The 56,465-nt window shown below is 61.6% G+C and carries 55 protein-coding genes and 1 riboswitch (2 of these 56 cut by a window edge); of the genes, 26 read left to right on the top strand and 29 right to left on the bottom strand.

Annotated features, from left to right (window positions below):
• On the top strand, positions 1-477 hold the 3' portion of the coding sequence (locus tag AC1DDS_RS08670) for a hypothetical protein (protein ID WP_310417535.1). The gene continues 6 nt to the left of window position 1, outside the view; only the last 477 of its 483 coding nucleotides appear in the window; the start codon falls outside the window, past its left edge; it ends in the stop codon at positions 475-477.
• Between the two features lie 84 nt (positions 478-561).
• Here AC1DDS_RS08670 and AC1DDS_RS08675 read toward each other — a convergent pair whose 3' ends face one another.
• The 3 genes from AC1DDS_RS08675 to ribB all read right to left on the bottom strand — a co-directional run bounded on the left by AC1DDS_RS08675 (position 562) and on the right by ribB (position 4,223).
• On the bottom strand, positions 562-1,752 hold the full coding sequence (locus AC1DDS_RS08675; protein ID WP_477478637.1) for a cytochrome P450: 1,191 nt from the start codon (positions 1,750-1,752) through the stop codon (positions 562-564).
• Positions 1,753-2,004: 252 nt separating this feature from the next.
• Entirely contained in the window at positions 2,005-3,207 is a 1,203-nt protein-coding gene (locus AC1DDS_RS08680; protein WP_477478509.1) for an NnrS family protein, read from the bottom strand.
• Between the two features lie 377 nt (positions 3,208-3,584).
• Positions 3,585-4,223, bottom strand: a complete 639-nt coding sequence (ribB, locus tag AC1DDS_RS08685; RefSeq protein ID WP_477478510.1) for a 3,4-dihydroxy-2-butanone-4-phosphate synthase — start codon at positions 4,221-4,223, stop codon at positions 3,585-3,587.
• A gap of 125 nt (positions 4,224-4,348) precedes the next feature.
• A riboswitch (FMN riboswitch) is annotated at positions 4,349-4,495 on the bottom strand.
• A gap of 570 nt (positions 4,496-5,065) precedes the next feature.
• Here ribB and AC1DDS_RS08690 point away from each other — a divergent pair.
• The 10 genes from AC1DDS_RS08690 to AC1DDS_RS08735 all read left to right on the top strand — a co-directional run bounded on the left by AC1DDS_RS08690 (position 5,066) and on the right by AC1DDS_RS08735 (position 15,169).
• Positions 5,066-5,806 carry a spermidine synthase gene (locus AC1DDS_RS08690; protein ID WP_477478511.1) on the top strand — a complete coding sequence of 247 codons (741 nt, stop codon included), beginning with the start codon at positions 5,066-5,068 and terminating at the stop codon, positions 5,804-5,806.
• Positions 5,807-5,925: 119 nt separating this feature from the next.
• Positions 5,926-7,584, top strand: a complete 1,659-nt coding sequence (locus tag AC1DDS_RS08695; RefSeq protein ID WP_477478512.1) for an FMN-binding glutamate synthase family protein — start codon at positions 5,926-5,928, stop codon at positions 7,582-7,584.
• 440 nt (positions 7,585-8,024) lie between these two features.
• On the top strand, positions 8,025-9,143 hold the full coding sequence (locus AC1DDS_RS08700; RefSeq protein WP_477478513.1) for a site-2 protease family protein: 1,119 nt from the start codon (positions 8,025-8,027) through the stop codon (positions 9,141-9,143).
• 464 nt (positions 9,144-9,607) lie between these two features.
• Positions 9,608-10,501 carry an amino acid ABC transporter permease gene (locus AC1DDS_RS08705; protein WP_477478514.1) on the top strand — a complete coding sequence of 298 codons (894 nt, stop codon included), beginning with the start codon at positions 9,608-9,610 and terminating at the stop codon, positions 10,499-10,501.
• Positions 10,498-11,262, top strand: a complete 765-nt coding sequence (locus AC1DDS_RS08710; protein ID WP_477478515.1) for an amino acid ABC transporter ATP-binding protein — start codon at positions 10,498-10,500, stop codon at positions 11,260-11,262. The genes AC1DDS_RS08705 and AC1DDS_RS08710 overlap by 4 nt, the downstream gene beginning before the upstream one ends.
• Positions 11,263-11,293: 31 nt before the next feature.
• Positions 11,294-12,157 (top strand): ABC transporter substrate-binding protein, encoded by an 864-nt coding sequence (locus AC1DDS_RS08715; protein WP_477478516.1) that lies wholly within the window; start codon positions 11,294-11,296, stop codon positions 12,155-12,157.
• 23 nt (positions 12,158-12,180) lie between these two features.
• Positions 12,181-12,966 carry a GntR family transcriptional regulator gene (locus AC1DDS_RS08720; protein ID WP_477478517.1) on the top strand — a complete coding sequence of 262 codons (786 nt, stop codon included), beginning with the start codon at positions 12,181-12,183 and terminating at the stop codon, positions 12,964-12,966.
• 27 nt (positions 12,967-12,993) lie between these two features.
• Positions 12,994-13,734, top strand: coding sequence for a BtpA/SgcQ family protein (locus tag AC1DDS_RS08725; RefSeq protein ID WP_477478518.1), 741 nt, complete (start codon positions 12,994-12,996; stop codon positions 13,732-13,734).
• Positions 13,731-14,249 carry an ureidoglycolate lyase gene (locus AC1DDS_RS08730; RefSeq protein WP_477478519.1) on the top strand — a complete coding sequence of 173 codons (519 nt, stop codon included), beginning with the start codon at positions 13,731-13,733 and terminating at the stop codon, positions 14,247-14,249. Before AC1DDS_RS08725 ends, AC1DDS_RS08730 begins: the two co-directional genes overlap by 4 nt.
• Positions 14,246-15,169, top strand: a complete 924-nt coding sequence (locus AC1DDS_RS08735) for a carbohydrate kinase family protein (RefSeq protein ID WP_477478520.1) — start codon at positions 14,246-14,248, stop codon at positions 15,167-15,169. Before AC1DDS_RS08730 ends, AC1DDS_RS08735 begins: the two co-directional genes overlap by 4 nt.
• A 193-nt stretch (positions 15,170-15,362) precedes the next feature.
• Here AC1DDS_RS08735 and AC1DDS_RS08740 read toward each other — a convergent pair whose 3' ends face one another.
• A complete protein-coding gene (locus AC1DDS_RS08740) occupies positions 15,363-16,037 on the bottom strand; it encodes a spermine/spermidine synthase domain-containing protein (protein ID WP_477478521.1) in 675 nt (224 codons plus the stop codon).
• A gap of 278 nt (positions 16,038-16,315) precedes the next feature.
• Here AC1DDS_RS08740 and AC1DDS_RS08745 point away from each other — a divergent pair, with 278 nt between their 5' ends.
• From AC1DDS_RS08745 to AC1DDS_RS08760, 4 genes are read left to right on the top strand one after another with little or no spacing between them, the layout of a single operon-like run.
• Entirely contained in the window at positions 16,316-17,005 is a 690-nt protein-coding gene (locus AC1DDS_RS08745) for a GntR family transcriptional regulator (protein WP_477478522.1), read from the top strand.
• On the top strand, positions 16,998-18,536 hold the full coding sequence (locus AC1DDS_RS08750; RefSeq protein WP_477478523.1) for an ABC transporter substrate-binding protein: 1,539 nt from the start codon (positions 16,998-17,000) through the stop codon (positions 18,534-18,536). The genes AC1DDS_RS08745 and AC1DDS_RS08750 overlap by 8 nt, the downstream gene beginning before the upstream one ends.
• Before the next feature lie 60 nt (positions 18,537-18,596).
• Positions 18,597-19,631 carry a succinylglutamate desuccinylase gene (locus AC1DDS_RS08755; RefSeq protein ID WP_477478524.1) on the top strand — a complete coding sequence of 345 codons (1,035 nt, stop codon included), beginning with the start codon at positions 18,597-18,599 and terminating at the stop codon, positions 19,629-19,631.
• Complete coding sequence (locus tag AC1DDS_RS08760) at positions 19,628-20,725, top strand: threonine aldolase family protein (RefSeq protein ID WP_477478525.1); 1,098 nt, start codon at positions 19,628-19,630, stop codon at positions 20,723-20,725. Before AC1DDS_RS08755 ends, AC1DDS_RS08760 begins: the two co-directional genes overlap by 4 nt.
• 359 nt (positions 20,726-21,084) lie before the next feature.
• Here AC1DDS_RS08760 and AC1DDS_RS08765 read toward each other — a convergent pair whose 3' ends face one another.
• The 17 genes from AC1DDS_RS08765 to AC1DDS_RS08845 all read right to left on the bottom strand — a co-directional run bounded on the left by AC1DDS_RS08765 (position 21,085) and on the right by AC1DDS_RS08845 (position 36,775).
• Entirely contained in the window at positions 21,085-21,810 is a 726-nt protein-coding gene (locus tag AC1DDS_RS08765; protein ID WP_477478526.1) for a GntR family transcriptional regulator, read from the bottom strand.
• Positions 21,811-21,817: 7 nt separating this feature from the next.
• Positions 21,818-22,585, bottom strand: a complete 768-nt coding sequence (locus AC1DDS_RS08770; protein WP_477478527.1) for an amino acid ABC transporter ATP-binding protein — start codon at positions 22,583-22,585, stop codon at positions 21,818-21,820.
• On the bottom strand, positions 22,582-23,277 hold the full coding sequence (locus AC1DDS_RS08775; protein ID WP_477478528.1) for an amino acid ABC transporter permease: 696 nt from the start codon (positions 23,275-23,277) through the stop codon (positions 22,582-22,584). Before AC1DDS_RS08775 ends, AC1DDS_RS08770 begins: the two co-directional genes overlap by 4 nt.
• Before the next feature lie 73 nt (positions 23,278-23,350).
• The gene (locus AC1DDS_RS08780) at positions 23,351-24,223 is read right to left on the bottom strand and encodes a transporter substrate-binding domain-containing protein (RefSeq protein WP_477478529.1); all 873 of its coding nucleotides are present in this window, start codon (positions 24,221-24,223) and stop codon (positions 23,351-23,353) included.
• A 125-nt stretch (positions 24,224-24,348) separates the two neighbouring features.
• Entirely contained in the window at positions 24,349-25,095 is a 747-nt protein-coding gene (locus AC1DDS_RS08785; protein ID WP_477478530.1) for an SDR family oxidoreductase, read from the bottom strand.
• Positions 25,096-25,101: 6 nt separating this feature from the next.
• The gene (locus AC1DDS_RS08790; protein WP_477478531.1) at positions 25,102-25,956 is read right to left on the bottom strand and encodes a fumarylacetoacetate hydrolase family protein; all 855 of its coding nucleotides are present in this window, start codon (positions 25,954-25,956) and stop codon (positions 25,102-25,104) included.
• A gap of 104 nt (positions 25,957-26,060) precedes the next feature.
• The gene (locus AC1DDS_RS08795; protein WP_477478532.1) at positions 26,061-26,804 is read right to left on the bottom strand and encodes an SDR family NAD(P)-dependent oxidoreductase; all 744 of its coding nucleotides are present in this window, start codon (positions 26,802-26,804) and stop codon (positions 26,061-26,063) included.
• A complete protein-coding gene (locus tag AC1DDS_RS08800; RefSeq protein ID WP_477478533.1) occupies positions 26,801-27,991 on the bottom strand; it encodes a mandelate racemase/muconate lactonizing enzyme family protein in 1,191 nt (396 codons plus the stop codon). Before AC1DDS_RS08800 ends, AC1DDS_RS08795 begins: the two co-directional genes overlap by 4 nt.
• Complete coding sequence (locus AC1DDS_RS08805) at positions 27,981-28,889, bottom strand: aldose 1-epimerase (RefSeq protein ID WP_477478534.1); 909 nt, start codon at positions 28,887-28,889, stop codon at positions 27,981-27,983. The genes AC1DDS_RS08800 and AC1DDS_RS08805 overlap by 11 nt, the downstream gene beginning before the upstream one ends.
• Positions 28,886-30,037 (bottom strand): mandelate racemase/muconate lactonizing enzyme family protein, encoded by a 1,152-nt coding sequence (locus AC1DDS_RS08810; protein ID WP_477478535.1) that lies wholly within the window; start codon positions 30,035-30,037, stop codon positions 28,886-28,888. The genes AC1DDS_RS08805 and AC1DDS_RS08810 overlap by 4 nt, the downstream gene beginning before the upstream one ends.
• Positions 30,038-30,052: 15 nt before the next feature.
• The gene (locus tag AC1DDS_RS08815) at positions 30,053-30,844 is read right to left on the bottom strand and encodes an SDR family NAD(P)-dependent oxidoreductase (RefSeq protein ID WP_477478536.1); all 792 of its coding nucleotides are present in this window, start codon (positions 30,842-30,844) and stop codon (positions 30,053-30,055) included.
• 16 nt (positions 30,845-30,860) lie between these two features.
• Positions 30,861-31,658, bottom strand: a complete 798-nt coding sequence (locus tag AC1DDS_RS08820) for an ABC transporter ATP-binding protein (RefSeq protein WP_477478537.1) — start codon at positions 31,656-31,658, stop codon at positions 30,861-30,863.
• A complete protein-coding gene (locus tag AC1DDS_RS08825; protein ID WP_477478538.1) occupies positions 31,655-32,653 on the bottom strand; it encodes an ABC transporter ATP-binding protein in 999 nt (332 codons plus the stop codon). The genes AC1DDS_RS08820 and AC1DDS_RS08825 overlap by 4 nt, the downstream gene beginning before the upstream one ends.
• On the bottom strand, positions 32,650-33,543 hold the full coding sequence (locus AC1DDS_RS08830) for an ABC transporter permease (RefSeq protein ID WP_477478539.1): 894 nt from the start codon (positions 33,541-33,543) through the stop codon (positions 32,650-32,652). Before AC1DDS_RS08830 ends, AC1DDS_RS08825 begins: the two co-directional genes overlap by 4 nt.
• Positions 33,540-34,259, bottom strand: coding sequence for a PIG-L deacetylase family protein (locus AC1DDS_RS08835; RefSeq protein ID WP_477478540.1), 720 nt, complete (start codon positions 34,257-34,259; stop codon positions 33,540-33,542). Before AC1DDS_RS08835 ends, AC1DDS_RS08830 begins: the two co-directional genes overlap by 4 nt.
• Positions 34,256-35,182, bottom strand: coding sequence for an ABC transporter permease (locus AC1DDS_RS08840; RefSeq protein ID WP_477478541.1), 927 nt, complete (start codon positions 35,180-35,182; stop codon positions 34,256-34,258). The genes AC1DDS_RS08835 and AC1DDS_RS08840 overlap by 4 nt, the downstream gene beginning before the upstream one ends.
• Before the next feature lie 54 nt (positions 35,183-35,236).
• Positions 35,237-36,775 (bottom strand): ABC transporter substrate-binding protein, encoded by a 1,539-nt coding sequence (locus tag AC1DDS_RS08845; RefSeq protein ID WP_477478542.1) that lies wholly within the window; start codon positions 36,773-36,775, stop codon positions 35,237-35,239.
• Between the two features lie 468 nt (positions 36,776-37,243).
• On the opposite strand from AC1DDS_RS08845, the gene AC1DDS_RS08850 reads away from it, so the two are divergent.
• Positions 37,244-38,173, top strand: a complete 930-nt coding sequence (locus AC1DDS_RS08850; RefSeq protein ID WP_477478543.1) for an MYG1 family protein — start codon at positions 37,244-37,246, stop codon at positions 38,171-38,173.
• A gap of 485 nt (positions 38,174-38,658) precedes the next feature.
• Here the strand turns inward: AC1DDS_RS08850 and AC1DDS_RS08855 are convergent, their stop codons facing one another.
• The 6 genes from AC1DDS_RS08855 to AC1DDS_RS08880 form a co-directional block, all read right to left on the bottom strand.
• Positions 38,659-39,600 (bottom strand): arginase family protein, encoded by a 942-nt coding sequence (locus tag AC1DDS_RS08855; RefSeq protein WP_477478544.1) that lies wholly within the window; start codon positions 39,598-39,600, stop codon positions 38,659-38,661.
• An 18-nt stretch (positions 39,601-39,618) separates the two neighbouring features.
• Positions 39,619-40,398: an amino acid ABC transporter ATP-binding protein gene (locus AC1DDS_RS08860; RefSeq protein WP_477478545.1), complete on the bottom strand. Its 780-nt coding sequence runs from the start codon at positions 40,396-40,398 to the stop codon at positions 39,619-39,621.
• Positions 40,395-41,279 (bottom strand): amino acid ABC transporter permease, encoded by an 885-nt coding sequence (locus AC1DDS_RS08865; RefSeq protein ID WP_477478546.1) that lies wholly within the window; start codon positions 41,277-41,279, stop codon positions 40,395-40,397. Before AC1DDS_RS08865 ends, AC1DDS_RS08860 begins: the two co-directional genes overlap by 4 nt.
• The gene (locus AC1DDS_RS08870; protein ID WP_477478547.1) at positions 41,279-42,136 is read right to left on the bottom strand and encodes an ABC transporter substrate-binding protein; all 858 of its coding nucleotides are present in this window, start codon (positions 42,134-42,136) and stop codon (positions 41,279-41,281) included. Before AC1DDS_RS08870 ends, AC1DDS_RS08865 begins: the two co-directional genes overlap by 1 nt.
• Positions 42,137-42,296: 160 nt before the next feature.
• A complete protein-coding gene (locus AC1DDS_RS08875) occupies positions 42,297-43,301 on the bottom strand; it encodes a hypothetical protein (protein WP_477478548.1) in 1,005 nt (334 codons plus the stop codon).
• Positions 43,302-43,427: 126 nt separating this feature from the next.
• Positions 43,428-44,336 carry a LysR family transcriptional regulator gene (locus AC1DDS_RS08880; RefSeq protein ID WP_477478549.1) on the bottom strand — a complete coding sequence of 303 codons (909 nt, stop codon included), beginning with the start codon at positions 44,334-44,336 and terminating at the stop codon, positions 43,428-43,430.
• Between the two features lie 144 nt (positions 44,337-44,480).
• Here AC1DDS_RS08880 and AC1DDS_RS08885 point away from each other — a divergent pair, with 144 nt between their 5' ends.
• Positions 44,481-45,689, top strand: a complete 1,209-nt coding sequence (locus AC1DDS_RS08885; protein WP_477478550.1) for a hydantoinase/carbamoylase family amidase — start codon at positions 44,481-44,483, stop codon at positions 45,687-45,689.
• 547 nt (positions 45,690-46,236) lie between these two features.
• On the opposite strand, the gene AC1DDS_RS08890 is transcribed toward AC1DDS_RS08885, so the two are convergent.
• Positions 46,237-47,091, bottom strand: a complete 855-nt coding sequence (locus AC1DDS_RS08890) for an N-acyl homoserine lactonase family protein (RefSeq protein ID WP_477478551.1) — start codon at positions 47,089-47,091, stop codon at positions 46,237-46,239.
• A gap of 115 nt (positions 47,092-47,206) precedes the next feature.
• On the opposite strand from AC1DDS_RS08890, the gene AC1DDS_RS08895 reads away from it, so the two are divergent.
• Positions 47,207-47,392: a tautomerase family protein gene (locus AC1DDS_RS08895; RefSeq protein ID WP_405030211.1), complete on the top strand. Its 186-nt coding sequence runs from the start codon at positions 47,207-47,209 to the stop codon at positions 47,390-47,392.
• Between the two features lie 108 nt (positions 47,393-47,500).
• Here AC1DDS_RS08895 and AC1DDS_RS08900 read toward each other — a convergent pair whose 3' ends face one another.
• Positions 47,501-48,142, bottom strand: a complete 642-nt coding sequence (locus AC1DDS_RS08900; protein ID WP_310417661.1) for a helix-turn-helix domain-containing protein — start codon at positions 48,140-48,142, stop codon at positions 47,501-47,503.
• Positions 48,143-48,341: 199 nt separating this feature from the next.
• Here AC1DDS_RS08900 and AC1DDS_RS08905 point away from each other — a divergent pair, with 199 nt between their 5' ends.
• The 8 genes from AC1DDS_RS08905 to AC1DDS_RS08940 form a co-directional block, all read left to right on the top strand.
• Positions 48,342-49,370, top strand: coding sequence for an ABC transporter substrate-binding protein (locus AC1DDS_RS08905; RefSeq protein ID WP_477478552.1), 1,029 nt, complete (start codon positions 48,342-48,344; stop codon positions 49,368-49,370).
• A 133-nt stretch (positions 49,371-49,503) separates the two neighbouring features.
• A complete protein-coding gene (locus tag AC1DDS_RS08910; protein WP_477478553.1) occupies positions 49,504-50,343 on the top strand; it encodes an ABC transporter permease in 840 nt (279 codons plus the stop codon).
• Positions 50,340-51,128 carry an ABC transporter permease gene (locus tag AC1DDS_RS08915; RefSeq protein ID WP_477478554.1) on the top strand — a complete coding sequence of 263 codons (789 nt, stop codon included), beginning with the start codon at positions 50,340-50,342 and terminating at the stop codon, positions 51,126-51,128. Before AC1DDS_RS08910 ends, AC1DDS_RS08915 begins: the two co-directional genes overlap by 4 nt.
• On the top strand, positions 51,125-52,258 hold the full coding sequence (locus AC1DDS_RS08920) for an ABC transporter ATP-binding protein (protein WP_477478555.1): 1,134 nt from the start codon (positions 51,125-51,127) through the stop codon (positions 52,256-52,258). The genes AC1DDS_RS08915 and AC1DDS_RS08920 overlap by 4 nt, the downstream gene beginning before the upstream one ends.
• Before the next feature lie 623 nt (positions 52,259-52,881).
• Complete coding sequence (locus AC1DDS_RS08925; RefSeq protein WP_477478556.1) at positions 52,882-53,166, top strand: hypothetical protein; 285 nt, start codon at positions 52,882-52,884, stop codon at positions 53,164-53,166.
• 33 nt (positions 53,167-53,199) lie between these two features.
• Positions 53,200-54,894, top strand: coding sequence for an ABC transporter substrate-binding protein (locus AC1DDS_RS08930; protein ID WP_477478557.1), 1,695 nt, complete (start codon positions 53,200-53,202; stop codon positions 54,892-54,894).
• Positions 54,895-55,091: 197 nt separating this feature from the next.
• Positions 55,092-55,943, top strand: a complete 852-nt coding sequence (locus AC1DDS_RS08935) for an ABC transporter permease (protein ID WP_477478558.1) — start codon at positions 55,092-55,094, stop codon at positions 55,941-55,943.
• A 3-nt stretch (positions 55,944-55,946) separates the two neighbouring features.
• Positions 55,947-56,465, top strand: partial view of an ABC transporter permease gene (locus AC1DDS_RS08940; RefSeq protein ID WP_477478559.1) — the 5' portion only. Its footprint extends 453 nt past the window's final position; the window shows 519 of its 972 coding nt (coding positions 1-519); it begins with the start codon at positions 55,947-55,949; its stop codon lies off the right edge, out of view.

Genomic DNA, 56,465 nt, shown 5'->3' on the forward strand with positions numbered 1-56,465 from the left:
AAGTTTCAGGAAATACTCCTGTTGGTTGGGCAGCTAAACTACACTTGGACAAACACGGAGAGCCTTCTGATCCACATGATTGCCGGCCTTGCCCAGGTCGACAAGGAGACGGCCATCGTGATCTTTCTGACCTTGAATACGACCCGCGCGCGTCTCGACCTGGTCGAGCGCCTGGCGAAGATGCAAAAAACATCGGCTGAATGCCGCAACGACGTGCTGGATGCGACGAGACGGCTGAGCGACCTGTCGAAACTGAGAAACAAGTACAATCACTGCATCTATTCGTTTGATCCGGACAGCGGCCAGGGACTGACGCAGCTCATGCGGATATTCGACAGCAAGGACGACGTTAAGTACGGCAAAGTCGAAGCACTCGACACCCTGGAGATGGCACGGATCAAGGAAAGCATTCGCTCACTGATCGACCTCAATCACAGGCTGTGGGACATTACTGAAAAGTATAATTTTCCTCGATAGGTCTGCGGCACGACGGAGCTTCTGACGCCGGTCCGCAGCAGTTGGTGACCTTCACAGCGCTCCGATGGCGGCAAGGCAGATTGCCTAGCTGATCCGCAACGGAAGTGATGCGAAGCCGCTCGCCGGGTAAATGGCGCGTACGCCGCCGCCGGGTATCGGCGCGATGTGATCTGTGCCCGCGAGCAATTCTTCCATGACCACACGCAGTTCCATCCGAGCCAAAGCCGCACCGGGGCAGACATGGATCCCGGCGCCGTAGAGCAGGTTCTGCGAAGGGTCGCGATCGAGGCGAAATTCTCTGGCGTCATCGAAGGCGTCCTCGTCGCGGTTGGCCGAGGCCCAGATGAGCGTGATCCGTTCTCCAGCGGCAATCCTGCGCCCGCCTATTTCAACCGGCTTTGTCGCCACACGCCGGTTGGATATCAGCGGTGCGTGCAGCCGCAGGATCTCGTCGATGGCCGGAAGTAAACGGCCAATGTCCCGGCGGAGCTCCGCCTGGAGTTCGGGGCGATCCGCCAGGAAATCCGCGACGATGCCGACGCAAGCCGCGATGGTGCCAAGCTCGCCCACGGTCCAGTTGCGCAAGATGCTGACAATGGCGTCATGGTCGAGTGGTTTGCCGTCGATGGTCTGTCGGAGGAGGCTGGTGGTGATGTCGTCCGGTGCCGCCGAACCGGCGTGCTCCCGTTCGTTCAACTGGCCCCGGATATAGCCGTCGAACTCCAGCGCGATGGCCGCCATGGCCTCCGTATTGCGGGCCAGGGTGGCCTCCTGGTTCTTGCGGACCCACTGGCGCAGCGGACCGTGCAGCGAGGCTGGCCACCCGAGAAAGGCGCACTGGATCCGGACGGCGTAGGGATCAGCGAATTCGCTGACGGTTTCGGTCGCGTGGCCCTTTTGCAGGCCGGCGACCAGTTCGCGCGCGATGGCCCGACATTCAGGCTCGAAGGCATCGACCCGTTCCGCCGTGAAATAGGTCTCGATCATCCGTCGGTAGGGGGTGTGTTGCGGCGGGTCCATGCCGTTGGGCACGGATGGATGTCGCGACGCGGCATTGCTGAACGTCCCATGGTCCATGAGTGCCGTCAAAACGTCCTCATGTCGAAACAGCGACCAGCCGAGATAATCGCTATGGGCAACGGGACAGGTTTGGCGCATGTGGTCATAGGCCTGGAACTGGTCGTTCAGAACAGCTTCGCTGCGGGGGTCCCAATCGAAGGCAGATCCGCCCGACGGCCCATTGGTGTCGCATTCCGTGCCGGTTGCTGATTTCATCTGTCTCGCCCCCTCGTGTCGATCTCCTACCATCTGTGGGAAAGTCGAGCCGTGCGTTCTTTGCCGTGGCGCAAAGAGTGTTACGCAAATCCTGATTGGCCGTTGGGAAAAGGCCGTGAACAACACCCCTTATAATTGCAGCGACCAGGACCGGGCTGGGATGCCGCGAGCAAAGGCACGAGCCGATTATCGCGATACGTGCCGCGATAATCGAAGCGCTGCGCGCGGCCGCGCTCCGGCATGTCCGGCCGCCTATCTGACGCCGTGACGCAGGAGCAGCGGCCCGTAGAGCACGACAAAACCGAGGAACGCGACGATCCAACACGCCCCGGAAAGCGGCAGGAGCACCATTGTGAGTTCAGGCGCAAGGGCTGCGACGATCCGTGCCAGCGCGGCAAGGACAATCGGCACATAGATGGCCAGGACCGTCGATGCGGGTGCACGCAGCATCTGGCCGCTGTGCCCGCGTGTGGCTCGTGTCATCACCGCGAGCGTCATGCCGCCGATCGCGCCCACCGTCCAGGCATGGATGCCCGCGGTGCGCAGGCCGATGTCGCCCGACAGCAGGGCTGCGCCCGTCAGCAGGAAACCGGCTGGAACGAAGAAAAACGCCACATGCAGCACCGTCACCAACGGCTCGGAAAAGGTGCGGAGCGGCGCCCAGCGCAGTTGCCGCGCGAACTGCGCACCGGCAGCAAGCAGCATCAGGATGCCGGCCGGCCAAACGAAGGCCTCGAGGCGTGCGGCGATCGCCCACGCGGCGAAAGCCAAGAAGGCGAGGGCCATGCCGGCCATGTCGAACCGGTCGAAGGACGATGGCATTCTGCCCGGAGTTTTCTGGCGCAGCCAGTTGCCGGTAAAGGCCGGGATGATGCGTCCGCCAATGATGGCGACGAGCATGATGATCGTGCCGATCGCCAGCCGATCGGCTATCTCGGCGAAACCGTAGCGGCTCACTTCGTAAAAGAACAGAAGCTCCGCGGCGAACAACGCGCCGAGGGCAACAACGACCTTGTAATTGCGCCGGTTGCCCGCAACCACCAGTTCACGCAGGACGAAGATGGCAAGGACCGGCAGGAACCCTGCAGCCACCACCATGGCCGCATCGGCTCCGATCCAATCCGAGCAGGCGATCGCCACGCGGCCGGCCAGCCAGAGCGCAAAAAGCAGAAAGAGCGGCCAACCGGACAGCGGCTTGCGACCGGTCCAGTTCGGAACCGCCGTCAACAGAAATCCGGCGATAACCGCCGGCACGTATCCGAACATCAGTTCGTGTTGGTGCCAGGCGACCGGCGGCATTGCCGACGGCAGCTGCGTCAAGCCGAGAAACCACGGGACCCAAAGCGCCATCATCACCGCCGGCTGGAGGGCACCGAAGAGGAAGAAGGGGCGGAAGCCCGCCGAGAAGAAGCCCGCAACTGCGGAAGACGGTTTTGTCGGGGCTTGACTCGCCATGGTCAGTTTCCTTCGGTGATGGCGTGAGCGCGCCGGATGGGATGCAGCGAGGCGGTCAGTGAGGTGTGTTTCCGGCTCATGCAGCAATCTTTTAAAATGATCAAAGCCATGAATAGGGCCTCCGTCGGGCGCCTTCTTTGCGAAAACGCAAGTATGCGGGTGCGCTGCTCCAACGGGGGTCCGGGGGAGATCCGACGAGGGCAGGGCGGCTCGCTGCGCTCGCCACAGCCGATGGCAATCCGGTGCGGATCCGTGGACGACGGGATGGCCGGGTGATCGATGAGAGGCTTACGGGCCAAGTCGAGGACGGAGACGAGGGACATGACATGCACCATTCCGGGGCGGCCGATCCCGCCCCGGATCGATGGTCGTCGCGCCTATGCGGCGGCTTCCGCCAACCGGGAAGGTTGCGTGTCGTGCAAGTAGGCGATGAGATCCTCGATCGTCACGAGGCACAGGCCATGCTCTTCGGCAAAGATCTCGAGATCCGGCAAGCGGGCCATGGTGCCGTCGTCGTTGGCAATCTCGCAGATCACGCCGGAGGGGGTCTTACCGGCAAGGCGGCAGAGGTCGACGGCAGCCTCCGTGTGGCCGGGGCGGCCGAGCACGCCCTGCGGGTTGGCCCGCAACGGAAAAATATGTCCCGGCCGGGCGAACTCCTCCGGCCGCGAAACCGGATCGACCAGAGCCCTGATGGTTGCGGCACGATCTGCAGCCGAGATCCCCGTCGTCGTTCCGGGCAGGTAGTCGACCGAAACGGTGAAGGCGGTCTTGAGCGATTCCGTGTTGTTGGGAACCATCAGTTGAATGTCCAGCGCATCAAGACGGGCACCTTCCATCGACACGCAGATCAGGCCGCGAGCCCTGTTCATCATGAACGCGATCTTGTCAGCCGTCGCATCCTGCGATGCAAAGACGATGTCGCCCTCGTTTTCGCGACCTTCGTCGTCCACGACAATAACCATCTCCCCGCGGGCAATGGCGGCGATCGCATCTTCAATTTTATGGATAGTCATACTTCGGTCTTTCAAGGGTTGGGCCGGATCCCGGCCATTGTTGCGCCTTCGCGCCTGCGCGCATCGGCAAAACTTCCCTTGGGCGAACAAACACCGTCGCGCCTCCGCGAGGAGTGCTGCAGTGACCTTGCTCTCTTTCATCCGGACTATACCGTCGGCTCCGGCATCGCACCGGATCTGCTGACCTTCCGGTGAGACCGGAAGCGCTCGCGGGCTCCGGAATGTCTCCCGATACCGCCGGTGGGGAATTGCACCCCGCCCTGAGAACGCCGCGAAGATAGGAGCAATCGACCGTAAATTGCAAGGGGGCGCGTCCCTCGACGCGAAGATGCCCCGTCGCTAATCCACGCCGAAAATGCTACTGGTCCTATTGCCATTGAACGGCCCTTTTCGGGAACCATATAGACATCATGTGCTTGGAAACATTCGTCAGGATATCGAGGCTCGCTAAGGAAGCACCCGGCTTGTCCCGGTGCGGGCCTTTCTGAACCAGACGCCGCACACTTTTCCGCCCCGGGATCCTCATCATTTGCGGTTCGTTCTCCTGCAGCGCGCAAGCGCAGCACTGATTGGGCCTGTCAATGGGTGTATCTCCCGCCTTCCAGACCTCCATCTTCTGTCATCGCTTTCACCCTGCACGGCTCGACGCTGTCGGCGGGGCAAGGGATCCGTTGTCCATTTTCAAGATGACGGGCAAGGCGGTTGGCGACCGGCGATACATGGCGTCGGCCAGGTCCGCGATCTTTGCATTCCAAAACGGCGCAACCGTCGGCGATGCCTTCGGGTTGCCGCGGCTCTAGTCGAGCCGGGCAACCCGAACTTTCGACACCCTTAAGCGTAATATGAGGCTGCAAGGCAGCCTGAGAAAATCGTTAGGAATAGCCGTGACCCTTTGGACCGAACTGGCACGCGCCAGCAACTCTGCTGGCGACGAGATCATCCTGCGTACACGAAACGAACTGTTCGAGATCCGCTACAATGGATTGGAACTGATGTCGAACCTCAGCCACCAATCCGAAGACATCCTGGCGAAACGCTCGCTGAGGCTGCATGGTGCGCCGGCACGCAGGATCTTCATCGGCGGCCTTGGCATGGGCTTCACCCTGAGGACGGCCCTCAAGCACATGGAGCGGGATGCAGAGATCGTCGTGTGCGAACTGATTCCGGAAATCGTTGAATGGAACCGAACCCATCTTGGGCACCTCGCAGACCATCCGTTGCAAGACCCCCGTGTCAAAATTCGGGTTGGTGACGCGATGGAGGTGCTGGGGGAAGAGCGCGAACCCTTTGACGTGATCCTGATGGACACGGACAACGGACCTGACTTCACCGTGCGAGCGCCGAACGAAGCAATCTATCAGAGCTCCGGCATCGGGCAGATAAAGCAGGCCCTGAAGCCTGGTGGCATCGGCGGCTTCTGGTCCGCCACAAGCTCGCCTGGGTTCGAGCAGGAACTCAACAAAACCGCCTGGTATTGGAGACGCGACGAGGTGCCGTTGATCAGCGGACGGGTCGATGCGTTCCACTATATTTACTTCGCCAGCGAAAGCCCCGCCAAGGTCGGCTTTCTGCAGGCTGGATAAGACAAATTGACGAGCGTGCCGCTGCGTTGTAGCAGCAGCGGCATGCCGGTCTGGTGGCACCAGTTTGGCAGTTCCCGACTGATGTCGATAGAGAGTTTGATTTTCCAAAGGTCTCCACTGTGAGAGTTTTCCCCACCTACCAGCGCTACGCCATCTTTGCGTTTGTGGCGCTCCTCGCGCTTGCCTCTATCATCGCGGCAAGCCTCTACAGCCCATGGATGTGGATCTTCGCCGCAATATTCGTGGCGCTGACGCTTGTCGGCTTGCGCGACATTCGGCAGTACAAACATGCAATCCTGCGCAACTATCCCATCATTGGACACATGCGCTTTATATTGGAGAGCTTTCGTCCCGAGCTGCGCCAGTATCTGATCGAAAGCGACCGGGACGAGGAGCCATTCAGCCGGCAGGATCGTGGTCTCGTCTATCAGCGCGCCAAGGGCGTCGAAGACAAGCGGCCCTTCGGCACGATCGAGAACGTCTACGGTTCCGGCTATGCATGGCTGACCCACTCTGCCGCGCCGACGGAGATCAAGACGACCGACTTCCGGGTCAGGATCGGCGGGTCTGCCTGCAAGCAGCCCTACAATGCCAGCCTTTACAACATATCGGCGATGAGCTTCGGTTCGCTGTCGGCAAATGCGATCCTCGCGCTGAACACGGGCGCCAAGAAGGGCGGGTTCGCACATGACACGGGCGAGGGCAGCATCAGCCGCTACCATCGCCAGGGCGGCGGCGACCTGATCTACCAGGTGGCATCCGGCTACTTTGGCTGCCGCAACGACGACGGCACCTTCTCACCTGAACGGTTTGCCGAGCTGGCCGCCGATCCTCAGATCAAGATGATCGAGATAAAGCTCAGCCAGGGCGCCAAGCCCGGCCATGGCGGCATGTTGCCGGCATCGAAAATCTCAAAGGAGATCGCCGAGGCCCGCGGTATTCCGATGGGGGTCGACTGCATTTCCCCCGCAGCCCACAGCACCTTCTCGACGCCGGTCGGCCTGATGGAGTTTGTCGGGCAGCTGCGCGACTTGTCCGGGGGTAAACCGGTCGGCATCAAGCTCTGCATCGGCCATCGTCGGGAATTTCTGAGCATGGTGAAAGCGATGCTCAAGACCGGAATCATCCCTGACTTCATCGTTGTCGACGGCAAGGAGGGGGGGACCGGTGCGGCACCCGTGGAGTTTGCCAATCGTGTCGGCATGCCGATGCTGGAAGGCCTCACGTTCGTCCACAATGCCTTGCGTGGCGCGGGGATCCGGCACGAGGTCAAGATCGGCGCCGCCGGCAAGATCATTTCCGCCTTCGACATCGCCCGCACGCTCGCCCTGGGGGCGGACTGGTGCAATTCGGCCCGCGGCTTCATGTTCGCAGTGGGCTGCATCCAGGCCCAGTCCTGCCACACCAACCATTGCCCGGTTGGCATCGCCACCCAAGACAAGCTCCGCCAAAAAGCAATCCACGTCGGCGACAAGAGTGACCGGGTGGCACGTTTCCATCGCAACACGATGAAAGCACTGGGCGAGATCGCCGGTGCGGCCGGGCTTGGCAATCCGAGCGACTTCATGCCCTACCACTTCATGTTCAGGCAGAAGGACAATGAATTCCTGGATGGGAATGAAGCCTATCCCTATCTCCCCGAAGGCTTCCTGCTCGCTGACGAGGAAATTGAAGGCCTCGCCGACTGGCACAGCCGTTGGGACCGGGCGTCGGCGGACACGTTCGCCCCGCCGGAAATTCCACACGGGCCATTTACGGCGCGCAAACGCGTCGCCTGAGGGCTGGCCGCAAGACTGCTCCGGTTCTCGATATGTCCTGCGTCCAAGATGACCGGGATATTTCGATAGGGTTCGGAGGGCTGCACGGCCCTCCGAACCGCAAGCACCCGCGGGTGCTGTCCTCGCGCTGGACAGCCCAATAGCCGTGTCCGCGACACCTCCAAATCTCGACGATACTTATAGAGAATATCTGCGGGAGGTCTCCGCCCGCGTTAGAATGGTGCTGCAGAAAAGGCCGAGCAATAGCTGCGACCCGCGCCGACCGGCGGCGTGCGATCGATTTGACGGCAAGCCCGGGTGACGCCACACTTGAAACGGCTCTGCGCCGCGATCCTTCAGCTCGGCGTCAACCTCTTGGCCCTCGCATATCTGCCGTTCTTTTCGGCCGACATCGCTGGGGCGAACAGGGCGGCGTGCCGCTGCAAAAACGGGTGACTACCATGGAATGGTCCGTAAAGCTTGGAACTGTCCGCGGCACCGCCATTCGCATGCACATGACTTTCCTGCTGTTGCTCGTCTGGATCTGGCTCATGCATTACCGGATCGGCGGAGCACCGGCCGCCTGGGAAGGCACGGTCTTCGTCGTCTGCGTGTTCGCATGTGTGGTGCTGCATGAGTTCGGGCACATTGCCGTCGCGCGCAGGTTCGGGATAAGGACGCCCGACATAATCCTTCTGCCCATCGGCGGCGTGGCGCGACTGGAGCGCATGCCGACCAAGCCGTTCGAGGAGCTTCTGATCGCCATTGCAGGTCCCCTCGCCAACGTGGTGATCGCGGCCCTGCTCGTGGCCGTTATTGGCGGTGCGGTCGGTTGGGACGAGTTGACGGCGCCCGAAGATCCCAGTGTCAATTTCCTGGTCCGGCTCGCCGGCGTGAACGTTTTCCTCGTTCTGTTCAATATGATACCGGCCTTTCCCATGGATGGCGGCCGCGTGCTGCGGGCAGTCCTGGCGATGCGCTGGTCCTGGGGGCGCGCCACAAGAGTTGCTGCCAGAATCGGCCAGGGCGTCGCCTTCGCGATGGGCATTGTCGGACTGTTCTATAATCCGCTGCTCATACTGATCGCGGTCTTCGTCTATCTCGCCGCACAGGCGGAAGCGCAGGGCAGCGATCTGGAGGCGATCTCCGGCCAGGTCGCAGTCGGGGATGTCATGGTGACCAAGTTCGCCGTGCTTGAGCCATCGGCGCGCTTGGAGGATGCCGTCGAGCTTCTGCTCGCGACGAGCCAGAACGAGTTTCCGATCGTCGGCGCCGACGGCACGTTCGAGGGATTGCTAACCCGCGACGGCATCATTGCCGCCATGAAGGAGGGGCGGGCGCACGCATCCGTACGCAGTGCGATGCGTACCGACATCCCGATGATTGCCAGGGACACTGCGATCAACGAGAGCCTCCGCATCATGCAGGCTGCAAACTCATCCGCCGCTGTGGTCGTCAATCGGGATAAGCGTCTCGTCGGCCTGATGAACCTCGAGACGATCGGGGAATTGCTGATGCTACGCGCGGCCGCCGAGGACTTCCACTTTGATACCCTGCGCCGGCACCGGACCAGACCGTAAGCTTGAGTCGGCAGTGACACTGTTCAAAGCACGTGCCCGCGATCGGAAGCACATTGTAAAGCTCTCTGGCACCCGTCGTGCCGGTAAGCTCGGCCTGATCCGGCACGGGGTCAGCGCGCTCACGCTCGCGGGCTGGCAGGCTCTTGTCCCAAGCAGTCAAGAATTGCTGCGGATCGATCAGGTAACACTCATCTGCGGCGCATAGTGTTGTGTCGAAGACTCTGTACATCCCCACGAGCACCAGTCGACGTGAACCTTGCTAAATCCCAGCGCCATCACAGCGGCCGCGCTGGAAGCAGAGGGCGGCATCGCCAATGCATTGGGTGGCGTCCGGGAAAGAACAGTCGCATGGAAAAGAGATCCCGGCTGGCTTGACTGGCCTAACCAACGCCTCTAGTAAGTTGTAGGCCTAACCCTACAATTTGGATGCCATGCCAAAGCCAGATCCAAAATCATCCGCCTCGATGTCCCTCCTGGACCTGCCCGGGCCTGACGTCCCCATTCGCGGCTTGCGTCATCCCGGTCGCTGGATCAGCGGCGGCCTCGTCATCCTGCTGCTCGCCGTGATCGGCCGCGCCTTCGCGGTCGGGCAGATCCAGTGGACCGTGGTCGGGGAGTTCCTGACGGCCGGCGTCATCCTAACCGGCTTCGGCTGGACGCTGCTGATCTCGGGCTGCGCGCTGGTGCTCGGCGTCGCGCTCGGCTTTGCCTTCGGCATCATGCGCCTGTCGGAAAACCCGATCCTGCGCCTTGCCGCCTGGCTCTATGTCTGGGTGTTCCGCGGCACGCCGGTGCTGCTGCAGCTGCTCATCTGGTTCAACATCGCGCTCGTCTTCCCGCGGCTCTACATACCCGGCCTCGTCGATGCGCGCATGGTCGACGTGGTGACGCCCTTCGTGGCCGCCGTTCTCGGCCTCGGCGTCAACGAGGGCTCGTATCTGACGGAAGTCGTGCGCGGCGGCATTACCTCCGTCGATCGCGGCCAGAAGGAAGCGGCCCATACGCTCGGCATGACGCCCAGCCAGACGATGCGGCGCATCATCCTGCCGCAGACCCTGCGGCTGATCCTGCCGGTGCTCGGCAACAGCGCCAACGGCATGCTGAAGTTTTCCTCGCTCGCCGCCACCATTGCCATGGGCGAGATGCTGAACGCCGCCCAGCGCATCTATTTCATCAACGGCGCCGTCATCGAGCTGCTGTTCGTCTGTGCCGTCTGGTATCTGGCCGGAACCACCGTGCTTTCCATCGGGCAGTATTATCTCGAACGCCATTTCGGCCGCGATGCCGAAGCCACCGTCCGCAAGCCCAGCTGGTTCAAGGGATGGGCGCGGCGTTCTGTCGCCTCGGGGGAAGCATGAGTCTCGCAGTCAAGGCGGTCGGAATCCGCAAGAGTTTTGGCGATCACGAGGTACTGAAGGGCCTCGACCTGGAAGTCGCCTATGGCGAGGTGCTGTGCATCCTCGGCCCGTCGGGCAGCGGCAAGAGTACCTTCCTGCGCTGCATCAACCACCTGGAGACGCCGAACCGCGGCTATGTCTGGGTCGACGGTGCCATCATGGGATACGAGTTCAACCGCGGCGCCCTGCAGGAACTGCCGGTCAAGCGGCTGCGCGCCCAGCAGAGCCAACTCGGCATGGTGTTCCAACATTTCAACCTGTTCGCGCACCGCACGGTGCTCGGCAATGTCATCGAGGGCCCGATGGTGGTGCGCGGCCTGCGTCGCGCCGAGGCCGAGGCCCGCGCCATGGAGCTGCTGGAGCAGGTCGGCATGGCCAACAAGGCGTCGAGCTATCCCGCGCAGCTGTCCGGCGGCCAGAAGCAGCGGGTGGCAATCGCCCGGGCGCTGGCGATGGAGCCGCGCGTGATGCTGTTCGACGAGCCGACCAGCGCGCTCGACCCGGAACTGGTGGGCGAGGTGCTGGAAGTCATGCGCAACCTGGCGCGCGGCGGCACCACCATGATCGTCGTCACCCACGAAATCGGCTTCGCCCGCGAGGTGGCCGACCGCGTCGTTGTGATGATCGATGGCGAAATTCGCGAAACGGGTAAGCCGGAGCAGGTGCTCAGCAATCCCGGCGATCCGCGCGTGCGCACATTCCTCAGCCGCGTGCTGGCCTGAAGTTCAAAGCTCAACAATGGGAGAACAGAGAATGAAACGACTGCTGCCTATGGTCCTGGGGCTCGCCTCCGCCACCTTCCTCAGCCTCGCCGCGAGCGGTGCGGCCCATGCTGCCGCCGACGAGAAGCTGGCCGCTGCCGTGCCGGATGCCGTGCGCGACACAGGCAAGCTCAACGTCACCATCAGCCTTGCCTATCCGCCGATGGAATACAGCGACGCCGGTTCGACGGAGCTGAAGGGCTTCGACATCGATCTCGCCAAGGCCATCGCCGAGCGCCTCGGCCTGACGGCGGACTTCCAGAACGTCGAGTTCCCGCAATTGATCCCGCAGGTCGTTACCGGCCGCTCCGACCTGATCATGACCGCCTTCTCCGACAAGGTCGAACGCCAGACGCAGCTCGACTTCATCGACTACTTCAAGACCGGCAACGTCTTCTACTCGACCGCCGACCACCAGGACGAGATCAAGGTTGAGGCCGACCTCTGCGGCAAGACGGTCGCCGTGGCGACCGGCACGAGCTGGGTCACTTGGGCCGAAGAACTCGGCAAGTCCGCCTGCCCAGCGGACAAGCTGATCAACGTCATCCAGATCCCGACCCAGGCCGAGCACATCATGCAGATCCGCCAGGGCCGCGCCCAGGCCTCGGTGATCGGCCTCGAAGGGCTTCTCGACCTGATGAAGCAGGAGCCGGGCAAGTTCTACCAGATCGGCGAAGTGGCCGAAATCAACCACTACGGCATCGCCTTTGCCAAGGCGAACGGCGAATTGCGCGATGCCGTGCTGGCCGCACTCAACGCGATCAAGGCCGATGGCACCTACGAAGAGATTCTCGACCGCCATGGCCTGAAGCAAGCCGGCGTTGAGGAATTCACTGTAAACGGCGCCAAGAAGTAACGGAACCGCGCCGGAGCCTGACCTTGACCCATCTTTCCACACCAGACACCTCCACCGCGACGGGCGAACGCCCGGATGACAGGCTGTGCCGGTTGCGCCTCGATCTCTACTCGAGCGAGCAGCTCTACCGGCAGCTGTATCGGGCGCTCCGCGCCGCGATCCTCAGCGGTGATTTCTCCGAGGGGGAGGCTATCCCCTCGGAGAACCAGTTGCGCGACCAGTTCGGCATTGCCCGGACCACGGTGCGCAACGCGATGGCGCTGCTGGTGTCGGAAGGATTGGTCCAGCAGGTTCGCGGCCGTGGCACGATCGTGTCGCATCGACCGGTCAGCCACAGCATCTGGAACTTCGGCAGTTTTACGGAACTGGCGCGTCGGCAGGGCCAGCGCCCGGTGACCCGGGTGCTGGAGCACAAGGTGGAGAACGGCGAGCTGCTGCTGGTCCGCGCCCGCGGGCTTGCCAACGGCGAGACGATCAGCTGGCTGAACGTCGACACGTCGCAGCTCGACCTTGGCCTGTATCCCGGCATCGACGCCTACGATTTCGCGGCGCAATCGCTCTATGAGGTGTTGCGCCGCGACTACAACCGCCATCCGGTCCGCTCGGAACTGCTGCTGACCGTCGTGCCGCCGTCCGATCGCCTGCGGGAGGTCTTTGCCCCGGCGGCGGACGTGCCGGGCTACCTTTGCGCCAGCGGGGACGTGCTCGATGCCGACGACCGGTTGGTGGAGCGCACCTCGATCGTCTACTCGCCGGCGGTCCAAATGAAATTTGCAACGCGCTGGGGGCGCGATACCGCGCCAGCCTGACAGCGGCGTGACGCAGGAGAACAAGACATGAGCCGTCTCAGTGAGACCTTTACCACCCCGAAGCCGATCCTCGGCATGCTGCACCTGGCCGGCGACGGCCCTGCCGCCAAGCTCGCCCAGGCGGAGGAAGAAGCCCGCATCATGGCCGGCGAAGGCGTCGACGGGCTGGTCGTCGAAAACTATTTCGCCGATGCCGATGATGTCGAGCGCGTGCTCGACCGGCTTTGCCAGCTCGATCTCGGCACCAAGATCGGCGTCAATGTGCTGCGCGACGATGCGCGCGCCTTTGCGCTCGCCGAGCGCTATCCGGTCGCCTTCATCCAGGTCGATTCCGTTGCCGGCCATCTGCCGCCGGAGGCCGATGCCCCGTTCGCCGCCGATCTCGCCACCCGCCGCGAGGGCGTTTCCGCGCTGCTGTTCGGCGGTGTGCGGTTCAAGTACCAGCCGGTCCTGTCCGGCCGGCCGGAGGCCGAGGACGTGCGCATCGGCGCCGCCCGCTGCGACAGTCTGGTGGTGACCTCCGATGCCACCGGCCAGCCGACCGACATGGACAAGGTGGCCCGCTTCCGCGCCGCGACCGGCGGGACCGTGCCGCTTTTGATCGGCGCCGGCCTCACCGAAGCCAATGCCACCGAGCAACTGGCCCATGCCGACGGCGCCGTCGTCGGCAGCTGGTTCAAGCACGACCACAAGGATACCGGCCGCGTCGAGGCCAGCCATGTTGCCGGGCTGATGCGCGTCGTGCGGGCCATCAGGAGTGCCGCATGACCGCCTCGGATGCCATTGTCGCCAGCCCGGTGACCGCCGAAAACTTTTCGCGATACGGAAAAGTCTACGACCTGACCGGCGATACCGATCCGCAGGTGATCTGGACCGCCGGCGATGGCTGGCGCGACGGCTTCACCCGCACGCCGCTGATCGAGGGATCCGGCCATCTCGGCATGACCCGCGGCGGCGGTGCGCCGTGGCCCTGCACGGCGATGGAGCGGCATCCGCACACCGAAGAGGCGCTTTTCTGCGCCGCGCAGCCGATCGTCCTGGCCGTCGCGCCGGCGTCGGATGCCGATGCGCCGCACCGTGACGAGATCGAGGCTTTCGTGATTGCGCCGGGCCAGGCGGTGGTGATGCATCGCAACGTCTGGCACGATGCCTGCCGCGGCGTGGCCGGCCCGACGCCCTATTACTGGATGGCGATCTGCGGCCTGGGCGAAAGCCCCTGGGTGCCGGTCGCCGGCGGACCGCGGCTGGTCCGGGCCGAAGCGGAACAAGGTTCGGGCGCATGACCGCCTTCTTCATCGGCGACGTGGCGATCGACGAATATTACACCGCCGATCGCTGGCCCGGCCGCGCCGACAAGGGCATGGTGACGGAACTGCCGGCCGAGATCGGCGGCTCGATCGCCAATGCCGCCGTCGTGCACGCGGCACTCGGCGGCAAGACCCAGTTCATTTCCCTGCTCAATGACAGCGCGCTGTCGCAACGCCTAATCGCCGATCTGAAGGAAAACGGCGTCGGCGTCGATCACATGCTGATCGATCCCGCCATTGCGGAATCGCGCAACCTGATCTTCCTCGTCGATGGCGAGCATGTCGTGCTCACCGTCGAGATGGGCGAGCAGCCGATGTGGCTGACGCCAGCCAGCCTTTCGGCCCTGCGCCAGCCGGGCTTTCTCTACACCACGCTCTACCGCGCCCGCCGGCTGCATGCCGAGGCGGAGGACGGCGTCATCAAGCAGGCCGAACTGTTGGCGGACCTGCGCCGCCATGGCCGCCGCGCCATCTTCGATCTCGACGTCGGCGGCTGCACCGCCGAGGACATGCCCTACCTCACCGGCGCCGCCGTCGTCATCTTCAACCAGGTCGGCTTCCGCACCGCCTTCGGCCATGACGACATCACCCGCATCGGCGACTGGATGGGCGATCACGAGATTGGCTGGGTAGTCCGCACGTTGGCCGCAGACGGTGCTGAGGCAAAGAGCGGTGAGACGCTGCTGCGCACGCCCGGATTTGCGGTCGATGTCGTTGACGTCACCGGCGCCGGCGATACCTTCGGCGGCACGCTGACCTGGTGCCTGGCGCAAGGCCAGCCCTTTGCCGAGGCGCTGGCGTTCTCGGTCGCCGCGGCCTCCCGTTCCGTGACGATCCACGGACCGCGCGGCGGCAAGGCGAGCGTCGAAGACATTCACCGCTGGCGCAATGGATGAGGGCTCGATACGCAGCGGCTTGTACCCGGGCCGACGATGGGCCCTTGGTACGATCCCGGCAACAAGCGCATTGAATGGTTTCCGTCCGCCAGCAACTATATCGAACAGGAGAAAATGCTCAGCCTGTCTGTGTGAACCGACATTTTGCTCTTTGTGCTCCGTCGCAGGTGGCAGTTCGCGCATAACTGAAACGCTACCGTTTGGTTGCCATCCATAACACATGGCGGGCGCCACCACGTTTTCCATTGGCGCGCACATTCACCTCGTCGGTGGCAAAGCCCACCTCCCGCAATCGACGTGTAAAAGCACTATCCGGCGCGGATGACCAAACCGCAAGCACGCCGTTCGCGCGCAGGGCAACTTTGGCGGCACGAAGACCGCTGTGGTCATAGAGGCTGTCGTTGGAGGCGCGCGTCAGCCCATCCGGACCATTGTCGACGTCGAGCAGGATTGCATCGTAAGCCGCTTTCTGTGACCGGATCAGCGCGCCGACGTCACCTATATTGATATCGACACGTGGGTCGTCGAGCGTGCCCTCGTGGAGATCTGACATCGGCCCCCGCGCCCAATCGACCACGGCCGGAACGAGTTCCGCGACCGTGACCCGGGCGTCGTCTGGCAATCCGCCGAGGGCGGCCCGCAATGTAAAGCCCATGCCGAGGCCACCGATTAGGATGCTGGCGTTTTTCCGCCGTGCAATCCGCTCACAGCACAGCGTCGCCAGTGCCTCTTCAGAACCGCTCAGCCTGCTGTTCATCAGCTCGGTCGAGCCGAGCATGATGGAAAATTCGCTACCACGCTGCTTCAGGCGCAACTCACCTCCATCGCCAGGAATGGTTGCGCGATCAAGCTGAATCCAGGGAAGCATCGGCGTATCTCGTTGTGTTCTGTTGTGTTGTAGGCGCCTCTTAGCATGGGCGCAGTGCTGAAAACACCGGAGTATCTGGTGGAATAGAGATTGATTGTCCGCAAACAGACCGCCGGCACCGCCTCAACCGTGTGATCAAGCTGCCAGTGCTCATCTAGGCGAATTTTAGGGGCGCTCCGCCAGAACAGCCAATGGCTCGTGTCGAGCAGAAATCCTCTCATGGCGGATTGACAATTGTTGACAATCGACAATGATGCAGTTGATGGAAGGAAAAAGTGATGGAACTTGAGAAACTCAGCCTCGTAGATCGCGCGGCCCAGCAACTGCGCGAGATGATCATCGGCGCTACGCTGCCCCCTGGTTCAAGGCTGACCGAGCAGGATCTGTCGGACAAGATGCAGGTTGCCCGAGGCACAATCCGAGCGGCTCTGTCTGCGATGGCGACGGAAAGTCTCGTCGTGCGGCGACCTTATTCCGGCTGGGCAGTGCAGACGGTTGATGAAGAGGTTCTGCGCGAGAACTATCAAGTTCGCGGCGCACTCGAGGAGCTTTCAGTGCGCCTACTTTCGACGGCACTGGAGGCTGACAATCGGACGGATCTGGTTGCCTCCTATGAGCGACTTGTCGTCGCTGAGCGGGATGGAGGCGCTGAAGAACGTCTTCAGGCAGACCTGGGTTTCCATGCGGGTATCGTTCGGGCCAGCGGCAATAAACTACTGATACGCCAATATGAAGGGATCTCCGGGCAGACCGAATGGCTTTACAGGTGGTCAGAGAAGAACTGGCCCCGACGGATCAATCTTCTTGAGTGGCACAAGCCGATCTTCGACGCGATCCTTGCAGGAGACGAGGAAGCCGCAGCGACTGCCGTGCGCATTCATACGCGACGCAGTCTGCACGACGATATGCACGATCTGCAGAACAATCCATCGGACAATTCAAACGGAGAGCGATCAAATCATGGCTAATTGCATATCATCGCTTACACGGCGCGGTTTCTTGGCGGGAAGCGCTGCTGCTGGGCTACTACTACCTTTTGGCGCAGCCTGGGCCGCCGGTCCGCGAAAAGGCGGGGAACTGCGCCTCGCGATGGCCGGCGGTAGTTCGGATAATTCTTTGGACCCGCGGGCCTTTACCCAGCAAATGCAGCGGGTCGTTGGTGTTGCAGTTTGCAACCAGCTTGTCGAAATTCTCCCGGACGGCACGCTCGTGCCTGAACTAGCTGAGCGCTGGGAGAGCGACGATGCGATCAACTGGACTCTCCACATCCGTCAAGACGTTTCATTCCACAATGGGAAAACGTTGGATGCCGATGATGTAGTTTATTCGATTAACCTTCATCGCGGCGAGAACACAACCTCTGGCGCCAAATCCCTTTTCGGGGTGATCGCCGAAATCGCTGTCAACGGTCGCCATGAGGTGAGCCTCAAGCTTGACAGCGCAAATGCAGAGTTTATGCGCACCTTTGCTGATTACCACGCAATGATCGTCCCGAAGGGGTTCGAGGATTGGACCAATCTAATCGGCACTGGCGGCTACACTCTTGAGAGCTTTGAGCCGGGAATCCGAGCAACCCTGAATCGCAATTCCAACTATTGGAAGGCGGATCGTGCGCATGTCGAGCGTGTCGATCTGACCGTCGTCAATGACGCCACCGCCCGCGTTGCTGCACTTCAAAGCGGTCATGCAGATATAATAAATCAGGTAGACCGCAAAGTTGCTGCATTCATTGGTCGGAACCCATCGCTGGAATTGGTGCGCTCACCGGGCGCGGTGCACTGGACCTTTATCTGCGCTTTCAACGCTGAGCCGACGAGCAGTAATCATGTTCGGCAGGCGCTAAAATACGGCTGCGACCGGCAGGCAATGCTCGATGTCGTCATGGGAGGGCTCGGGGCGCTGGGAAATGATCACCCTATCTCGCCAGACAATCCATATTTCAACGGCGCGCTGGAGCAGCGCGGTTTCGACCCCGATCGCGCCAAATTTCATCTCAAAGAGGCCGGGCTCGCGGAATTTTCTCTGGACCTCTATACTTCGGATGCAGCCTTGCCAGAAGCGGTCAGCCTGTCTGAAGTCTATCAGAGTAAGACCGTTGCCGCCGGCATTAATCTCAATGTAATTCGGCGTCCTGCGGATGGCTATTGGTCCGACACCTGGATGAAGAAGCCCTTCGCAGTTTCGAGCTGGCTTAATCGCCCCATCGATCAGACCTTTTCCTTGATTTACGGCACTGGTTCGGCGTGGAACGAAAGCTACTGGTCAAACGATCGGTTTGATAAGCTTCTGGCCGAGGGCAAGGCCACCCTCGATTTCGACAAGCGCAGAGAAATCTACGGTGAGCTGCAAAGAATCCTGCATGATGAAGGCCCCAGCGTGATCCCGATCTTCGCAGATTTTCTCGATGCCAAGTCCACTCGGGTCAAGGGTTTTGAGCCAAGCGGAGTGTCGGATCTGTCCGGCGACCGGATCATCGAGCGTGTCTGGATCGAAGAATAAAGACGGATGCCAACAGTGGCTGGTTACATTCCCAGCCACCGGCGCTAGCGGAGATCTCAAATGTCATTGTCAGCAGTGTGGACCGACGTCGATCTGGAGGCCCCAGGTCGACAGGTCGGGTTCATTCGGGTCGAGCACTCGGTGCATCGTTCAGCATATGGGACAATTCCGATCCCATTCGCAGTTTTTGCCAACGGTCAGGGGCCAACTCTTCTCCTGATGGCGGGTTCGCACGGTGACGAGTATGAGGGACAACTCGCCTTGACCCGCCTTATTCGCGAAATCGATGTGGGTCGGATTCACGGCCGGATCCTGGTGTTGCCGGCCGCCAATCGACCCGCTGTGGCAGCAGGGCAGCGCACCTCGCCGCTGGATGACGGAAACCTAAATCGATCTTTTGGCGACAGTTACACCGATACCCCAACCGGCTGTATCGCGGCCTTCATCGCTGAGGAGTTGTTCAGCCACTGCGATGCGATTCTAGACCTGCACTCCGGGGGCAGTTCCCTGGATCATCTGTCGTGCTCTTATGCAGACCTCGGCGCTGAGAAGGTGATGGCGCAAAGAACATTTGCGGCCCTTGAGGCTATGAACGCACCGTTTTCCTGGGCACAGCCGGGTTGTCCGAGCGGACCCGTGGCTGGTCGAGCGGCACTCCGCAAGGGTGCGATTCACCTCTCCGGGGAGTTCGGCGGTGGCGGGCGGCTCAACCATGACGCCTTCGAAGTGGCTGAGCGCTGTATTTACCGTGTGCTCGACCATTTTGGTATCCTAGCGATGGAGGAGAAATGGCGGGTCGAAACCCCGACACGTTTCGTATTCAACATTCAGGACCATTTCGTTTACGCGCCGCAGGCTGGAGTGCTCGAGTCCCTTGTCAAGCTAGGCGACACGGTTGAAGCAGGTCAGCTGGCCGGCTACTTGCACCGGCCGGAAAGCCCTTGGGAAGCACCTTTGGAATTGCGATTCAGGACCGATGGTATCGTTTCTGTCATTCGCACAATGGGGCGTAGTCGGGAGGGCGATTGTCTGTTCCAGCTTCTGAGCGAGACGGAACGCGAAGAAATCCTAGCGGCGATGGAAAATCTGGCGTGAGTGATTTTCGTTCGGACAACACATGCCCGCCGGCTCCCGCCGTTCTCGCCCGGTTGCAGCACGCCCTGGCTGCTGGTGGTTCGGCCTACGCAGAGGACGAAATCACTTCAGCGACCCGCGCCAGTCTCAGCCAGATTTTTGAACACGAGGTTGATTTCTTCCCGATTTTTACGGGAACGGCGGCCAACGCCCTGGCCATTGCTCAGCTATCGGACCGATTTGGTGAGGTGATCTGCCACCGCAATTCGCATATCTTTCTCGATGAATGCGGTGCGGTCGAGTTTCATTCTCAAGCGCGGCTTCGGCCAATTGAGGGTCGCCACGGCAAAATACTGCCAGAGAGCCTGCCTCCGTTGATGGACAGCGGAGATCCGCATCGCGGCAAACCAGCCATCCTTTCCCTGAGCCAATGCACCGAGACAGGGTTGGTCTATCGCCCTGACGAAATCGCTTATCTTGCGGGAAAGGCCAAGCTGGCGGGATTGCGTGTGCATATGGATGGCACTCGATTTGCAAACGCAGTGGCGTTCACCGGAGCGTCTCCAGCAGATTTGACTTGGCGAGCCGGGGTCGACGTGCTGTGTCTTGGCGCGACCAAAGGAGGAGCGATCGGGGCAGAGGCCGTGATTTTCTTCTGCCCCGACGATGCCCGAGAATTTCGACGGATGATGAAACGAGCCGGCCATCTCGGGGCCCGGATGTGGTTCCTTTCAGCGCAAATCCAAGCTTGGCTCGACGGTGAGTATTGGTTGCGCGCGGCAGGTCACAGCAACACCATGGCCGCAATGCTTGACCAGGCGCTGCGGGCGAGCGGTATTCAGCCACACTATCCGGTCGAGGGTAATATGGTTTTCGTCGAGATGAGCTCCGAACAAAGCCAGATGCTGGCTGGTAAGGGCTTTCTCCATTATTTCATGGAACAACCAGATGGGCACCTGGTCGCCCGTCTGGTGACATCACACGACACCCAGCCGGCAGAAATCAAGGCGCTTGCCCTTGCTATCGAAGAGTGTCTCGCAGCTTCGTTCACGACAGCGGGGAAGCAAACAGGCCGTGTCGGCAGCGTGAGCCTGGCGAATGTCCCCGACGTCTAATTACGCCGCAAGAGCTCCATCTTGCATCACTGGGTTTGCCTGGGCGCGCGAGACCGCGGTTCCGTTGCCTGGCTCTAAATTGAGCATGGCAGCAAACCCGATGCGGTTCACCGACCGCTCGCCGAGGCCTGGCGGCCACAATTCACGAAGGCAAAACCGCAATCGGAATTTGCCGACCGGTCATTGGCCGACGATGCTTCGGTTGGTGGAATTTTCGCATGCTCACTGCGGGTTTGCCGCGGAACGCTTCAAAACAGCCATGCCGACGCGGCATTCGGCGTCGCCCTTGCTGCCTTCGATTTTGCTCGTACCAAGCTCGGAGATCGAGCCGATCGGCGCCGCGTCCGGTTGGAACCACCTCAATCGCGCGCCAGGCGGATCGCCGCCGGCGTATAGTGTTTCTCCAACACCTGCTCGATATCCGCGGCAGAGCCATTGCGCAGAAAATCAACCAATGTCCTGTGAAGCTCGACCTCGCCGGCTCGGTCGGCAACATTGGCCCAGTCGCGTAGAAAGACGATCATTGTATGCTGGGATAGACCCTCCCAGATGCCGCGGGCGAGCTGGTTGCCCGAATGTCGAACGATGGCACTGTGGAATTCGAGGTCAATCGTGCTGAGAGCAAGCGGATCGCCGGATCCTGCAAGCTCGCCCATCCGGGCGACGATCTGGTCGAGTTCGCGGATCAGTGGTGCGCGATCGAAATCGTTCTTCATGATGTGCCGAAAGATGATGCATTCGACGGCGTATCTCAGTTCGTAAAGCTCAGCGATACGCTCGTCATTGTAGTCGGAAACCCGCACGCCGCGCTGGCCGCCTTCGACGAGCACACCGCGCAAATGTAGCTTCTGGATCGCCTCGCGTGCCGGCACGCGGCTGACGTTGAGGGTCGAGGCAAGCTCGGCCTCGGTGATGCGCTCGCCGGGGCTCTTCTCACCTATCGCAATTGCTAGGACGATGCGTTCCTCGACCTCGTCGGCGGTGGTTTTGGGCCGTTGGATGGCTGAGAGTGCTGACACGCGGCCGTCGCCGGGTGTGAGTTGCGAATGACCCATATCGCTCTCTCCGGTGTTTCTTGTTTTCATAGACGATTTATCCTGCCGATGCCGGGTTGACGGAGCGGAGAAATGACCGCGTGCGCGCCATGGCTGGTGCGGTGAAGAACTGCTCCGGTGGTGCATCCTCGACGATCTGACCCTGATCCATGAAGATGACCCTGTCCGCAACCTGTCGCGCGAAACCCATTTCGTGCGTAACAACGATCATGGTCATGCCGTCCGCCGCAAGGCTACGCATGACTTCCAATACTTCTCCGACCAACTCAGGATCAAGAGCACTGGTCGGTTCATCGAATAGCATGGCTTTGGGCCCCATGGCCAAGGCCCGGGCTATTGCGACACGCTGCTTCTGGCCACCCGACAACTCTTCAGGATAGGCATCGACCTTGTCCGCAAGTCCGACGCGTTGGAGCAGAGACACGGCGCGCTTCTCCGCCTCCGCGCGGGGAACGCGGCAGACCGTGATCGGGGCTTCCGTGATGTTGCGCATCACGGTGAGATGCGGGAACAGGTTGAAATCCTGGAATACCATGCCCAAATCGCGGCGTGTGGCATCGATCTCGGCACGTGGGCGCGGGAACATTCGGCCGTTGACAATGTCGCGATAGGCGGGAACGCCGGCGAGCATGATGGTGCCGGCTTCAGGCTCTTCCAGATAGTTGATACAACGCAGCAGCGTGGACTTTCCCGACCCCGAAGGGCCGATGATGCAGACAACGTCGCCCCGGGCCACTGAGAGCGAAACACCCTTTAGAACGTTCAACGCGCCGTAGGATTTCTCTATGCCGATCAGCTCGATCATGCGGCCTTGCCTTTCGTATAGCAGCGCTTTCTTGCATAGCCGCTGCTTGTCCGTTTTTCCAGCCAGCGTACAAAGATAGCGGCGGGATAGCCTACGCTGAAGTACATGATCATGCAGACGGTATAGATGGTGAAATACTGGTAGGTGCGGGCCGCGATGATCTGCCCGGAAAACAGCAGTTCCTGGACAGTGACGACGGAAGCCAGCGCCGTATCCTTGAAAAGGGAGATGAAGTAGTTGCCGAGTGCCGGCGTTACGGTCCGCACTGCCTGCGGCAGGATGATGCGGATGAAGGCTCGGCTCCGCGACATACCGAGCGCTGAGGCGGCCTGCCATTGCCCTTTCGGCACGGACAGGATGCCGGCCCTATAGACCTCGCTTAGGTAGGCTGTGTAGTGCAGCGTCAGCGCCAGGATCGCCGCGACCATACCGTTGAGCCGGATGCCCACACTCGGCAGGACGAAGTAGATGTAAACCAGTTGCAGCACGAGCGGCGTTCCCCGCAGCACCTCGACATAGATGCCACTCACCAGTCGGATCAGGAATGAGTTGGACATCCGTGCCAGCGCGACGGGCACTGCAAGAACCAGGCTCATCGTGATGACGGCCAGCGTCATCGCGATTGTTATCCCGAAGCCGCGCAGCAGCACGTCATAGTACTGGGTAACAACCGAGAAGTTCAGTAGTTCCATCGGGGTGGTCTCCTCTGGCACAAGGAGATGGAGGCGCGGGGTCTTCCCGACACCTCCATCCCTTGTGAAAAGATCAGTTTGAGACCGGGAAATAGAACAGGTTGCGGTCGCTCAGACCGTTCTGGCGCAGGACGGCCGAAACCTTGCCGTTGCCGCGCACCTCAGCCAACGCATGAGATATGGCCGTCCGCAGAGAGCAGTCGTCCTTGCGCATGCCGTAGCGGGCGTATCCATAGCCATAGGTAAAGATCAAATCGTCCGGGATTGCCACTCCGGCTACCATCTCGATACCCGCTCCCTGGTTCTCATTGATGAAAGTGGCGACTTTCACATCATCTTCCAAGATGACGTCGACGCGGCCCTGCGAGAGGCTCATGAACTGGTCGGCGTCGGTCTGGAACGGCACGACCTCGACGCCCATCGAGCGCAGGTATTCATCTGCAGCCGACCCGGCGATGGCGCCCACCTTGTGCGACTTCAAATCTTCGAAGCTTTGGATGCTCGAGGGGTTCCCTGCCAGAACCGTGATCGCGGGGCCGTACCACCAACCGGGACCTGTGAAGCTGATGACCTCGAGCCGGTCGGGCGTGACATGAATGTTAGCCGCGATCATGTCGATGCGCTTCGACAGGAGCGCCGGCGTCAATGAGCTAAATGGCGCAACTTCATAGCTGATCTTGGTGACGCCCAGCCATTGCAATGCTGACTCGACGATCTCCACGTCGATCCCTCCAGCCTTTCCATTCGCCGGATCGATCGAGGTGTAGGGCGGGCTTGGGCTGATGCCCAGCACGACGCCATCGGACAGGGCCTTTTTCAGCGAACCATCGCCCTCGCAGGCCGCGAAATCCGGCTTGAACTCGAAACGAAATTCCCGACCTGCTTCTTCTGCTCTGATCTGCGAGGAGGCAAATGTCGTCGCGACGAGGGCGCAGGCGGCCAGCATAGAGGACAATTTCATGAATGCACCTTTTCTGTTGGAGTTATGTCAATCTTCGGTTCAGAACAAAGTTTGCATATGGTATACCGTATGTCAAATACTTCAGTGTCTGTAGAAGCACTTGGCAATCATTAGATGGTGATACCCCCATCGACATTGATCGCCTGGCCGGTGATAAAGGATCCATCCTCTGACGCCAGAAAGGCGCAAAGGCCGGCGATCTCCTGCGGTGTGCCGAGCCGGCCCAGCGGCTGGCGGCTGACGAACGAGTTGTAGGCGACCTCACGGGAGCCCGTACTCCGGGCAAGCTCGTCGATTCTGACTTCGAGCGAAGGTGATGCCACGGTTCCGGGGCAGACGCAGTTGGCGCGAATCCGTTTGGTGACATAGTCCGCAGCAACGGATTTGGTCAGGGCGATGACCCCACCCTTGGCGGCGCCGTACGCGGCGCGGCGGGGCATGCCCTTGATCGAGGACACCACAGAACCGATGGTGGTGATCGAACCGCCAAAGGTCGTCATCTTGGGGACGGCGGCACGCAGCACGAGGTATGCGCTGTCGAGCGTGATCTCCATGGACCGGCGCCAGTCTTCCGGCTCGCATTCCTCGATCGTGCCCTGATGCACGTAGCCCACGGCATGGATCAATATGTCGATCCGGGAAAATTTCGCGAAATAGGCATCTACGGCTTCGGCGCAGGTCCCATCCAATGTATCGATGTGCGCACAGGCTAGTGTCGTAAGGAGCGACGGGTTGAGGTCGCTTGCATGAACCTCTGCGCCCTCTGCGGCTAACCGCTCCGCCACTGCGCGCCCTATGCCCTGGCCAGCTGCGGTAACCACCGCGATCTTGCCTTCCAGACGTTGTGTGCTTGCCATTGCCGCTCAGCCCTTCGCGTTGAGCGGCGTCACGATCTGACGCTGCTCGCCCAGTCCCTGGATGCCAAGTGTCACGATATCGCCAGGCGACAGGTAACGCGGCGGCTTCATGCCGAGACCGACCCCGGGCGGCGTGCCGGTGCAGATCAGATCGCCCGGCTGGAGCGCGCAGAATTCGCTCATGTAGGAAACGATCGTCGGTACGTTGAAGATCATTTTCGAAGTCGAACCGGTTTGCATCCGCTCGCCGTTCACATCGAGCCACATCGCAAGATTGTCAGCCGGGCCGAGCTCGTCAGTCGTGGTGAGAATGGGACCAGTAGGGCAGAAATTCGGGAAGCTCTTTCCCTTCACCCATTGGCCGCCGCGCTCGATTTGCCATGCACGTTCCGAAACGTCGTTGACCAGAACATAGCCCAGGACGTGGTCGAGCGCGTCTTCTCTGGCAATGTCCAGCCCGCCCTTGCCGATCACCACGCCAAGCTCGACCTCCCAGTCGAGCTTGGTCATCCGGTCCGACCACAGGATCGGATCGTCAGGGCTGCAATAGGTGGAAGATGCCTTGCTGAATAGAATCGGTTCATCCGGGATCGGCATGCCTGATTCTGCTGCATGGTCGGAGTAGTTCAGCCCGATGCACCAGATGTTGCGGGGCGCCGAAAGCGGTGCCAACACTTTCGCCGCAGTTCGATCGACCTCCGGCAACGCCGACAGGTTCGCTGCGGCGAGGGTTGGCGCCAGCGACATTGCCGTTTCCGGGCCGAAATCGCTGACCAGTGACGAGACGTCGCGCGCATGTCCCCGATCATCCAGAACGCAGGGAACGATGCGTCCGCCAAGTTCGAGCCGAAGTAGTTTCATGTGATCGCCTTTCTTTGGATTTCAAGGGCTTTTGTTTATGAGCTCGACCTGCGGCTTGGCCTGCCTTTGGCGCAACGCATCGCTCGCCGGCGCATCCCTGACAGTCAGTACGTTGCGCGCCCGCCGGACAGGTCGAAGACGGCGCCGGTCGTGAACGAGTTCTCTTCCGAGACCAGCCAGGCGACCATGGACGCCACTTCCTCGACCTCCAGGAAGCGTCCGCGCGGGATTTTGGAGAGCATGTAGTCGATGTGGGTCTGCGTCATCTGGTCGAATATCGGCGTGCGCGCCGCGGCAGGGGTGATGCAGTTCACCGCGATGTTCTGTCCCGCAAGTTCCTTTCCCAGCGACTTGGTCAGCGCGATGACGCCGGCCTTCGCGGCAGAATAGGCGGCAGCGTTGGGATTTCCCTCCTTACCGGCAATGGAGGCAATGTTGACGATCCTGCCGTACCCGCGCGCCTCCATTCCCTTTGTGACGGCCTTGTTTACGTTGAAGGTGCCGTTGAGGTTAATGTCGATTACCCGTTTCCAGTCGACGTCTGGATAGTCCGAAAGCCGATGGTTGGGGCCGGCGATGCCGGCGGAGTTGACGAGGATGTCGACCGGACCGAGGGCCACTTCGACGTCTGCCAGCGTGGCGGCGACGAATGAGGCATCCGCGATGTCCACCGTGAAGGCTTGCGCTTCTGCCATGGTGTTCGCTGCCCTGACGGCGGTCTCGGCGTTCATGTCCCAGATCGCCACCTTCGCGCCGGAGGACGCGCATCTTTGCGCGACCGCCAGTCCGATACCCTGACCGCCTCCGGTCACCACCGCTACGCGGCCTTCAAGATCGATACGATTCATTTCTTTTCCTCTTGCTGGGGGCAGGGCGAAGCGAACAGGGTCCTGCCCTGCACGCGGATCTCGACCTCGACGCGATATTTTTCGAGCGCATCCGGGTTGATCTCGATTCCCAGGCCAGGGGCGTCGGGCACATGAATCAGGCCCTCGGCATCCGGCGTGATGCGGTTCAGCGTAAGCTCACGCGCAAGGGAACGCAGTTCTGTTGGATATTCGCAGATCCTGTGCTCCTTGAGCCCGGCATAGGGTTGCAGCGAGGCAGAGAGCGCGAGGTTGGAGGTGAAGGTGTGGTTGACATAGGTCACGCCACTTGCCGCCGCATGATCGGCCACCGCCTTGGCTGGCCCGAGCCCACCGATGCGGCCGCAGTCGATCTGGATGTACCTCACTCCACCGAAGTCTATGAGATGCTTTGCCATCTGGCTCGTGTGCGCGGCCTCGCCGCCGGCGATGCCCACCTTGTCCGTTTTTTGCGATAGCGCCTTGTAGGCGTTGAGCGCATCCCCTCTGAAAGGTTCCTCGAACCATGTGACCTCGAAGCGCTCCATGGCCTTAAGCCGCGCGGCGGCGGCCGCGACGTCCTCGCCGAACACCTGGCCCGCGTCGACCAACAACACTCCGTCCGCGCCCAATCCGGCGCGGGCAGCCTCCAGTTGAGCGATGTCGCCTTCAAGCGAGGCTCCGAAGGGAGCCCAGCCGAATTTCGCTGCCCGGAAGCCTTGGGCACGGATCGCGCGCGCGCGGTTCAGGGTTTCCTCGGGGGTGTCGCCGAAGAGCACCGAGGCATAGGGCAGCTTGGGCCATGCCTTCTGGTAGCCCAGAAGCTTCCAGGCCGGTTCCCCCCGAGCCTTGCCCAGCAGGTCCCATAGCGCCATCTCGATCCCCGACCAAGTGTGGGCCGCCTGCAGGAGATCCATCGAGTTGTAGGCGACATCGGCAGCCATGGCGCGGATATCGTCGGGCGAGGTCAGGCCGCGCCCCAGCACGGAGGCTGACACCGGGCGGCAGGCGCCATGCGACATGGGCGTCACAAACGCGGCGATCGAGACGAGCGGCGAGGCTTCGCACTCACCCCAGCCGATCAGCCCTCCGGCGGTCACACGCACCACCAGGGCGTCCTGGCTGCCATCGGCCGCGGTCGTCACCTCCGGCATGGAAAGGTAAAAGAAGTCCACGGATTCAATTTTCATCGCCGAAAGTCTCCAAGGCATTGTGGATGACGCTCAGGGTGAAACCGCCTGAAAGGGTTTCACCGGGCGCAAGTACATGGGCGCCGCTGCGAGCCGGGTCGTCGCCGAGCCGGTCAAAGCCGCAGGGAGGGCAGGTCTGGGGTTCCAGACAAAAGGTTTCCGGGTCCTCCGCCGGGCTGTAGACCATCAGTCGCCCGAAAACCGGATCGGCCTGCATCACGACGCCGATACCGATCGCGGGCCAGTCGATGCGTGCAATGCCGGACCAGCCTTCATAACAGTCATTGAGCGCACGGCGCGGGAAGGCACGCGTGGTCGAATGGTCGGCTTCGGCCGGCAGCGGATCGAGTGCCAAGGTTTCGCCTTCCGCGGTCAGCCGCCAGAAGCCAGAGGCTTCGAAGCCGACACGTGCGATACCGTGACGGGGGAACCACGGATGCAGGCCGAGGCTGAAGGGCATGGCGTGCTCACCACGATTGGTGATGTTGATGCACACACGCAGACCTTGCTCACCAAGCTCGAAGTGCTGTTCCGCCCGATAGCGCCAAATACCGTCGTCGGTCTCCAGAGACAGAGTTGCGGATTTCCTGTCACTGCGTTCGACCCGCCACGGAAGACGCCAGCCGGAACCGTGAAAGTTCAGCCGGCTGCCGACGATGTTCGGCGCGACCTCGAACTGTCGTCCTTGAAAATCAAAACGGTTGTCGCGCAGGCAGTTCGCGAACGGCAGCATTGGGAACATTGCGGCATGCAACGCATCCGTGGCACCCTCGGGAAGGGGGCGCAGAAGCGAAAAGCGCTCCTTGCCGCACGAGAACTGAAGTCCCGCGACGGCACCGCCACTTTCCGGTGCAAGCTGGAGTGTCAACGCCCCGTGTGTGAGGTCGAGCCGTTTCATGTATCCGCCAGCAGTGCGACGGTTTCCATGTCGGCCGAGATGTCTGCCAGGCTGTCGAGCTTCAGCTTCAGCCCGAGGCCGGGCGTCTGGGGAATGTCGAGCATGCCCTCGGCATCAAGCGCCCACGGTGTCTGGACAATGTCGTCGATGTAGGGCGAGCCGCCGATGAACTCGACCAGATCCGTGTCGGGGAAGGCCGCGGCAAGCTGCAGGTCGGCGGCGAGGCCCACGGCCGTGTTCCATCCATGTCCGATGTATTTGATGCCGAAGGCATTGGCCATCTGGGCGATGCGCACCTGCTCGGTGATGCCGCCAACCTTGGTCACGTCCGGTTGGACGATGTCGAGCGCGCGCGCCTCGAACCATGGCAGGTAGGACTGGCGCCGCGTCAGGCATTCGCCGGTCGCGATCGGTACGGGGCTTTGGAGCCTGAGCTGGCGGAAGTCATCCAGCGCGTCGGGATGCAGAGCCTCCTCGAACCAGGCCACGTCGTAGTCATGGAGCATGCGGGCGGTGTTCAGCGCCCATTTCAGGCCGTTCGGCCAATAGGCATCGCTGGCGCCGGCATCGACCATCAGCCGGCAGTCGGCGCCGGCGCCTTCGCGCGCCGCGCGCACGATGTCCTCGTCCAGGCGGGCATTGTCGCGCCGTCCGAATGGGCCCCAGCCGATCTTGATGGCCTTGAAGCCCTGCGCACGGAAGAAGGCCGTGCGCTCGCGCATGAGATCGGGTTCTTCCATTAGGATCGATGCGTAGGCGCGCACCTTGGTGCGGTAGTTGCCGCCCAGCAGCCGTGCGATTGGCTGGCCGCAGATTTTGCCGAATATATCCCAGAGCGCGATGTCCACGCCTGAGACAACGTGGGTCAATGTTCCGCCTCTGCCCATCCAGAAGGTGTTCTGATGTAGCTTTTCGCTCACACGCATCGGTTCGTTGGCGTTTTCGCCCATGAGCAGTGGGCGCAGGACATCGAGCCCCGCCTTGACCAGCCGCGTGTCGGTGAAGACGGACCCGATCCCGGTCACACCGTTGTCGGTCTGGACGACGATCAGGCTATGGATGGAATCCTCGGGCTTGATCTCGTTCGACCATCCGCCCTTTGGTGATTTTCCGAAGAGGCCAAGGGCCTCGACTCTGGTGATTTTCATGCTTACCTCGGCAGGTCAGAAAGTTGCGGAAATACCGCCATCGACCAGCAGGATCTGCCCGGTCACATAGCTGCAATCGTCGCCGCAGAAGAACATGGCCGCGCGGGCGATCTCTTCCGGCGGTGCGGGGCGGCGCAGGGGTATGCGCCCATATTTGATGTAGACATCCCTGAACCAGTCGGCCTCGTGCTCGTGGCCGCTGCCGTCAGGCAGGATTGCCATGCGAGTGTCTACGAAGCCGGGGCAGACGCAGTTGACCAGTACCCCCTTCGGCGCAAGGTCGACCGCGAGCGCGCGGGTCATGTTGACCACACCGCCCTTGGCAATGGCGTAGGCGAGGCTGTCGGTGGTGCCGCGGATACCGAGGATCGAGGCAATGTTCACGATCCGCGCATGCGGCGAGGCCGCCAACAGCGGCAGCATGGCCTTTGTTACCCAGAGAGCCGCATTCTGATTGATTTCCTGCACCTCCGCATAGCGGTTGCGCGTCAGTGCATCGAGGGGCGTGGCGTCGAGGATTGCCGCATTGTTGACAAGGATGTCGAGGCCGCCAAGACGGGCCTGCGCAGTGCGGGCCATTTCGGCAAGTTCCGCCTCGGCGGTGACGTCACCGCGGAAAGCATGAACCCTTGCTCCGCCCCTCGACAGACTGTCGGTCGTGGCGTCGAGTTCCGCGCCGTCGATGTCGGCCAACAGCACTGCGGCACCCCGCCGTGCAAGTTCAGCGGCGATGGCCGCTCCTATCCCGCGGGCTGCACCGGTAACCAGGGCACGCCGATTGGCGAGTGGGCGAAGATCTTCGGTCATTTTGCATTCCGATTGTTCAAATGGGGGTGTCAGTCACCCGATTGCGGTCGGGAATGGCGGCGAGAAGGGCTCGGGTGTAATTGTGGGACGGCGCATCAAAAACCTGTTCGGTCGTCCCTTGCTCGACCACCTCGCCCAGATGCATGACGAGCACACGTTCACAGAGATATCGGATCACCCGCAGATCGTGGGAGATGAAGATCAGCGACAGACCGAGCTTCTTTTGCAACTCGACCAGCAGTGCCAGCACCTGGGCCTGGACCGACACGTCGAGCCCGGAGACGATTTCGTCGCAGATCAGCACCTGCGGCTCCAGCATCAGCGCCCGCGCCAGATTGACTCGCTGGCGCTGGCCGCCGGAAAGCTGGGCTGGCAGGCGGCCCGCAATGTCAGGGTGCAGACCGACCATCTCCAGCATCTGCGCGACCCGTTGCTGGCGTTCGGATGTCGGGCAGATCCCGTGGATCGCCAGAGGTTCGGCCAGTGCCTTGCCGATCCGCATCGTCGGGCAGAGTGCCGTGAACGGGTCCTGGAACACATATTGCACCTGGCGGCGTAGCGCGCGCCAGTCAGCTTGCCTCCGTACCGGCGTGCCACGGAAGGCAATCTCGCCGGAACTTGCGGACTCGATGCCGATCATGATCCGCGACAGCGTGGTCTTGCCGCTGCCGCTCTCGCCAACGATGCCGAGGATCTCGCCCTCTGACAGGCTGGCACTGACCTGTCGCAGGGCATGGTGATGGTGGATCTTGCCTTCGCGGCGGCCGATAAAAACCTTGTCGATTGCGGAGGCTTCAAGAACGGGAGCGGTCATGGCAGTCCAGCCCTTCCTTCCAGTGCGAAGCGATTGCAGGCAACGCGGTGTCCCGGCCCGGCTTCCGTCCATTCCGCGCGCCTGATCTCGCAAACCCCTGCAACCGACACAGGGCAACGATCGCGGAAGGGCGCTCCAGTGCCGATCGTGCCCGGCTTCGGCGTCTGTCCCGGTATCGGGCGCAACGGATTGTCGCGGCTCGAATGCAGCGTGGGCGCGGAACGCAGGAGGCCGCGGGTATAGGGATGACAGGGGTCTCGCAGCACATCGACGACCGCCCCGGTCTCAACCGGCTGACTCGCATACATGACCATCAGGCGGCCACCGACCTCGGCGGCAAGGTCGAGATCATGGGTCACGAAGATCAGCCCCATGCCGAGTTCTTTCCGCAGCCGCTTCAGAAGCGTGACGATCTGGGCCTGGATGGAAACGTCGAGGTTGGTCGTCGCCTCGTCGGCAATGATGAGTTTCGGTCCGGCCGAGAGCGCGAGCGCGATGGCGACCCGCTGGCGCATGCCGCCGGACAGTTCGGAGGGATAGCTTGCCAGCCGGTGCTCGGGCTCAGGCAGGCCGGCCAGCCCCATCACCTCAATGGCGCGGGCCCGTGCCTCCTCCCGGCTGCACTGCCGATGCGCCAGGACCGCGTCGATGATCTGACGCCCGACGCTCAGCAGCGGGTTGAGGGCCGCCGTCGGGTCCTGGAAGATCATGGCGATCTCGCCGCCGCGCACCTGCCGCCATTCGCGTTCGTCGAGGCCCTTTAGGCTTCGGCCCTGCCACTCCAGCCGATCGGCGCCGACTTTTGCCGAATCCGGCTGGATGTTCATCAACGCTCGGCACAGCATCGACTTGCCGGATCCGGATTCTCCGGCGATGACGAGGCTTTCGCCAGGCGCCAGCCGGAAGCTGACGCCATCGACGGCGCGGAACGGCCCGTTGCGGCCCGGAAAGGTCACGGTCAGGTTCTCGACCTCGAGCAGTGGGGTGCCGGTCATGCGTCGGACTCCTTTGCGCGCAGTTTTTCGGTCCTTGATTCAAGCCCGTCGCCGATCAGCACGAGGCTGAGCGATGTCAGCATGATGGCAAGGCCGGGCAGCGTGGTCAGCCACCAGGAGGTGGTGATGTAATCCTTGCCTTCGAGCATGATGCCGCCCCAGCTCGCGGTCGGCGGCTGGATGCCCATGCCGAGGAAGGAGAGCGTTGCCTCGAAGACGATCATCGCGGCAGTCTGCATCGCAGCCAGGACCATCAGGCTGGGCAGGACGCTTGGAAAAACGTGGAAGCACGCGATGCGAAGCCGCGAAGCGCCGATGACCTCTGCCGCTTTGACGTAGTCCTTGGAACGCTCCTGAAGCGCGATCGCGCGCACGACCCGCGCCACGCCCGCCCAGCCCGCGAGCACCATGAGCAGGATCAGGACCGGTACCGAGGGCTTGACCGCGCTGGTGATGGCGATGGCGAGAAGCACGTAGGGAAAGGCGAGCTGGATATCGATCATGCGATCGACCGCTGCGCGCAACAGTTGGGGGCCGAAAGCGCGCATCATACCCAGAACCGTGCCTAGGAACAGCGAACCAATCATGCCCGCGCCAGCGACCATCAGCGAAACACGCCCGCCGAACAGCACGCGCGCCAGCAGATCACGCCCGATGGGGTCGGTGCCGAAGATGTGGTCGGCAGACGGCGGCTTGCGCACGGCAAGCAAGTTCACTGCATTCGGGTCGGCCGCTGTCAGAATTGGAGCCGCCGTCACGGCTGCGCCGATTGCCGCAAGCAACAACAGCCCGGCAGCCAGCGCCGGGGTCAGCTCGAGCCGGGCGAGAACCCCGCGCCGCGCCTTCGGACTCCCGGAATCAAGGCCGGCATAAAGGCTTGTCGAGGTCATTTTCCGAACCCCGGCAGCAGTGCCCAGGAACCGGTTCGAGGGTAGGTGCGCACCTCGCGGAAACCTTCGGCATAACGGACGCCGGCGGCATGGCCGCGCGAGCGTGCCTGATCGATCATCATGTCGGTGATCGAGGTGTCCTCGCCATAGACCGCACGCATCCAGCTATCCTGGCTTTCGTGGCAGAGGAGCATCCGCTTCTTCAGCTCGAAGACCGGGGAAATGTCTACATAGGCCTCGGGCTGGAAATCGACGCTGCCGACGGTGTCCATGTAGAACATGTGCGGGATCTTGCCGATGGCGGGCAGGCTGGTTTCGACCAACCGCACCGAGGCGGGGATGCGTGCGTCTTCGGCCACCTGGCCCGCGATCCTGTGGTCGGGGTGATAGTCGTTCAGCGAGTGGATGAACATGACATCCGGATCGGCCTGTCGAATGACGTCGATGAAACGCTCGCGCGTGGGGCGCTCGTTCATCAGCCATTCGTCGTCGAAATTCATCCAGATCAGTTCGGCGCCGATAAGGTCACAGGAAGCCTGCTGCTCCTTGCGCCGCACCGCCGCGATCTCTTCACGTGACAAGGTGGGCGAACCGACATTGCCGTTGGTGGCCACGGCCATGACGACCCTGTGGCCCGCCTGGGCATAGAGCGCGAGGGTGCCGGCGCACAGGCATTCGATATCGTCGGGATGGGCTCCGATGGCGAGGATGTTCATAGCTTCTCCATGCGAATGCGGGGATCGACGGCCGCATAGGCGAGGTCGATCAGCAGATTGACGATGACGAAGAGACTTGCCGTGATGATGGTGATGCCTTGGATCAGCGGGTAGTCGCGAGCCTTCATCGCCACGAGAGCGAGTTCACCGATGCCTGGAAAGGCGAAGATCACTTCCGCGACAATGACGCCGCCTAATAGATAACCCACGTCGACGCCGATCACGGTCAGCAACGGCAGGCAGGCGTTCTTCAGGGCGTAGACGAAGGTTATGCGATGCGGCGAGAGGCCGAAGGCATGCGCGGTGCGGATATATTCCTCGCCGAGCACGCCGCGCATGGAGCTGCGCAGCACGCGAAGTTGCGTGGGCAGTATGGAAAGCGCCACCGCGATCGCCGGGAGGATCAGGCTGGAAAGGCCATTGTAGCCTCCGGCCGGCAGCCATCCGAAATTGACAGCGAATAGCATCACCATCAGCGCCCCGGTCCAGAATACCGGAGCCGACTGGCCGAGCGTGGCCAGAACCGTGCTCAAAACTGTCCAGACCGATCGGGGACGAGTAGCGGCCATCGCGCCCAGGAAAACAGCCAGAACCAGCGATATCGCAAGGGAAACGCCCGCAAGCGCCAGAGTCTTCGGAAGGGCAACAGCAATCAGCTCGCTCACCGGTGCCTGGAAGCGAAACGACATGCCAAGATCGCCGCGCAGCGCGCTTGAGATGAAGGAGCCTAGTTGTTCAACGATAGGCCTGTCGATGCCGAAATCACGTCGATACTGCTCGATTACGTCGGGCCGCGCGAACACCGGCGCACGGATGCGCGCCGGGTCTCCAGCTGAAAGACGCAGGACCACGAACACGGCGACGGTGATGGCCGACACGACCACCAGGGCCTGAATGATCCGTTGCAGGATGTAGAACTTCATGGAAACCTCGTGGGCGGAAGGGCGTGCCTGTCACACGCCCCCCCGCGCAAACGATCAGGTGCGTGTTGCACGCGGGACAAGGTTCTCGCCAACCAGCGGCGCGCGGACATAGTCCGTCACCCGCTTGTTGACGATCGAGTACCAGATCTCGTCGGTCAGGAAGAAGGTGATCTGGTTCTCCCAAAGATACTGCGCAGCCGCCTTCACCGCCTCGGCCCGGCTTTCCGCCGGCGCCGCGCGCTGGGCCGCATGCAGCTTCTCGTAAGTCTCGTCCTTGAGATGGAACACCGCCTCGCCGGCGGCGCCGATGTAGGTGCCCAACACGAAATCCGGGTCGTTATTGAACACCGCCAGCGTGTCGAGCGTCATGTCGTAGGTGTTGTAGGACGAACGGTAGGCGCCTACTTCCAAGCGTTCCAGCTCCACTGTGATGCCCACCTGCTGCAGCGAGGCGGCAATGATCTGATCAATTTCAAGCTGGTTGGGCACGAGCGTGGTCGTGGCCATGCGCAGCGTCACGCCGTCAGGATAGGAGGACTGCGCGATCAACTCGCGCGCCTTCTCGGGGTTGTGTTCAAACTTCGGCTCCAGAGGTTCGTAGAAGGCTGACGTGGTTGGCAGAGCCGAATAGTTGACCGGATTAAGGCCACGCATTACCGAGGCGGCAATCGCCTCACGGTCGACTGCATAGGCAACCGCCTGGCGCAGCTTCACGTCCCCAAGCGGGCCGTTGTGCTGCATGAGACCGACGATCTGCGAGGGCGGCGATTGATTGTTCACGTTGAAATCCGCATTGCCCTCGACGCGCGATAGAAACTCGGCGTTCACGCGGGTGAGGATGTCGACCTGGCCGGTCAGCAAGGCGTTGATGCGGGCCTCGGCATCCTCGATGTAACGGAAGACGACAGACTTGATCTTAGGGGTGCCGCCCCACCAGTTTTCGTTCGCCTCCAGCTTTACGTCGTTGCCGCTGTAGGAGACGAAACGATAGGGGCCGGTCCCCATGGCGCCTGTCTTGAAGCTGTCGGGATTGTCTATATTGGCCTTCGGCAGGACCTTGATGAAGGCCAGGGCATTCAACACCACGCCAAACGGCTCCGGTGATACCACTTCGATCTCGCTTGGGGACAGGATAGTGACCGAGATCCCCGGCACCGCGACCATGGACTGGGCAAGCCTGCCCTCTCCAAGACGATCGATGGTGGCCTTGACGTCCTCGGCCGTCAAAGGCGTGCCGTCGTGGAAGGTGACGCCCTCGCGCAGAGTCAGGGCGACGGTGCGATCGTCCTTGATGGCCCAGGTCGTCGCGAGGCCGGGGGTGATCTCGCCCTTTTCGCCGAAGGAGAGCAGGGAATCATGCACCAGCGATGCCACCTGCTCGTCCACGAGACCAAAGCCGGCGGCAGGATCCCAGTAGTTCGATGTTGGCGGCTCCGCATTGCCGAACACCAGAGTGCCTTCAGGGGTCCCCTGGGCCGCCGCCCGAAGCGGTAAGACGCTGACAAGACCTGCAGCCGCTGCGCTTTGAAGAAGTCTGCGCCGGCTGAGGTTCATTGACGCTAAACCGGTGACGTTGCCTGTCAAATTGGTCATCTGCTCCCCCGTTGTGTCTCTCGTTGCGGTGTATCTCCTCCCCAATTAGTAAATACGGTATACCGTATGTCAAGCGTTTTAGGCCGCCGTTGAAAAAATAGCTCACGGCAGTTGGCGTGCCCTGCGGGCTACGCAAAAGTCGCCCGGATATTTCATGGCATGGAGTGTTCGGCGAACAGCCACTATCGCGAGCTGCGCGCCGCAGCGATGAACCTGTGGGCACAAATCGCTCGGACATGAACGGCTGGTTTAGCGACGGACCGACAACTAAGGCATCGCGATCGTTGAGTTTGCGGTGCCAGGCGGCAGGTCGCCGGGGGGAAGGTTCAGGATCCAGTTTCTTTCAGCGAGCGGGCGGCGGCGTCAGGCCGGCGGCAACGGTTCTCGCGGTTGCAGGAAGTCGATTGAGATGATGCCGGAAACTGGCTATTTGCCGCTCGGCAGAATTTTCAAACACAAGGTCCTGGCATGACTCCAGATTTCCTCGTCACGCATTCCGGCGGCTTTCATGCCGACGAAGTCTTGTCCACCGTCGTCCTCACGCGGCTATTCCCGCAAGCGCGGCTGGTTCGAAGCAGGGCGCACGAATGGATCGCGGCCGGCGCTGATCGTATCGTCTACGATGTCGGTGGCGCCTACGATGCGGTGGCCCGGATCTTCGACCATCACCAGCGTGGAGCACCGCAACGCGACGACGGTCGGCCCTACAGTTCGTTCGGGTTGATCTGGAAACATTTCGGACGCGATTATCTGGCCACCCTCTCTGTCCCGGACGGCTTTATCGAGACGGTGCATGCCGCTTTCGATGCGAGCTTCGTGCTGCCGGTCGACCTTGTCGACAATGGTGCACTCAGCCCGGACAGCGCCGGCTTGCTGGCCAGCCTGACCCTGCCGTCTCTACTGGAGACGTTGAAACCTGTCTTCGACGAGCGGGATCCAGAGGCGACCGATCGGGCATTCCTTGCTGCGGCGGCGATAGCCCGCAGTTTCGTCGAGGCGAAAATCAAAGGGATACATGCCAAAATGCGTGCCGAAGCGCTGGTGTTGCGGGCGATCGAGACTGCTGGAGAGAGACGCGTTCTCGAGCTGCCGATGGGCATGCCGTTTCGGCCGGCCATCGTCAAGGCAGGTGCGGATCATCTGCTGTTCGTCGTCCATCCGCGTGAGACCGACTGGTGCCTGACCGGAATTCGCCGCGCCGAGGAGGGCTTCGAATTGCGTGCCGATCTACCCGAGGCCTGGGCGGGACTTACCGGGAGCGACCTCGAGGCGACAACTGGCGTTGAAGGCGCCAGCTTCTGCCACAACGGCCGTTTTATCGCAGCCGCCAGAACACGAGAGGCAGCCCTCGCTCTGGCTGATCTGGCAGTTAAGGGCGCAGAGCAAAGAGCCGGTTGAACGCCGGATCAAGCCTGGTTTGCCCGGCCGCATCTTCGGCCGCCAAACCTGAAGCACACTACTCTCCGGGGAGCTTCAAGGACGAGTCGCCCTTCCGCCTCCAGGCGAACGCGGCCTCTGCCCACCAGGCGATGCGTATAGGCGCCTGCTTTTCTTCGAGCCGGCGCCGAAGCAGCAGGAGCCGGTTTCGAGATTGTCCTTTGTTTCCGGCATTCGGGCACCGGCCGCAAGCCGCATTTCCCTATTTGCGAAAGCAGATCGTCGGCTTCCAGGAGCTCGATCCGATACTCTGAATGACCGAAACGGGGACGCAAAGCAGACGTCGATCGACTGCTCTAGGCTCGACCACCGGATTTCACTGGTGGTCGAAATTTTATAGCTCAACCCGCTCTGTGGGCCGGATCATTGCCGCCGACGAGCTCAATCGCATGCCGCCGTCAGCGTTGCATAAGACTCGTCCGTTAACATGACATCGCCTCTGACTGCTACTTTGGCCTGATGCGCTCCGGTTGGCGTTGCATCCCAAGAATATTCAGGATCAGGCGGGTGATGGTGTGCGCGGTCGTGTCACCCACGTCCCTTGCCGGCTGGAACTCCGTAAAGACGATGCCGGCCAACCGATTGTTTCGGGCCAGGTGGTTCAGCAGGATCGCCGTCTGAATGAAGGTCAGCCCGCCCGGCTCTATCGCGCCGACACCCGGCGCGACCGTCGGATCCATGCCGTCGCAATCTAGCGCGACGACCCATCGCCGGGAAAGGTCGAGTGATTCCGCGACCCACTTCGCTCCATTCTCATGCACATCCCAGGCAGTCACGATCCTGTTGCCGGCCTTGAACGCGGCCTCGACTTCCTGCCGTCGTGCGCTGCCGATCGAGCGTGCTCCGACCTGAACAAGATCGTGGACGCAGGAATAGTCGCGGATGCGCCGCATCGGGCTGGAGAAGCCGTCGCGCCGGCCGTTTATCTCATCGCGAAAGTCTATATGTGCGTCGATCTGGAGGAGATTGATGTCCTCGTGGCCTTCGAAGGGCGCGACGAGCATGGGGGGCACCGAATCCATGCCGCCGATCACCACAGGGACCACGCCGGCCCTGATAAGCGGGCCGAGCACGACTGCCGCGTCCTCCACCATGCGCTCTGGCTCCCGCACGTTGCCGGCAATGTTACCGAGGTCGGTCAGGTTTGGCTTGCCGTCCTCGAATTGCGGCTCGCCTATGTCGAAATTCCAGTGGGTAAGGAAGCGGGTATAGGCATGTGCCACTGCCGCGGCGCGGACCTTGTCGGCGGCGTCGGCGGCTGCCGACAACTCCCAGGCCTCGTATGCAGGACCGTAGGGTATGCCGAGGAAGGCGTAGGGCGTTTTGACGCCAGCGGGATCGGTGCTGCTATCAGCACCGAGGAAAGTCGGAAATGAAGGGGCGAGCATAGTTTGTACTCCGGAAAGTTATTCGAGGATTCTGCGCAGGAAGGCGCGGGTTCGTTCGTGCTCAGGGTTTGCCAGCACGTCCTGCGGCTTGCCCTGTTCCACCACGACGCCGCCATCCATGAACATGACGCGGTCGGCGACGCTGCGGGCGAAACCGATCTCGTGGGTCACGACGATCATCGACATCGCGTGCGAGTCGGCGAGGGAACGCATCACGTCGAGAACCTCGCCCACCAGTTCGGGGTCGAGCGCCGATGTGGGCTCGTCGAAGAGCATGACCGCGGGCTCCATCGCGAGCGCCCTGGCAATCGCAACGCGCTGCTGCTGACCGCCGGAAAGCGCACCCGGATAGGTGTCAATCTTTTCGGCAAGGCCGACCTGCTTCATCAGGCGCTCGGCGCGCTGTGATGCTTCGGCGACAGACAGGCCGAGAACCCGGCGCGGCGCCTCCATGATGTTCTGGCGCGCCGTCAGGTGCGGGAACAGGTTGAAGCGCTGGAACACCATGCCCATTGCGGCACGCTGCTTCTGTATTTCGCGCTCAGGCAGTTCGTGGAAAGTCGTACCCGACAGGCGGTAGCCTATCGGCACGCCGTTCAGCTCGATCATGCCGCCATCCGGCCGTTCCAGATGGTTGACGCAGCGCAGCAGGGTGCTCTTGCCAGAGCCTGAGGGGCCAAGAATGCACAGTACTTCGCCCTTGGCCAGATCGAGATCGACGCCTTTCAGGACTTCCAGTGCGCCGAACGATTTGCGGATGCCGCGCGCGCGGATAGGGTTGACCACAAAGCCGCTCATGGGCGCACCACCGATTTTGCGAAGTGCCGCTCGATGGCGGACTGTATGATCATCAGGATCGTGCTGACGAGCAGGTACCAGAGGCTGGCGACGAGAAGCATTGGGATGACTTCGAAGTTGCGCGAGGAGATGAGCTGCGTTGAATAGAGCAGGTCCGGCAAGGCGATGACGCTGACCAGCGAGGTATATTTCAACATGGACAGCGTTTCGTTGCCGGTTGGCGGAATGATGACGCGCATAGCCTGCGGCATCACGATGCGCCGGAAGGAATCCCAGGAGGACATGCCGAGTGCGCGGGCGGCTTCGCGTTGCCCCGAATCCACCGAGTTGAGACCCGAGCGGACAATTTCGGCCATGTAGGCGCCTTCGTTCATGGACATTGCGATGATGGCCGCGCTGACAGCGGTTATCACGCTGTTGGTGTCGAACTCGATGAACGAGGGCAGGAAGGGGAGGCCCAAGCCCAGTTTCGGATAGAGCGCCGCCAGATTGTACCAAAAGATGATCTGGACCAGCAGTGGAATGGCGCGGAAGATCCAGATGTAACCCTTGGCGACCGATGACAGCACCGGGTTGCTGCTGGCAGCCGAAACTGCGACGACGATGCCGAGCACCAGCGCCAGTGTCATCGAAATCGCTGTCAGCATCAGGGTGGTGAAGAGACCCGCCATGACCTGCGGTGCGAAGAAATACTCGCCGACGACCGGCCATCCGAAGCCCGGATTGGTGAGGATCGAATAGAGCGCGTTCGCAAGCACCAGGATGACGACGACGGCCGCAACCCAGGTCCATGGCTGCCTGCGCGGCAAAAGCCGCGCCGATGCAAGCTGCTCGTCCGTGAGTACGGACGGCAGCCCTGCCAGTTTGCCGGACGTGGCCATTACCGGTCCACGCCGCCGTTTATGACAGCCTTGGTGACGTAAGACTGCGGGACGAAGCCGTTTCGCTCCATGATCTCGGCATAGGTACCGTCGGCGATCATCGCATCGAGGGTTTCAGCGATCAGCGGACCGAGCGGCGAATCCTTCGGGACAGCGATGCCGCACGGGCCGAAGTTGAACGGCTCGCCGACCATCGTGAACTGTTCGGGCTGCTTGTTGGCGAGCATGCCGACATAGATGAGGTCGCTCATCGCCACATCGGTGCGATTGCTGTTGAGGGCCGTTATCTGCGCGCCGGTGTCAGGGAAGAGCTGCACTTCGATAGCGGGCTTGCCTTCGGCGACGCACTTTTCCGACTGCTTGGAGATCGACAGCGATTCCATGGAGCCGCGCAACGCCGAAGCCTTGAGGCCGCAGACGTCGTCAAGGGACGCGATCTGTTGCTCGGAACCGGTCTTCTGCATCATGGCGGAACCGCCCATGATGTGATCGACGAAATCGACCTTCTTCTGGCGAACCGGTGTATCCAGCATGTCGGACATGATGATGTTGATGCGATTGGCTTCGAGGCTGGGGATGAGCGAGTCAAAGCCGAGGTTGTTTACTTCGAGTTTCAGGCCCAAACGCTTGGCGATCTCGGCGGCGAGGTCGGGTTCAACGCCGACATAGACGTCGCTGGTGCCTTCTTCGATGCCGGTCCACGGCAGGCCGATGCTGGATGTCGTGCCGAGCACCAGCACGCCCGACGCCTTTATCGCTTCGGGGAGCTTCTCGTTCGGTGCGGCAAAGCTGGCCGACGCAAATGTTACACACGACAGCACCGCGATGGCGGGCAGAATGGACGCAAGTTTCCACATGAATTTTCCTCCGATTGCGGGCTGGATGAACCCGATCCCTTTTCGATTGTTGGGTGAGCCGCGCCGCCCGATGTCGGCGCGATTGTTTCCGCGCGCACTCTCGTGCTTTGTTTTTCCGCGTTGTCCGATCCGGAGCGATTCCGTTTCGGCTGGAAATGCCCTAGACGCGGATCAGCGGCTGATGAGCGCAGCGGAAGGAGCCGCCAGCCATGCAGGGCACGCGATAGGGAATGCGAATGACCTCGAATTTGCGGGCGGCAAGCGCCTCCGCCACCGGGTCCAGCGCCTCTTCCGAGGGGACGACGACGGTCTGGTCGTCGAGCACGAGATTGTTGCAGCCCATATGGCCCTTGGCGAGGCTCTTCGGAACGGCAAAGACGTCCCAGTCCTTCATGAAGGCTGGCAGCCCGTCGGGCAGCGCCTCCATGCAGGCGACGGCGACGCCCTCGCGCGGCGTCATCAGCACGCAATCGAGATGCGGGAACATCGGGTCGATCGTGACCGTCTGGACGCGATAGTCCGGTCCCAGCATGTGCTGTAGCCAGCGCGCGCCCTCGGGATTGCTGCAGCCGCCCGAATTGCCGACCAAAATATCCTTGCCAAGCACGAAGACGTCGCCGCCTTCCAGATATCCCCATCCCGGGCCTTCATTATAGTCGTCAGCCCCTCCGTCAGGCTGGGAGAAGTAGCGCGCGCCGCGATCCATGGTGCCAGCGAGGATTTCGCGGATGGCAAAGCGCTGGCGTCGATGGAAGAAGCTGCGCGGCGCCAGTTCGATGACATTGTTGCCGATGGTCACGAAGGGGTCGCGCATCCAGGGCGTTGAAACGCCATGGTCCTGTCCGCGCGGATATTTGCGGTTACTGGCGCTGATTTCGCCGGCCACATGAACCTTCACACCATGCTTTTCCAGAAGGCCGATCGCGCCGTTGATCTGGCTGTTGAATTCGGCAAACAGCTCGGGGGAGGCATCCTTGACGTCGCGACCCTGGTTCTTTGCCCAGAACTCGCCGAACTCGCCCTGGGCGCGCAGCTTCACGTCGCTGAGGAAGACCGGCAGAACCCAGGTGTCAGGCGATCCATAGACGCATTCCCTGAGCGGAGCCCATTCGGACTCGACATGGATCTGGTCCAGGGGTGAAGTCGCCGACATCGAAGCAGCCATGCATTCCTCCATACATTGCAAGGTTCGTGAACGTTCACCGAAATCGAAGTTGACAAAAGCTCAAAGGACGCAATCGAACTTGCATAAACTGCAAGTGAAGGCCGGAGTATGGAGACCGGTAGGCCGCTACCGTTTGCGGAAGCAGTCGAGCATGGCTCGGATCGCGCGGCGCTTGGCTGCGTCGCGCCGATAGGCAAAATGGAACTGGACATCGATGGGCGTATGCCGTGTCTTGATTTCGACAATCTGGGCATCGCCCGCGCTCTGCACCAGATGCGAGGGCAGGAGCGCGCATCCGACGCCGGCAAGAACGGAGGCCAGAATGGCCTCGAGTGTGCTGCCGCGGGCCACGACCTGAAACGGATACTCGCGTTCGAACGGCTTGAAAATATCCGTACGGTACTCCCGCGCGATGTAGGGCACGCGCGGCCTCGTATGGCCTTGCGGCTTGTCGCCCATCTGGCGGGCGAGGTCGAAATAGGGCGAATGGCGGGCTATGTAGAGCTGATGGCTTTCCACGAAGGCCGGCTCGTAAACCAACTGCTCCAGCCCTTCGGGTTGACCGGTAATCCCGACATCCAGCTTACTGTCGCGCACATACATGTCGATGATCGAGACCGTGTGCATGCTGACATTGACCTGCATTTCCGGGAACATGCGATGCATCCTCGCCAGCGCCGCCACTATTCCCGCATTCGGATTGGTGATTACGCTGTCTATGGTGCCGAGCATCAGGGTGCCGCCAAGGGACTGGCGCGTGTTCTCTACGGTTTCCTCGAACGATTGCAGAACCGAACGCAAGCCGACCGCTGCCTGGTAGACGTCCTCGCCCTGCGGCGTGAGCGAAAAGCCGGAGCGGCCGCGCCGGCACAATTCAAGGCCGAGCCGCGTCTCAAACGCAGTTAGGTCACGACTGACGCTGGAAAGGCTCACGCCAAGTCGATAGGCGGCGGAAGACAAGCCACCATGCTCGACGACGGCGAGAAATGTACGCAGGTGGCGTACGTCGTAACTGGAAGTCAGAAAGCGGGCCATTCGAACTCACACTTGCGCAAATCGGCAAGTGAACTAACCATCTTGAACCTTTCTCCGCAATATCGGACAGGCTAGGCTTAAAGCTGCAGGATTGTGGCGTTTCGGGAGAGGGGCTGCGGCCTCTTCAGAGGGATGAGATCGACGATGGCCCGTTTCAGGATAAATACTCAGCGCATGCTCGCCGATCTGGACACGCTGCGCAGTATCGGTGCGATGAAAACCGGCGTGGTCCGCCCGGCCTATTCCGAAGCCGACCGATTAGCACGGATATGGCTGGCCGAACGGATGGAAGAGGCGGGGCTGGAGGTTTCTGTCGACGCCATAGGTAACGTCTTCGGCCTGCCGCCTGGAAACGAAAAATGCATTCTGGTCGGCTCGCACTCCGATACCCAGCCCGAGGGTGGCTGGCTGGATGGCGCCTATGGTGTCATCGTTGGGCTTGAGATCGCTCGGGCAAGCCTGGAGCAAGGCGGTCCTCCGGTCGCCTGCGTATCCTTCCAGGACGAGGAGGGACGCTTTTCGACGCTACCGGGAAGTCGCGTCTGGACGGGCTTGATGTCGTTGGAAGAAGCCGATGAATGCCGCGATGGCGCGGGTCTTCGCCTCGGGGAGGCTCGGCTGGAGCGCACCGGTTTACCTGACGCACGGGAGGTCCCTACAGATCGCTTCTCGGCATTCCTGGAGATCCATATCGAACAGGGGCCGGTGCTTGATACTGCCGGCGAAAGCATTGGTGTTGTGGAGAATATCGTCGGTATCCGAACCGAAAAGATGCGTTTTCTCGGCGAGCAGAACCACGCCGGCACAACGCCGATGCATTTGCGCCGTGACGCCTTCCAGGGTTTGAACCGTTTCGTTTCAGTGGTGAACGACCGGCTGGCGGAAGTGGCTACTCCAGCGACCGTATGGACTGTCGGACATGTCGATCTTCATCCGAACGCCAATTCGATCGTTCCGGGCCGCGCGGATTTCACGATCCAGTGGCGTGACGCTGACGATGCACGGCTCGACCGGATGAGAGAGATCATCTACGCCACCGCACGTGAGACAGCTGGCAGTCTTGGCCTCGAATGGCAGCATTTCGGCTGCGATCTGATCGCGCCGACACAGTCAAACGCAACATTGGTGGAGGCCATGGTCGGAGCCGCCGAGCATCTGGCCCCGGGACGCTGGCGCCGGATGCCTTCTGGTGCTCTTCACGATGCGGCCAATGTGTCGAGCGTTCTTCCCATGGCCATGCTGTTCGTGCCTTCCAAGGGCGGCATCAGCCACAATTTTGCGGAAGACACCGACAGGGCGGACCTGGCGCTGGGCGCCGAAGTGCTGGCTGAGGTCGTCAACAGCTTGAAATAGAAAGATTGCCGTTTTGGGGAGCTTTAGGGAGGGTGGCGAAAACTACGTGACATTGCGGTCTAAAAGTCTCTGCCCGAGATCGCCTCGTCCAGACCAAAGGTCGCTACGTCAGTGCCCTTGAGACAAATCGTGTGTCACTGCCCAGGCAGACCGTCGGCTTCCAGGAGTCGATCCGATACTCTGTATGCCCGAAACGTGGAAAGCGGCCATCCGATGGCCGCTGAGAAAGTTAGAAGCGATCAGGACTCCCGTTCAGCCGTTGCGGCGGAAAGGCGAGAAGCGCCAATTGAGCCGTTCTCACGAGCCCTGTGCAAGGGCTTGTTACGGGTTCGCACCCTTGTGCTCAATATGTCGAGCCAGGATGCATCGCGTTCGATGCCCCCACTACGCGAAATCAGCCCCCGATTCGATGTCATCATTTCCCTGCGGTGTTCCTTCGTGCTCAAGATGACCGCTGGGAGAGTCGCGGCTGCCAGCTCCCGTTCTGGCTCGGTCCGGCTGCCGCAACATGGGATTCTGCCACGGCAGCCGCGAGCCCTGCGATCGATCAAGGCGCTGTGGCGTATCGCGGGTCGAGGGGGAGCAGCGGACCGGGAATGGTGCGGCCGATGCGCCCGACGATCTGGCCGTCTTCCATGACCGCGCCGTGGTGGTCGTGGGAGGGGTAGAGGAACCGGCCGAGACTTGCGGCCAGCTTGATCGCGCGCTTTTCCTCGACCCGACTGGTTGCGAAATTGCCGGAGGTCTGCGGTTCGAAGGCATGGGTCTGGCCGGTCCGTTCGACGAACGTGCCGTGGACGTCGTAGACGACGTCGCCACAGATGCAGACCGCGCCGGCTTCCGTCTCGACGACGACGGCGATGCTGCCGGGTGTATGGCCGGCCAGGCACACGACGCTGATGCCTGGCATGACGGGCGCGCGCTCACCAAAGGACAGGTCGAACATGCCAAGCGCGCCTGGCGTATAGAGCCGCTCGACGATGTGATGGAGATCTTCCGGCGCATAATCCATCGGGCTGGCGCCGCTGAATGCAAATTCGAGCTCCCTGCGGCAGAGCATGACCGGGGTGGCCATCGGGAAACGGTCGAGATAGCCAGCGTGGTCGACATGAAGATGGGTCAGGATGATCATCCCGATATCCTCGGGGCGAACGCCATGGCTCGCAAGCTGCGCCTCCAGGCTGTGCTCTTGCCCAAATTCCGTTTCCAGCCCGAGCGGCAGGCGCGTCAGGGCCTCGACGCTGCGCGTGCCGGCATCGACCAGAACCGGGTATTTTCCGCCCTGGATCAGGAACGCGTTGGTCGGCGTGAGCACGCGGCGGCCCTGCTTGCGGCCGGCGAGCTGCGCGGTCCAGTCGCCGCGAATGTTGCCGAAGTTCAGCACCTGCACGGTAAGAGTCATCGAAATAATCTCCATTTTTAAATGCAAATGTTTCCTATCAGAAATTTTTGCTGTTGCAAGGAGATGATTGTGCGCTTAGGAGGATTATGGACCGGTCTCCAGGAAGGGAAAAGGCATGCCCGTTATTCGTGTATCGTTTCTGAAGGGTCGCAGCCGGCAGCAAAAAGCCGAGGCGGCCGAGGCGTTGACGGCCGCGCTCGTCGATCATTTCGGGTCGAAGCCCGAAGACGTGACTGTTGTCTTCGACGAGAAAGCTCGCGAAGACTGGGCCATCGCAGGCAAGTTGCTGTCGCAGGAGTAAGGCTAAACGTTGCCGCTCTGGCGCAGGAGCGTATCGCCAGAGCGCGCCATCTCTTTGTTTTTTTGTAATTTTTCTGGGGCCGGCAGCAGACGAAGCGTACGCGGAGTGCTACATTGCGCCTGAGCTGACCCAGAGGACTTCTGCGTCGCTCTCGCCCACTGAGATCACGCAATGGCCCATGCGACTGTCGAAATAGATCGAGTCGCCGACTTCGAGCCGCGTCGGCGCATAATACTCGGTGTGGACCTCGACCGTGCCCGATGCGACCATCAGCACTTCCTCGCCGTCGTGGCGCTCCCAGCCACTGAAATCGTCGAGGGAGCGCGCCTTGACGGTTGTGCGGAACGGCAGCATGCGCTTCGATTTCATGTCAGTGGCGATCAACTCGTGGCTGTAGGCCCGGGTTAGATTGACTTTTCCCTCGCCTCTGCGGGTGATGCTCCTGCGCCCGCGCGGCTCTAGCTCCTGTTGCCGCTCGTCGAAAAGCTCCACGAGATCGATCTGCATGCCACGAGTGATCTTCTTCAGGAGATCGAAGGTTGGCGACATCAGATCATTTTCGATCTTGGACAGGGTGGAACGCCCGACAGAACTGCGTTTGCTGGCCTCTTCCAGGGTCCAGCGCCGTGCCTGCCGGATGGCCCGCAACCGCGCGCCGACCGACTGTTCGGGGTGGAAGCCGTGCCCCGGTTCTTCCGGCCCTGCGACGGCCGGGTCTTCATTCTTGCTGCGAAATAGATCGCCGTTCACGACGCTGCCTCCGCGCGGTTTCCTGTTTTTTGCCCCGTAGCACGGAGAAGATACGAATGCACCAAAAATATGCTTGCATTTCCTTCAGGGACTATTATTCATTATAGGAAACATGCCGATATCGCCCTGGAGGAGGGTGGGCATGCGGGTATGGAATGGTCGACGGGTCTGCGGGCCGCGTCAAATGAGGAGGGGAAGCATGAGCACTTTCAATCGCCGGGACTTCATGAAGCTGGCGGCCGCCTGCAGCGCGCTTGGCCTTGCCGGCACGTCCAGCCTCATGGCACAGGAAAAGCTCCTGAAGGTCATCGCCTGGGGAGGGGCCTATGGCGAGGCGATGCGTGCCAACTGGATGGATCCGTTCGCCTCGCAAAGCGGCATCGCCTCCGAGATCCAGCTCCAGTCCTCGTCCATGGAGACGTTGGCGGCGCTTCGCGCCAACAAGGGGCGTATGGATGACGACCTCTGGCTTTCCGCCATCTCGCCTGCAACGTTGGCCATGCGCGATGGCCTGCTTGAGACGATCCCGGTCGACAAGCTCGCCAATGCCGCGCAACTGCCGGCAAACATGGCCAACGAAAATTTCGTCGGCGTCTGGAATCTGCCCTACGGTATTATCTACAATGCGGAAACGACGCCGTTCGAGATCAAGGAATGGACCGATCTCAAGGATGAGCGGCTGAAGGGTAAGATCGGTGCGCCTTACGGCGCGAACTACAACGGATTGTTCATCGCGCTTCTGGCCGCGCTTGCCGGCGGCGACGAGAAGAATGTCGATCCCGGCTTCGAACTGGCCAAGGCGATGAAGCCCAACTTCTCGATCTTCACCACGTCCGATGCCGAGCAGGTTCGCCTTCTGTCGTCCGGCGAGATCGACGTCATCGCCTTTGCGCCGGTCGCCAACTATTTCAGCCTGCGCAAGGCCGGCCCGCAGTTCCGCTTCGTATCGCCAAAACCCTTCATCCCGGTCAGCATCAACAATATCGTCATGCTCAAGGGAGCGGATGTCGAGGCGGCCACCCGCTTCATCGATTTTGCCATCAGCAAGGACGCGCAGGAAGGCATTGCAAAAGAGCTCGGCTGCCTGCCGATCAACACGCAGGCGGCGGTTTCGCCCGAGCTGCGCGAGGTGGTCCCCGCCGATACGCAATTCCGCTACATGGACGAGCCCGCGATCTCCACCCAGCTTTCCGCGTGGAACGACCGGTGGCAGCAGGAGATCCAGTGAGAACCGATCTTCGTCGTGCAGGCGGGACCGGCATGGCAATGCCGTCAGCCCCCTTTTCGTCCGAAGGCGTGGTTTGGCAGGCGAAGCATCGCGCCGCTTGCCAGATCGCGCCCCATGAGCCGGTGCCAGATCCATGAGACAAAGGCTCGTGCCTTATCTGCTGGTAGCCCCGTCGCTCGTCCTGATCGCGGCGCTGTTGATGGGCCTGTCGTCCGTGCTCGGCTGGAGCCTCGATGATGGAACGGGCAACGGCGTCAGCCTCGCCCAGTATGAGAGCCTGGCGACCAATGCGTCTTATCGCCAGTTTTTTACTTCCTCGCTGTGGCTGGCAGGGGTGGCGACGGCGGTAGCGCTGGTTTTCGGCTTTCCCGCGGCCTATTACATGGAAACCAAGGCTTCGCCCCGCCAGCGCAAGCTGATCTTTGCGGCGCTGCTGGCGATGTTCCTCAGCGACTATGTGCTCAAGATGTTCGGTCTGGTGCTCATTCTCGGGCGCACGGGGCTGGTCAACAAGCTGCTGCTCTGGCTCGGCGTGACCGACGAACCGCTCCGGCTGATGTTCAACGAATTCGGCGTTCTGGTCGGTCTGATCTCCGGAATCCTGCCCTATATGATCCTGTCGCTCAATGGCGTTATCGCCCGGCTCGACAAGCGCTTACAGGAAGCGGCGGCGCTGCTTGGCGCGGCGCCCTGGCGGGTCTTCATGCTGATCACCCTGCCGCTCTGCGTGCCGGGCATACTGGCCGGGACGATGCTTAGCTTTCTGCTGTCGCTGAACTCCTTCGTTACGCCGATGCTCCTGGGCGGTGGTCGGGTCGACATGATCGCGGTTTTCATCTTCGATCAGTCCATCAATCTCGGTAACCTGCCGCTCGGTTCAGCTGCCGCGGGTATATTGTTCCTGATCTCCGCCATCGCCATCCTCGCCCTCACAGTAGCCGGCGATCGCTTCCATAGGCGTTTCCAACGATGACGCGCAGTTTCATACCTTCGACCCTCCAGATCGCGACCTTCAGCGTCCTCTTGTTCATGGCGCTGCCCAACCTGCTCATTCTGGTGATCTCCTTCAACAGCGCTGCGACACTTGCCTTTCCTCCGAGCGGCGTCTCGCTGAAGTGGTATGTCAACGTCTTCAGCACGCCGAGCTTTGCGGTAGGGCTCAGGCAGAGCCTGCTGCTTGCCGCCACCAGTTGCGTCATCAGCATGGTGCTCGGAGTGCTCGCATCGCTTGCCATTGTGCGCTTCCGTTTCCTCGGGCGCCAGGCAGCCAGCGTGTTCGTCATGGCCCCGCTGTTCGTCCCGGAGATCGTCATGGGTATCGCGATGCTTCTGTGGGCGAACACGGTCCTGTTTATCTCCAACACGACGGTTCTGATCGTCTTGCACGCCCTGATCGTGCTCCCATATGTCGTTCGGCTTGTCGTTGCCAATCTGCAGGGCATGGACCCCAACCTGGAAAGCGCGGCGATGCTGTTGGGTGCCCGGCCGCATCAGGCCTTCCTGCATGTCACCCTGCCGCTTTTGGGCAAGGGCCTGCTCGGCGCGGCGGTCTTCGCGATCGTCATGTCATTTCATAATTTCACCGCCACGATGTTCTTGGTCGGCAATCGCCCGACCTTGCCCGTGGCCGCCTATCAATACATTCGCACGGAAAATGATCCCACGGTCGCTGCGCTCTCGACGCTGATGATGCTGGGTGGCGTGCTCGCGGTCTATCTCATGGAAAAGTGGATCGGTCTGGAAAGGTTGGTCAGATGACCTATTCGCTCAATCTCGCAAAGCGCGGCGTGGTTCTGGCGGGGCTCACCGTCGATCTTCAGGGCAAGCGTATCCTCGACGAGGTGAGCCTCGATATCGAGGCCGGCGAGATCGTGGCGCTGCTTGGACCCAGCGGCTGCGGCAAGACCACTATGCTGCGCGCCATAGCCGGACTGCAGCCGATGCTCAAGGGGGAGATCTCCGTCGGCGGAAAAACGATGACCGGGGTGCCACCCTACCGGCGCAACGTCGGCATGGTCTTCCAGAACTACGCGCTCTTTCCGCATATGACCGTCGCGGACAACGTGACGTTCGGCCTACGCATGAAGAAGATGCCGGCGGCGCGGCGGGACGCGCTTCTCAACGCAAGCCTCGCCATGCTGGAATTGACCAACCTGCGCGATGCCTATCCCGCCAGGCTCTCGGGCGGGCAGCAGCAGCGGGTCGCCATCGCCCGCACCGTCGCGACGGAACCGTCCGTCCTCCTGCTCGACGAGCCGCTCTCGGCACTCGACAAGAAACTGCGCGAGGGCATGCGCGCCGAACTGCGAAGCCTGTTAAAGAAGGTTGGCATCACAGCGATCATCGTCACCCATGACCAGGAAGAGGCGCTCGCCATCGCTGACCGCATCGCTGTCATGGACCGTGGCAGGATTGCCCAGATCGGCACCGGCGCCGAACTCTACCACAGGCCGAACAGCCGCTTCGTTGCCGACTTCATCGGCTACATGAACTATTTCGATGGCATCGCGGGAAAGCGGGCGAATGGCTTCATGGATGTTGCCATTGGGGAGGACCTATCAGTCAAGGTACCGCTTGCGGACAGCATCCTGGAGGGCGATCGAGTGCTGATTGGTGTGCGACCGGAGGCCATTCGCATAGCACCCGAAGGGCAAAGCGCCGAGCAAGGCACCAATGCGATATCGGCAAGACTCGTCAGCACGGAGTTTCTGGGCGTCGTCACCTATTTGCGTTTCCGGGACGTTCAAGGGATCGAACGCATGGTGATCACAAGCGGGCAGAACGAAGATGCCATAGGCAATGGCGGGCCCTGCCAACTGCAATGGCCGATGCAGGCCGGCATCGTCGTCCGGCCTGAACGCACTCCGGCTTGCCAGGCAGGGCTGTAGCTTCCGTCGATCTGCGTGCTGCTGAACAGCGGCGCAAGCTCGCACGCCAGAACCGCTCGTCTCAGCTTCTCACGTTGTTTGGCTCTGTCATCGGTTCCCACTTAGGCGGCGGCATGTCGAAGGATCTGCTTGCCGAGCGCAGGATCGATGTCTCGTTGCGGCCGTGTCGGAGTGGGCCTGGCGCCTGGCGCCCATCTCTGTCAGGTTCGCCGGATGTCGCGCGTCTGTACAATAGCGGTTGCAGCATTTGCATAGCTGCGTTGCACAATAAATGTTTTCCAATTGGTCAAAATTCCGGCATAACGCCTACAGCTGATGCACATGGCGGTTTTCCTCCCAGTGCCGCCGCACCAGCTGTTCCCTCTGGAGGTACAAATTACCTTCACACTTTATGGGCCGCGATTTTCGCTGGCCCATTTTTTTTGACTTGCGTTCAGACCGTTCGGCCGAATGCGCGCCTTTGTCAGAGCGGTTATGTTCTCGATGAAATCGTCCAGGTCCAAGGCGACCCAACCTAACCCAAGGCGACCCCACCTAACGCTGGGTGCGACGGAAAAATTTCTGTTTACAACGGCTTAGTCGCTTGCCAATCCTTCGGGTTACCGAGAATATGATCCCAGGTTGTGGGGGAGGTCACTACAAGCGAGGTTGGCAGCAATCATCCGGGTTTTGGCTGGGCCGAAATCGATCGGCTGTATCTGATCGATGTGCGCACGCTGCTCATCTCCGATGCGTGCGACAAAGCCACACTGGCAGCGGCCAGCTTTTCTCCGATCACCTCTCCTCGATTCCAGTCGCAGTCCCGCGTCGAAGAATTCAAAGATTGCATGAAATTGTTCGGCGGCTTGCCGGCGTGCGACAAGAGATTAGGGCGTAAATTTCCGGCCGCTGGTCGGATAGGCAATTGAACAAACACGTATTTATCCAAGAGGGAGAATAATATGGACGAAACCCAAAAGCTGAGCGGTCTTGCTGCGCGCGGCCGGGTGCTTCTCGGTGCGACAGCGCTTGCGCTGTGCATAGCTTTCCAGCCGGCGCAGGCGCAGGACGCCGACGCTGCCCACTACGGCGGCACGATGAAACTGCTGGGCGTCTCCTCCGAGGGAACGCTCGATCCGCACATCAACTACACGGCGCGCTACTGGCCTCTCTACATCTACACGCACGATGGCCTGATGGCCTTCAAGAAGGTTGCCGGTCCGGAAAGCGCAGAAGTTGTACCGGATTTGGCCGAGGAAATGCCGACGCTTTCCGACGACGGCCGGAGCTATACATTCAAGCTGCGCAAGGGCATCAAGTTCTCCAATGGCAAGGATCTGACGGTCGATGACGTCGTGGCGTCCTTGCAGCGCATCTTCAAGGTTAGCAGCCCGACTTCGGGCAGCTTCTACAGCGGCATCGTCGGTGCCGACAAATGCCTTGCCGAGGCCGAGACCTGCACGCTCGAAGGTGGCGTCGTGGCCGATGCCGCCAACAGCACCGTGACGATCAATCTCGTCGCTCCGGATGCGGAATTCCTCTACAAACTGGCGGTGCCGCATGCGTCGATCATGCCCGCCGACACGGTGGCAAAGGATGCCGGCAATGCGCCGATCCCCGGCACGGGCACCTACATGTTCGAAAGCTATGATCCGAACGCCTCGCTCATCATGGTGCGCAATCCGCACTTTAACGAGTGGAGCAAGGACGCCCAGCCGAAGGGCTATCCGGACCGTATCGAATATACCTTCGGCGGCACGGAAGAAGCGGCCGTCAACGCCATCCTCAACGGCCAGGCCGACTGGATGTACGAGCCGGTGCCGACGGATCGCCTCGCCGAGCTGAGTGTGAGCAACCCCGACCAGCTACGCGTTTCGCCACTGAACGCCTGGTGGTATGCGCCCATGAACACCAATCTCGCGCCGTTCAACGACGTGCGGGTGCGGCAGGCATTGAACTATGCTGTCGATCGCGATGCGCTCGTTTCCCTGTTCGGCGGCCCCGCTCTGGCGTCACCGGTTTGCACCATCCTGCCGCCGGACATGCCCGGCTTTGATCCTCACTGCGACTACACCGCCAACCCGGGCACCGAGTGGAGCGCTCCGGATATGGACAAGGCGCGTGCGCTGGTCGAGGAATCCGGCACCAAGGGCCAGAAGGTGACCGTCGTCAGTGACGACACTGCAACATCGCGCGCCGTCGGCACCTATCTGCAGACCGTTCTTTCGGATCTCGGCTACGATGCCACCGTTCAATCCATCTCGGGCGATATCCAGTTCACCTATATCCAGAACACCAATAACAAGGTGCAGATATCGGTGACGCAGTGGTATCAGGACTATCCGGCGCCGTCGAACTTCCTCAATGTGCTGTTCGGCTGCGACAGCTTCACGCCGGGCTCGGATTCTTCGGTCAACATGTCGGGCATCTGCGACAAGCCGCTCGACGATCGCATGAAGGCCGCAATGGCGCTGGCCGCAACCGATCTGGAAGCGGCGAACAAGGAATGGGGCAAGATCGACCGTGACATGATGGCGTTGGCTCCGGCCGTCCCGCTCTTCACGCCGAAGGATGTCGATCTGAACTCCACGCGCCTGGGCAACTACCAGTTCTCCAGCCAGTTCCATTGGCTGGTCGGGAATTCCTGGGTTCAGTGAAGGAAATGACAATCCCATCGAACGAGCAGACCGCTCTGTCCCCGGCCATTTCGGCCGGGGATGAAGGGTGGTCACGTCGAGGCCCCTGGAGGCGCGTCCTCGAGGGGCTGCTCGCGAGCCCCACTGCTGTGATATCGGCAAGCCTTCTCCTGCTGATTGTCATTGCCACGTTAATGGCGCCGGTCTACGCAGAATACATGTCCAAAGCGGATCCGTTCCGATCCGGCCTGTCGGCGAAAATCGAACTGGACGGCAAACGCGTTCCCGTCATGCAGCCGTCGACCGAAGGGCTGGGCCTCGGCGTCACACCGATCGGTCCGACCTGGAGCGGGCAGTATTTCCTGGGCGCCGACACGCAAGGGCGCGACGTGGCGGCACGCCTGCTTTACGGTGGACGCAACTCGCTCTTGATCGCGGGCGCCTCGACGGTGCTGTGCCTGCTGATTGCCGCGATCGTCGGTATCGCTGCCGGCTATTTGGGCGGCGTGGTGGATGGCGTGCTCTCCAATGTCATCGACATCATCTGGGCTTTTCCGGTCTATCTTCTGGCCATCTCTCTCTCCATCGTGATGATCGGCCGAAGTTTTCACTTAGGCCCCTTCGAAATATCGTCGAGCAGCGTGATCGTGCCGATCCTCATCATTGGCCTTGTTTATGTGCCTTATGTCGCCCGCCCGATCCGGGGACGGGTTCTCGCCCTGAACCAGAGCGAATTCGTCCTGGCCGCGCGTGCGCTGGGCATCAGGCCTGCACGTATCCTGTGGCGGCATATCCTGCCGAATGTATCCACGACGCTGATCGTCTTCGCCCCGATGCTGATGGCGCTGAACATCGTCACGGAAAGCTCCCTGTCCTTCCTGTCGGTGGGCGTGCAGCCGCCGAACGCCAGCTGGGGCACGATCCTGCAGGATGGACAATCCCTGCTTTACTCGCGTCCGGTGGTTTCCATGGCGCCAGGCATTGCCATCATGGTGACGGTCTTGCTGCTCAACCTGCTGGGTGACGTGCTGCGCGACGTTCTCGATCCCAAATCCGCTCGGGGACGCTGAGCCATGCTTGCAGCAATTCTCTCGCGCTTCTTGCGCATGATGGCGGTGATGTTCGGGCTTTCCGTCATCACCTTCCTGATCTTCTTCGCGACGCCGGGTTCCGATCCGGCTGCGCGCATTGCCGGGCGCAACGCCGCGCAGGAGACTGTGGAGGCGGTCCGCAAGGACTTCGGCTTCGATCGGCCGATCTATGTCCAATACGGGCTGATGATGAAACGGCTGTTCGTGACACAGGATCTCACCTCCTTTGCGAACCGCGGCCAGCAAATCATTCCCGCGGTCATGGCGGCAGCACCCGCGACGCTCTCGCTGGTCACGGGCGCGGCCATCCTCTGGATGCTCGGCGGCACTCTGACGGGCGTCCTCGCGGCAGCCTTCAAGGACCGTTGGCCGGACAAGATCCTGATGGGAATTTCGATGATGGCCGTCGCGATGCCCGTCTTCTGGGTCGGCGAAATGGTGAACCTTGTCACCCAGAGCCGCTTCCATGACACATGGGCCTTTTCCTGGGTGCCGGCGCTC

The organism is Mycoplana sp. 10N416, from assembly GCF_056394765.1.

Bases quoted from the DNA above. Each gene is read 5' to 3' on its own strand.
- AC1DDS_RS08730 (WP_477478519.1), top strand. From the start codon at position 13,731: ATGACCGCCTCGGATGCCATTGTCGCCAGCCCGGTGACCGCCGAAAAC.
- AC1DDS_RS08840 (WP_477478541.1), bottom strand. From the start codon at position 35,182: ATGAAGTTCTACATCCTGCAACGGATCATTCAGGCCCTGGTGGTCGTG.
- AC1DDS_RS08890 (WP_477478551.1), bottom strand. From the start codon at position 47,091: ATGACTCTTACCGTGCAGGTGCTGAACTTCGGCAACATTCGCGGCGAC.
- AC1DDS_RS08815 (WP_477478536.1), bottom strand. From the start codon at position 30,844: ATGACCGAAGATCTTCGCCCACTCGCCAATCGGCGTGCCCTGGTTACC.
- AC1DDS_RS08690 (WP_477478511.1), top strand. From the start codon at position 5,066: ATGAGGCTGCAAGGCAGCCTGAGAAAATCGTTAGGAATAGCCGTGACC.
- AC1DDS_RS08770 (WP_477478527.1), bottom strand. From the start codon at position 22,585: ATGATCGAGCTGATCGGCATAGAGAAATCCTACGGCGCGTTGAACGTT.
- AC1DDS_RS08825 (WP_477478538.1), bottom strand. From the start codon at position 32,653: ATGACCGGCACCCCACTGCTCGAGGTCGAGAACCTGACCGTGACCTTT.
- AC1DDS_RS08750 (WP_477478523.1), top strand. From the start codon at position 16,998: ATGGCTAATTGCATATCATCGCTTACACGGCGCGGTTTCTTGGCGGGA.
- AC1DDS_RS08885 (WP_477478550.1), top strand. From the start codon at position 44,481: ATGGCCCGTTTCAGGATAAATACTCAGCGCATGCTCGCCGATCTGGAC.
- AC1DDS_RS08910 (WP_477478553.1), top strand. From the start codon at position 49,504: ATGAGACAAAGGCTCGTGCCTTATCTGCTGGTAGCCCCGTCGCTCGTC.
- AC1DDS_RS08935 (WP_477478558.1), top strand. From the start codon at position 55,092: ATGTCCAAAGCGGATCCGTTCCGATCCGGCCTGTCGGCGAAAATCGAA.
- AC1DDS_RS08725 (WP_477478518.1), top strand. From the start codon at position 12,994: ATGAGCCGTCTCAGTGAGACCTTTACCACCCCGAAGCCGATCCTCGGC.
- AC1DDS_RS08855 (WP_477478544.1), bottom strand. From the start codon at position 39,600: ATGCTCGCCCCTTCATTTCCGACTTTCCTCGGTGCTGATAGCAGCACC.
- AC1DDS_RS08920 (WP_477478555.1), top strand. From the start codon at position 51,125: ATGACCTATTCGCTCAATCTCGCAAAGCGCGGCGTGGTTCTGGCGGGG.
- AC1DDS_RS08780 (WP_477478529.1), bottom strand. From the start codon at position 24,223: ATGCTGGCCGCCTGCGCCCTCGTCGCGACGACATTTGCCTCCTCGCAG.
- AC1DDS_RS08860 (WP_477478545.1), bottom strand. From the start codon at position 40,398: ATGAGCGGCTTTGTGGTCAACCCTATCCGCGCGCGCGGCATCCGCAAA.
- AC1DDS_RS08755 (WP_477478524.1), top strand. From the start codon at position 18,597: ATGTCATTGTCAGCAGTGTGGACCGACGTCGATCTGGAGGCCCCAGGT.
- AC1DDS_RS08845 (WP_477478542.1), bottom strand. From the start codon at position 36,775: ATGACCAATTTGACAGGCAACGTCACCGGTTTAGCGTCAATGAACCTC.
- AC1DDS_RS08775 (WP_477478528.1), bottom strand. From the start codon at position 23,277: ATGGAACTACTGAACTTCTCGGTTGTTACCCAGTACTATGACGTGCTG.
- AC1DDS_RS08700 (WP_477478513.1), top strand. From the start codon at position 8,025: ATGGAATGGTCCGTAAAGCTTGGAACTGTCCGCGGCACCGCCATTCGC.
- AC1DDS_RS08915 (WP_477478554.1), top strand. From the start codon at position 50,340: ATGACGCGCAGTTTCATACCTTCGACCCTCCAGATCGCGACCTTCAGC.
- AC1DDS_RS08895 (WP_405030211.1), top strand. From the start codon at position 47,207: ATGCCCGTTATTCGTGTATCGTTTCTGAAGGGTCGCAGCCGGCAGCAA.
- AC1DDS_RS08790 (WP_477478531.1), bottom strand. From the start codon at position 25,956: ATGAAACTACTTCGGCTCGAACTTGGCGGACGCATCGTTCCCTGCGTT.
- AC1DDS_RS08870 (WP_477478547.1), bottom strand. From the start codon at position 42,136: ATGTGGAAACTTGCGTCCATTCTGCCCGCCATCGCGGTGCTGTCGTGT.
- AC1DDS_RS08835 (WP_477478540.1), bottom strand. From the start codon at position 34,259: ATGAACATCCTCGCCATCGGAGCCCATCCCGACGATATCGAATGCCTG.
- AC1DDS_RS08905 (WP_477478552.1), top strand. From the start codon at position 48,342: ATGAGCACTTTCAATCGCCGGGACTTCATGAAGCTGGCGGCCGCCTGC.
- AC1DDS_RS08850 (WP_477478543.1), top strand. From the start codon at position 37,244: ATGACTCCAGATTTCCTCGTCACGCATTCCGGCGGCTTTCATGCCGAC.
- AC1DDS_RS08880 (WP_477478549.1), bottom strand. From the start codon at position 44,336: ATGGCCCGCTTTCTGACTTCCAGTTACGACGTACGCCACCTGCGTACA.
- AC1DDS_RS08810 (WP_477478535.1), bottom strand. From the start codon at position 30,037: ATGAAAATCACCAGAGTCGAGGCCCTTGGCCTCTTCGGAAAATCACCA.
- ribB (WP_477478510.1), bottom strand. From the start codon at position 4,223: ATGACTATCCATAAAATTGAAGATGCGATCGCCGCCATTGCCCGCGGG.
- AC1DDS_RS08930 (WP_477478557.1), top strand. From the start codon at position 53,200: ATGGACGAAACCCAAAAGCTGAGCGGTCTTGCTGCGCGCGGCCGGGTG.
- AC1DDS_RS08795 (WP_477478532.1), bottom strand. From the start codon at position 26,804: ATGAATCGTATCGATCTTGAAGGCCGCGTAGCGGTGGTGACCGGAGGC.
- AC1DDS_RS08740 (WP_477478521.1), bottom strand. From the start codon at position 16,037: ATGCTTCCCTGGATTCAGCTTGATCGCGCAACCATTCCTGGCGATGGA.
- AC1DDS_RS08765 (WP_477478526.1), bottom strand. From the start codon at position 21,810: ATGAAAACAAGAAACACCGGAGAGAGCGATATGGGTCATTCGCAACTC.
- AC1DDS_RS08830 (WP_477478539.1), bottom strand. From the start codon at position 33,543: ATGACCTCGACAAGCCTTTATGCCGGCCTTGATTCCGGGAGTCCGAAG.
- AC1DDS_RS08705 (WP_477478514.1), top strand. From the start codon at position 9,608: ATGTCCCTCCTGGACCTGCCCGGGCCTGACGTCCCCATTCGCGGCTTG.
- AC1DDS_RS08805 (WP_477478534.1), bottom strand. From the start codon at position 28,889: ATGAAACGGCTCGACCTCACACACGGGGCGTTGACACTCCAGCTTGCA.
- AC1DDS_RS08820 (WP_477478537.1), bottom strand. From the start codon at position 31,658: ATGACCGCTCCCGTTCTTGAAGCCTCCGCAATCGACAAGGTTTTTATC.
- AC1DDS_RS08800 (WP_477478533.1), bottom strand. From the start codon at position 27,991: ATGAAAATTGAATCCGTGGACTTCTTTTACCTTTCCATGCCGGAGGTG.
- AC1DDS_RS08865 (WP_477478546.1), bottom strand. From the start codon at position 41,279: ATGGCCACGTCCGGCAAACTGGCAGGGCTGCCGTCCGTACTCACGGAC.
- AC1DDS_RS08715 (WP_477478516.1), top strand. From the start codon at position 11,294: ATGAAACGACTGCTGCCTATGGTCCTGGGGCTCGCCTCCGCCACCTTC.
- AC1DDS_RS08745 (WP_477478522.1), top strand. From the start codon at position 16,316: ATGGAACTTGAGAAACTCAGCCTCGTAGATCGCGCGGCCCAGCAACTG.
- AC1DDS_RS08710 (WP_477478515.1), top strand. From the start codon at position 10,498: ATGAGTCTCGCAGTCAAGGCGGTCGGAATCCGCAAGAGTTTTGGCGAT.
- AC1DDS_RS08675 (WP_477478637.1), bottom strand. From the start codon at position 1,752: ATGAAATCAGCAACCGGCACGGAATGCGACACCAATGGGCCGTCGGGC.
- AC1DDS_RS08735 (WP_477478520.1), top strand. From the start codon at position 14,246: ATGACCGCCTTCTTCATCGGCGACGTGGCGATCGACGAATATTACACC.
- AC1DDS_RS08785 (WP_477478530.1), bottom strand. From the start codon at position 25,095: ATGGCAAGCACACAACGTCTGGAAGGCAAGATCGCGGTGGTTACCGCA.
- AC1DDS_RS08875 (WP_477478548.1), bottom strand. From the start codon at position 43,301: ATGGCTGCTTCGATGTCGGCGACTTCACCCCTGGACCAGATCCATGTC.
- AC1DDS_RS08680 (WP_477478509.1), bottom strand. From the start codon at position 3,207: ATGGCGAGTCAAGCCCCGACAAAACCGTCTTCCGCAGTTGCGGGCTTC.